Below are 57,671 nucleotides of genomic sequence, written 5' to 3' on the forward strand. Positions count from 1 at the left end.
TGAACGAAATAAATTTGGAGAATTGGTAATTATGCCTCCTACTGGTTCAGAGACAGGAAACCGAGAAGGTAATATATTTGGGCCGTTGTGGGTTTGGTCGGAACAAGATGGTACAGGTATAACTTTTAGCTCTAGTACCGGATTTAAGTTATCAACAGGTGCAGAACGCTCTCCAGATGCCTCCTGGATTAAATTAGAACGGTGGAATACTCTATCTCCAGAACAACAGCGAAAGTTTGCTCCCATTTGTCCAGATTTTGTAGTCGAACTCAAATCTCCTAGTGACAACCTCCAGACTTTGAAGGAAAAAATGGAGGAATATATGAATGAGCCAGGAATACAGTTAGGCTGGTTAATTGACCGTAAGCAGCGTAAAGTTTATATTTATCGTCCTGGATTGCCAGAGGAATGTTTGGATAATCCTACTAACGTTAGCGGCGAGTCGGTATTACCTGGGTTCATTTTGAATATGAGTAAAGTTTGGTAAGATAAGTTTTATTTAAATTTAGGCTGGCGACGATACAGCAATTTAAATTGGTAAATTGGCGTGACATCTAAGGGTAATTGAATGGTAAAAGTGCTGCCTTTGCCTAATTGACTTTGCACGTTTAAATCACCTTGGTGTGACTGAATAATTGCCTGAGCGATCGCTAATCCTAATCCAGAACCGCCAGTTTTACGAGAGCGATCGCTATTTACTCGGTAAAAGCGATCAAAAATCCGAGTCAGTTCCTGATGTGGAATACCAATACCTGTATCTTGAACCTGAATCACAGCATAATTTTCACTACGATCTAAGACAACAGTCACTTTTCCAGATTGTGGCGTGTATTGAATTGCATTGATAATTAAATTAGAAACCAGACGATAAAGCTGGTCAGAATCGCCTACGATATTTAGAGGTTGCTCGACTCTGATTGCAGATGTCAGTGTCACTTGAGCAGAAAATGCGATCGCTGCAAATTCCTCTATTAAGTCGTTGACAATATCATTCAAGCAACATTCATGTCGTAATGGGATATGTTGCCGATCTAGGCGAGTTAAAAGGAGCAAATCTACAACTAAAGTAGTGAGTCGATGATTCTGACGCTGTATAGTTCGTAGAATGTCCCGTGCTTCGATTTCATCTAATTTCGGCATTAACAAAGCTGATTCCACCGTTGCTTGTGTTGCAGCTAAAGGTGTTCGCAACTCATGGGCTACATCTGCGGTAAACTGTTGAATTTGTCTATAAGATTGATAAATAGGTTGCATTGCTAATCCTGCTAACCACCAACTAGCAACACTAACTACAACCATCGTTGTAGGCAATCCCACGGCTAAAATTAATTTTACAGCATCCAGATAACTATTGAAATCCTCAAGACTTCGTCCAACTTGGATGTATCCCCAATCACGATTATCTTGAGTGTGCAGTCCAAAAGAAATTTGGTGGTATGGCTTGCCTTTGCTGTCTTTTATCGTTTGCCAAAGTTTTTTGTTAAAGACTAGAGAAAGTTTTTCTGGATGAGAACCTGCGATCGCAATCAAGCGTCCAGAATTATCAAAAAAACGTACATAGTAGTAGCCTTGATGGATGGCACTGAGAATATGCTTTTTAGAACTTGAATGCTGTTGAATACAGCTTTCTCCAAGTACACAAATATTTGGTAAAAGCTGTTGTACAACTGGTTCAACACGTCCAGGTTGCTTTAGTTTCAGTTCGATACTGTCGTGTATCGTTCCGGCAACAGATTCCAATTCTCGGTCTAATGTTACCCAATGGGCATGGGATACGGCTTTGTAGACACCGAATCCGCATAGGCTTAAAATCACAGCCATGACGAGTGCATACCACAGAGCTAAACGAATGCGGGTTAAGTTAAAGAGTTTATTTTGATTCATCGGTGAGATTGAGACGATATCCCACACCATGCATAGTTTCAATCGGGTTTCCGCAGCCACTATTAGCTAATCTGCGGCGCAGCAAACGTATTTGAGCCGCCACCACATTACTAACGGGTTCTGCGTTCACCTCCCAAAGCTGATTGCGAATCTGTTCAGTTGTGACAATTTGGTGCGGATGCTTCATAAAATACTCTAGTAGCTGGAATTCTTTATGAGTTAAAGGAATTACCTGTTTATCCCCTTGATGGTTGTGACTAACAACCATACTGTTGCTGTAATCGAGAGTCAGGTTGCCAACAGTTAACTCCTTGGATTGAAATTGGGGCGATCGCCTCTGCAAAGCACGCAACCGCGCCAACAATTCCGCCATACCAAAGGGCTTCACCAGATAATCATCAGCACCGGCATCCAATCCAGCAACTTTATCTTCCATTCGATCTTTAGCTGTCAGCATCAAAACTGGTAGAGAATTACGCCGTGTTCGTAGCCGACTACACAGTTCTAACCCAGACAATCCTGGCAACATCCAATCGATAATAGCTAGGGTGTACTGCGTCCACTGGTTTTCTAGATAATCCCATGCCTCCTCACCATCTAAAACCCAGTCAACTACATACTTTTCCAGATTCAAGGTGCGCTTAATTGCCGAACCCAAATCTGGCTCATCTTCGACTAGTAGGACTCTCATATAATTTACCTCCTAGATTGATATCCTGAGAAGCATCTTTACCTCCTCAAGGTTTAAAAATCTATCAAAAGTAGATCCGAAACTGGGCTACACCTACGGGAATTTCTGCATCACTACCAACAAATTTAGCAGAAACTCGGTAGAGCCAAGCATTTGAAGTTCCCCTTCGGTTTACCCTATTCATATCAATATTGAGTATATTCGCAGGGGCGACAACTTGGGGGAAAGCGATCGCAATCTTGTTACCGTTAACAGTGGTATTTGCCTGAATTTTTCGACCAGATTGATCGGAAATACTGAAATCATTTTTTACAGTTAAACCTGGTGGAACATCGATATTTATCTGGGTAATAGCACTGCTATTTTGAGGAATTTCCAATTTGAAACTATGCCGAACAGTTCCCCATTTAGTCTGAGGAAATTGCACTGTGCTAAGAATATGAGGAAAACTCTTATTAGCTGGTGTCTGACTTGCATGGACAGCAGAAAGTGAAGCTGTAAGTGTCAAACTAACCGCAGTTATAAAAATGAATTTTTTCAGCATTTTAAATCTCTAATAAATCAATCTTGTTAATCTAGTCTCAGACTCATTATTTTAAATAAATCTGCTATTAACTAGCTTGACAGAGACAGATGAAATCAAGATGAAATTTGGGTATGTCCTAATACGGTTTAGTTCAGGTTGAAATTCTTTGTTAAAGTGATTTTCTTTTAACGAACTGCGTACCCCTACCTGACAATTCAGGTCATGTGGAAAATACTACGAAAAACCTAACCCCCCAACCCCCTTCCCGATGCGGGAAGGGGGAAAATTCAAAGTCTCTCTCCTTCTAGGAGAGAGATTTAGAGAGAGGTTTTCCAGATACTGTGAAAAGTCAGGTATCCTTACAGGGAAGCAAGCTACGTGCAGCGTCTCCTAGAGAAGGACGCAAAGAGAAGAAAGCAAATGCTTACAGATTTACTTATTAAAATTAAAACGACCATCTACTTTTTTGCCATCAATATCTACAAGCATCTTCACTTGATATTGACCTGAAGATTTTTCTGGGAGCAAAACAGTATAGTGTTTACCTTCTTTGTCATAAGCAAGGTTTAAAGTTTTCTGCTTTCCATCAGGTGTCTGAACTTGAGCCTTCACTTTAGCATTAGATATTGTTTCGTGATTGTCGCCTTTTAGCAAATAGAAATCCATGTGAGTTCCATTAGCTTCTTTCTCAGGTACAAATTCTAAATGATAGGCTCCTGTCTCCACAACTTGACCTCCTTTAGATTCACCATGCTGTTGAGATATTTGAGCAGCAGGCGAAGCTGATGAATTAGCACTTGAAGTAGAATTCGCAGGACTTTTTTCGGTATTAGCTGCTTGATCACTGTTACTACAAGCTCCCAAAAAAAGCAGCCCTGCACTTCCTATAACAATCAAGCTGGATTTTAGTGAAATCATTGATTTACTCCGCATTCAAACAATCAATAACTGAGATGTAAAAAATAGAAAAGCCCATTCATTATACTGGGTAATTGGCTACATCAATATTTTGTAATAATATAGTATTGTTAGGAACTAAAAACTTCCTAAACTGAGAATACAAAGCTGGAATAACTAACAGTGTTAATGCTGTAGAGGTAAATAAGCCACCCAATACTACTATCGAAAGGGGTTGCAAAATTTCTTTACCGGGGCCACTGCCAACTACTAATGGTGCTAACCCTAAAGCAGAGGTAAAAGCTGTCATTAAAATGGCGTTTAGCCGTTCCATTGAACCTTTAATAAGTACTTCTTTAAGAGGCATCCCTTCCGCAAATTTGGTATTGTAGTTATCTACTAGTAGCAAACCATTACGAGTGGCAACTCCAAATAGAGTGATAAAGCCAACTAAGGAAGCAATAGAAATCACACCATCTGTCAAAGCTACTGAAAATATTCCTCCCACTAATGCTAAAGGTAAGTTAATCATAATCATGATGGTAGAAGGAATAGATTTGACTGAAAGATACATAATTACTGTGATGACGACAAAGGCGATCGCACTGGAAATTAAGATATTTTGAGTGGCTCGTTCTTGCGCCTCAAATTGCCCTGCATATTGAATATAGTAACCAGAGGGAGGATGCACTTGTTGGTTGACCTTATCCCGAATTTCGTTGACAATAGAGCGCAAATCTCTACCGCTAGCATTAGCAGAAACAACAATCAAGCGGGAAACATTTTCCCGGTTAATTGTATTTGGGCCTGTGCCATTATGAATTATGGCAACTTGTGATAAAGGAATTTTTTGACCGTCAGAAGTATCAACTAATAAATTGCCAATGGTATCTAAACTTTGACGTGCATCTGGTTTTAACCACACAACTAAGTCAAAAGTTTGTTGTTTATCCAATATTTGGGAAACTACTTTTCCATTGAGAGCAGTTTCAACAATTTTAGAAAGTTTTCCTGCTGTTAAACCATATCTAGAAGCAGCTTCACGGTTGAACTTAATTTGTATTTGTTCGACTGGTACTTGAGGCTCAAGTTGTAAATCAACAATTCCATTAACGGTTTTCATTACTTCATTTACTTGGCTGCCAATGATGCGGAGTTCTTCTAATTCTGAACCGAAAATTTTGACTGCGATCGCACTTCTCACTCCAGACAAAACCTCGTCCATTTGGTGAGAGATAAAACCACCAATATTTGGCGCTACTCCTGGTAATTTAACAAATTCTTCCCGCAGCTTTTTAATAGTTTTCTCCCTATCTTCCATCGCTGCTTTGCTCAACTCAATATCCAAATGTCCGAAATTTACCCCTGCTGCATCTGCATCACCAGGCGCACGCCCAGAACGCAACTGCACGTAAGGAAATCTAGAGTCTCCCTTCAGCGCATCTTGAATTGCTTCTCCAGCTGCATTGGTAGCTTCCAAAGATACACCAGGATAAAGAGTGAGAGTATTCACTAAAGTTTGCTCTTGAAATTCTGGTAAAAACACTCTTCCAAAAGAAGGAGCAATCACAGCAGCTGCTACTAAACTGGCAGCAGCTAGGGTTAAAATAATTCCAGAACGCCGCAGAGACAATGCTAATAGGGGATGATAAAGCTTCTTAAAAAATCTTGCAATCCAAGGCTCTTTTTCTGGCAAGTTACCGTAAGGTAATAAGATTGCACATAATGCCGGAGTTACTGTCAAAGCTGTGATACTAGAACCGATAACTGCCGCTATATAGCCTAATCCCATTGGGATAAAAATACTACCTTCTACACCAGCTAATGCAAAAACTGGGGAGAAGACAACTAGGGTGATTATAGTGCCTCCAAAAAGTGAATCACGCACTTCTTGGCAACCGTAAAACACCACATCTAAAACTGGACGCGGGTTGGGAGAGTATTTATTTTCTCTGAGGTTACGATAGACATTTTCGGCATCAACAATGGCATCATCAACGGCTGAACCAATTGATACTGCTAATCCTCCCAAAGTCATGGTGTTTAAACCTTGTCCTAGCCAATTTAGTAATAGTAATCCTATTAGTAAAGATAAGGGAAGAGTAGTTAGGCAAACAGCTAGATTCCGCCAATTCATCAAAAATGGAATCAAGATAATTGCAACAATAATACTGCCCTCAATCAAAGCTTCTCTAACATTGTCAATGGAAGAATCAATATAGTTTTCTTGTCGGAAGGTAGGGGTGATATTAATATCTTCGGGTAAGCCAGATTTTACTTCTGACATCGCCGCTTCTATGGCACGGGTAACAGTAGGAGTATCGGCTTGAGGCTGTTTATTAATCATTACAATAATTGCCTTTTGACCGTTAAAGCTGCCATCACCTCGTTTGATAGCTGCACCAATTTGGACATCAGCTACATCAGATATTTTTATAGGTGTACCGTTGCGGGCAATAATTACTGACTGCTGTAATTCTTCGATAGATTCAATCCGTCCAATACCTCGAATTAATTTTTCGCGATCTGGAGTAATTAAATAACCACCCGGTGCATTAACATTGGCAGCAGATGCAGCTTCCTGCACATCTTCTAAAGTGACATTAAAGGCTTGTAATTTGTCCGGGTCAATTAATACTTGATATTGGCGAATATCGCCGCCATAGGCTACAACCTGACTAACACCTGGAACAGCCAAAAGACGATTTGTTACTTGCCAATCGACAATGCGCCGCACTTCCCTCAAAGGAGTATTTTTAGAAGTAAAGGCGTATTCCAGTACAGTCCCGATGGGGGAACTGGTGGGAGAAATTTGTGGCGTTTCCACTCCTTCAGGAAGCTTATTAGAACTCTGTTGCAATCGCTCTGTTACCAATTGGCGAGCTTGATAAATATCGCTTCCCCAGTTAAAAATTACTTTGACAACGGAGACTCCCGACGCACTAGAAGAACGTACTGCGGTGATTCCTGGAGTACCGTTAATTGCGCTCTCAATTGGTAAAGTTACTAAAGATTCAACTTCTTCTGGTGCTAGTCCTGGTGCTTCAGTTTGAATTTCAACTTGGGGTGGTGCAAAGGTAGGGAAAACATCTAACGGCATTTGGATGATTGTCCGAAATATCCAAAGCGTTAGGACAATTGTACCCAGAATGATTAACCAACGGCGGGCGATCGCCCATTTAATAATCGCACTCAGCATTATTTGTAATTCGTAATTCGTAATTCGTAATTCGTAATTAAGATGGTGTAAGGGTTTTAGACATTTCAAATGGGTGGTTTATTTACGTTGTGCTGTGCTAGTTGAAGTTGATTGGTGCGACGACTAGACCAAAAAGCACCTGCGATAAAAGCGATCGCGGCTAATGCTGCTCCTAATCCCAGTAACCACAGTGGTGCTGGCTCTCTTGTAGCCTGTATAGGGGTTTCTGTGTGTTCGTCTACTTTTGGCTTAGTATCACCACGTAAAGACTGAGCATAAAGTTGAGGCGATCGCACTGTCACGATCAAATCCTCCTCAAATAAGCCAGTTTTGACCTCAACCATATCCCCAGAGGTGTAACCTAAAGTAACTTCTACAGGCTGATAGGCGTTGCCATTTTGTACATAAACCTGTTGTTTGCCATTAGCTTCAACTACAGCCGCGCTCTTAATTGCTAATATGGCTGATGATGTTTGGTTTGTAACAACTTCTAATTCTGCAAACATTCCTGGTTTTAGCACTCCACCAGAATTTTCCAGTTCAGCTTGCACTGGTACAACTCGCGTTTCTCCTTCCACCACAGAACCAATGCGGGTAATTCGTCCGACGAAGGTACGGTTAGGTATAGAAGCAACTTTCACCCTTACTTGTTGACCACTTCTTACTTGATTCAAATCTTTTTCATAAATATTCGCGGTGGCAAAAACGCGACTGTCATTGATAATTGTCATCAACTTCCCACCCGCATCCTCAAATGATTGACCAAGGGTAACTTCCCTGTCGGCAACTTTGCCGGAAATTGGAGATATTATAGTAACAAGTCCTTGAGCATTGGCGCGGGTTCCCAATTGAGAAAGCCGAGTTTGATAAATACTATTACTTAGTTGGATACGAGATTTTGCTACCTGAACGGCTGAATCAGCGCGTTTTAGCTGATTTTCTGCCTCAATAACGTCCCGACGACTAGCGGCTTTCGCAAGATCGGTTTTGGCTTGAGCTAACTGAGTTTCGGATTCAAGAGCGTTACGACGTGGTAAAGCGCCAGCCTCAGCTAATTGTCGATCCTTGTTAAACTTTTCTTGAGCATAAGCCACTTGGCTTTGTGCTTGAATTATTTCAGCTGCGGCTATTTGTTGATAGCGATCGCGGTTTTGTTGAGCTAGTCTTAAATCAGCCTGCGCTTGCTGTAAATCAGCCTGACCTTGAGCAAGTTTTTCCTGAGAATTAACCCGCATTTCCACCAGTTCAGGGCTGGATAAAACGGCAACTGGTTGACCTTTTTTCACCATGACACCAGGTTCCACCAATAACTCAACCACTTTTGCTTTAGAAATTGGCGTATTTACTTCCGCTTTTTGGCTGGGTAGAGTTTCAATCTGTCCGGTAGTTTTAATCCCAACAGATAACTGCTGGCGTTTGACAGGTTCAACTTTAATTCCTAGCCGTTTGGCTGTTTGGGCATCAACTTGAATAGAATTAGTAGCACCCGTTGTTTCACTTCCTCCTTGAAACTCATTTCCGTGTCCGGCGTGAGCCAAAACAACTGCGGGACTAGCAAGTAACAAAACACTGAAAAGTGTCCCAGAAACACAGCGAATAACTGTAAGTGGTTGGGAATAGGAGTTAGACATCGCTATCAAAAGTCTTTGGATACAGAGGCAGAGAAAATACAGTGATTCCGTCTCACTACCCAGTCTTTCATTAAGAAATGAAATTAGGATGAAATTATGCTGCGTAGGCGTAGCCCGCACTTCGGCATGGTTCGACTCCGCTCACCAGCCGCTCAGTGAGCATCGTAGACATCGCTTTTAAAATAACCAAACACCTATCCCGAATTACGAATTACGTAAAGCCTGCGGCATGGCTTCGCTTAGAGCGTAGCGCTAGCAAGTCCGCGTACCCCTGGAAGCAAGCTACGCTTTTAGCGTCTCGTAGAGAGCGTCATTACGAATTACGAACTTGTACTGAGCGTAGCCGAAGTATTACGAATTACGAATTACTTGTTGTACCAAGCTTTTCGCCACTGCTGCATTTGTTTAATCTCTATATCTTGGGCTTTAACAATTTCTTGGGCTAATTTCTTGATTTCAGGGCGTTTAGACTTACTTAAGGCATCTTGCCCCATTTTTACAGCCCCTTCGTGGTGAGGAATCATCGCATTGATAAAGCGCAAATCAAACTCAGCATCAGCCGCACCTAAATCCTGACTCATCATCATGCCTTTCATTTGGTCAGATGACATTTCCATCGTATGACCCATTTGGCTGTTGTAAGCCATTGGTTTATCTCCCGCCTTGGGATACCAAGCTTGTCGCCACTGCTTCATCTGAGTGATTTCTTGGTTTTGCGATTTGATGATATTGTCTGCTAGTTTTTTGATTTCAGGACGTTTTGATTTCACCTGTGCAACATTCGCCATTTCCACAGCGCCTTGATGGTGCGGTATCATCGCGTCGATAAATCGTAAATCAAAATTAGTATCGGCTGGGCCTAAATCCATTCCCATGCTGTGATTCATCATGCCACCACCGTGATTCATCATCTGCTTATCGTTAGCATTGGTGGTAGTTGCCTTTGGCGCTTGGCTTTGGATCTGGGAAGCAGTACTAGTACAGCCTGTCATTAACCCACTGGCTGAAGCGATCGCACTAAAGGTTAACACCAAAAAGCCATTTCTTAAAGATAGCAGTTGCATAAGTCTCACCTCATAGTTTCCTAATTTTATATTTACTCCTTAGCTTGGCAGCCAGAAATGAAATTAGGATGAAATCTCAAGATGAGAAGTTGGGTATCTAGTGGTTCATATCATTAATTTTGATAGGTGAGGGTGAGCAGATCCCCGACTTACTTAAGAGAACGAACCGCGAAGACGCGAAGTACACGAAGGAAGAAGGAAAGAAGATAAATTGAAGAACTTATCTACTCGTCAAAATTAATGATATGCAGCTATAACAAACACAATCCGTGAGAGTGAAATATGGAAAATATTGCTCAATGGGTAGGTATTGATGTGAGTAAAGCCACATTAGATGTTTATATCCGTCCTCTGGGTAAAGCAATGAAAGTGGCAAATACAGAATCAGAAATATCAAATCTAGTGGAGCTACTCTTATCCTATAGTTTAAATCTGATTGTACGATTAATGGCGGTCGCGCTCATGTTCGTGCCACTCTTTATATGGGTGCTGTTGTTGCTATGCGTCATAATCCGGTTATCAAGGCCTTTTATGAGCGCCTTGTCGAACGTGGTAAATCGAAAAAATTAGCTCTTCCTGCTTGCGTTCATAAAATGTTAGTTATTCTAAATGCAATGGTTCGAGATAATTTGCCTTGGCGTGTAACTGACAACTTACAACCCATTGCCAACGCTTAATCACAACTCAACGTTTTTATACTTTGGAATAGTCCCCCCGATGATCCCATTGCGGCATTTGGGTCAACTTTTTATGCTCTTTTTTATCTCCACGGGAAATCCAGCAACTGGGGAAGATTCTGCAGCGAAGCGGAGTGGCTGGTGCGGGCTGCTACCATCTTAACCAAGAGCCACAAGTCTTTTTGCCCGTACCAGCCACCGCAGAATCTAGCGCAGCGTTTCCCAGTTGCGTCAATGTTAAGAGTCCCGGTTTTTTGTTAACGATCGCTTGACTTTTAAGACAGTCGCTACAAATCTTCTTAACTGGCATGATCTGTAGCAAGGGATTCCATTGACACTGCGATCGCATCTCCAAATCACAGTAACTTTTATCACTCTTTTTTTCAAAAGTTTCCTGATATACACCAACTTTGTCTGTCAAAAGAAGTATTGGTGCAAGTCAAATGAAATACCATGAGTGATATTAGTCTACTGATGGCGGGTGTGCTAGCAACAGCGCCAATCTCTGCCCTTAATTTACCAGAACAGCCCGTAATTACGGCAGATAATCTGGTGCAGCAGTCAACACAAGAAAATTTATCTCAAGTTGTCTCGCCTGCTGAAATTACACCGCCTGAATTTGTGCAGCCAGATATAACTACTTCATCAGCTATAAAGCCTAAGTACGAAAATATACTTAGAAAAAGTAGAGAAAAAATTCAATTTATAAATTCCTCTAATTTACCTGAGTTAAAAGATACTCAAGCTGTAATCAAAGTTGCACAGAACCAGGAAAACACAGAAGAACCCCAGCCCCCAGACTCATACAACCAAATGTCTCAAGTCACGTCGGTGTCACAACTTAAAGACGTGCAACCTTCCGACTGGGCTTTTGATGCTTTGCAATCTCTAGTAGAACGCTATGGCTGCATTGCGGGATACCAGGATGGGAATTATCTGGGAAACCGCACTATCAGCCGTTATGAATTTGCGGCTGGTTTAAACGCTTGTTTAGAGAAGATTAACGAAGCGATGCCTGCGGCGGGCTACGCCTACGCTAACAATAAAGTTAATACTGTTAATAGTGAAGATTTAATCTTGCTGCAAAGGTTGCAAAGCGAATTCAAAGCAGAGTTGCAGCAATTACAACAGCGTGTCGAGACTATAGAACAGCACACTACTGAATTACAAGCCAATCAATTTTCTACAACTACCAGATTATTTGGTCAAGCCGTTTTTAGCGTTCAGGGAAGCAATAGCCCCGATGTGGATTTGTTTCCTAGAGATGGAGTCCCTGAACGCCAGGGAAAAACCAATCTGACTTTCACAAGTAGCGCTCAACTAACCTTAGCAACTTCATTTACAGGGCGAGATTTGCTGTTGACAGGTTTGTCTGCTGGTAATTTGGGTTCTAATGCATCATTGCTATCTACCAATATGGGGCGGTTGGGTTTCGAGTCAAATACAGACAACAATTTAGTTGTTAGTGACTTATCTTATCGATTTCTCGTCTCGGATAACTTGGGAATTGTCGTAGGTACGGCGGGAGTCAACCCCATCAACACCTTTCGCGGTATTAGCCCTTTAGAAGGTTCTAGCGACGGTGCAATTTCTCTATTTGGTCAGCGTAACCCGATTTTAAGTATTGGCAACGGCACTGGTGGTATAGGCTTTGATTGGCAAATTAGCGATCGCATCAGTTTACAAGGCGTTTATAGTGCAGAAATCCCCAATTTTTCTGGCAACATCAACCAGGGCGGACTATTTGGCGGTAGATTTACTGCTGGCGCTCAGTTAAGTTTAGCACCCACCAATAACATCGATATCGGCGTACATTATCTTTATTCCCACTCCCCAGATGGCTTACTGGGAAGTGGTATCGGCGATTCGCAACTGATTTCGCCTTTTGCAGATGCAACAGCTTTCGATACTCAAGCCATTGGCGCTACCGTTACTTGGCGAATTAACCCTAACTTGCAGTTGGGCGGTTGGGGTGGCTTTACTTCTTCCAAACCATTCAACCTTCCTGGAAGCGTAGAAACTACAAACTGGATGGTGTTCGCGGCCTTTCCCAATTTGCTGCATCCTGGAAATTTAGGGGGCGTTCTCGTCGGACAACCACCCAAAATTACTTCGAGTACTTTACCCGATGGCTTCAATTTTCCCAACTTTTCTGACGGGGGAACAGCAGGCGGACGTAATGACACATCAATTCACGTAGAACTTTTTTACCGCGCCCAACTGAGCGATAATATCGCCCTGACTCCGGGCTTATTCGTCATTTTCAATCCCGATCACAATGCTGCTAACGATGCTTTAGTAGTTGGAGCATTAAGAGCAACTTTCCGGTTTTAATTTTGTACTGATGTAAATGTAATAAAATACGCTATTTCCGTACTGTCTAATTCAGTATGAAATGCTTTCATCACCCGATGGGATAAAGGATAGCCCGTGCGTATTTTTTTTGATATGTGATTAAAGGAGCAAATTTTTCATGAAATTACATTCATCAACTAAGTTAGCTTGTGTTGTTCTTAGCAGCAGCAGTTTAGCCGCAGCCATCATCGCTTCATCTGGAACAAGTGCTTTTGCTCAAATCACAATTCAAAGCACTGGTACATTATCAGGTACTATCCAACTTCCCAGCATTAATCCTAATTTCAATCGCAGTACGACTCGTGTTGATACAGATGACACTGGGACTTACTCACGGAACTTAGGAACTAAAAACAATCCTAATTACGTTCCGGTGTACAAGTCAGACTATGTAAAAGTAGAAACACGCAAAGATGGAAGTTTGCATTACTTTGTTGACTTTAAAGGCATTCCGATTGTCTCCTTTAATGGCATTCTGAATTCGCCGATTCTCTCTGGCGGTGAGTTAACACCCTATAAATACCAGGGAAGATTGGCAGGAACGACATTTCAAGGAGTAGTTCAGGATGAATTTAATCTCACAAAAGCCTTATACACGGGTACTGTCACCGATCCAAACACTGGAAATCAATATCAGGGAACTTTTGAAGTGAGCGGATATGGAGTGCGATATAGCGATCGCAATGGAGGTGCAACCCCCACAGTCTTTGATTTCAAATCCGATCTCCCAGGTTCGCCAAAGGTAACTTCTTTGGAAATGACTAACTCCCCCCTGGCGAGGATAACAATCAAAGTACCTGCAAATGCAACTCTCATAACTCCCACACCAGTTGGTGGTAGTACGCCAACTCCTGCACCCATAATCAGTGGTGATAGTACACCTACTCCCCCGCCAGTAATTAGCGCTGGTAGTACACCTATTCCTCCATTGGTCGTTGGTGGTAGTAGCACAACCACTTCTGAACCCGTAGCTAGTGGTGGAAGCACACCTACTTCTGAACCCGTAGCTAGTGGTAGTAGCACACCTACTCCTGAACCCGTAGCTAGTGGTGGTAGTGCGATCGCTTCCCCAACACCTACAATCTACACATCTGCCTCTAATTCTCCATCCCCTTCTACTACACCTAATATGGAATTCAGTAGCGGTAATTCGCTGGAGGTAAATCAAGTAGTGGTTAACCCTGCAACCCTTGCTCAACCTGCTTGTTCACAGGATTCTACCAATAGCTGCACAATACCAGCTTCACCCAAACAAGCGATCGGCCCCCGTAGTCGAGTACTAGTACGTTAGTGATTTGAGAGCTTCTTTTGCCCCCCACACATCTTTAGTACAAAACCAAAATCGTTGAAGATCCCCCTAAATCCATGCCACTTGCTCATGGGGGAAACCACGCCAGATGCTCCACTACAGCGCTTCGCGCATCCTGCGGCGGGGGAGACCCCAAGACCGCACTGGCTCCCCAAGACCGCAGTGGCTCCCCTTAAAAAGGGGGACTTTGAAGGGCTTTTGCCCCCCTTTTTAAGGGGGGTTGGGGGGATCAAAAGCCTGGGAAACGACTCTAGAAGAATTGTATTTACAGCATAGCCCTGTAAACTGAGAGAGTTTAGGGATATGGTCTTGGCAAAAGTTTTAAGGTGCTTCTGGAACTCTAGCAGGACAAAATGGAATCAATATGATAGCCAAGACAGGGGCGACATTGCAATTAAAAAAGTCCACTAGAAGTTATTCGCGGCGTTTTAGTTGCTCAGGCTTGATTTCGGTGGTAGATTTTACCCTGATGACTTTCTGGCTATACTAGTGATTTGAGCTGACTGATTGATAAATTTCATCCCCCACTATGAAAGACATAAAAACTATCAATTTCAGACATAATATTAAGTGTGCATTTCCTTTTAACTGACACAAAAGCCTTGTCTGCTCTGAAAGTAAATAAATTTCCTTGGTGGTAAAAAATTTTTATCAGTCAATCACTGAGGTTATTAACACTAACATTACAGAGTCAATCTAGAACAATCAAACATCTTCTGAGTTAGCACCTATGAAAGAAGAATTGATAGCCAGAATTATACAAGTATTGCAAATTAATATGAGGTGGATGACTTGGAATTTATTTCTGGCTTTTATACCTTTGGCTTTGAGTGTGTGGCTATTTCGCATGAGGCGCGGTGGCACTTGGCTTTGGTGGCTAGGATTCTTAGTTTTCTATGCTTTCTTACCAAATGCACCGTATTTGTTGACCGATGTAATTCACTTGATAGATGATATCCGCACAATTCAATCTGTGTGGATGATTACTTTAGTACTAATACCTCTGTATTTACTAGTAATTATTGGTGGATTTGAAGCTTATGTAATATCGTTAATTAATTGGGGTTACTACTTACATCGCATTGGCAAGAGTCAATGGATTTGGCGCGTTGAGTTGATTACACATTTTCTCTGCGCTGTTGGTGTTTATTGGGGGCGATTTTTACGTTTCAACAGTTGGGATTTTATTACTCAACCCGATGCCGTACTTACCAAAGGGGTAGAAGAAATTATCGGAAAACAACCCTTAGTAATCATTGCTATCACCTTTGTGGTACTTGCAGGTTTGTACTGGATTATGAAACGAGTAACTTTAGGTCTTAGCCAACCAGGTAGTAGAATTGGGATCAAGTCAGAAAGCACTAACTCTAACACGCCAAACATTTGATGTTCCTGGCGATTTTAGATTTTAAATTTGGGGTTTTCATTAGTAATTCCATTGATGAATATTGCCTATCAAAAGAAAGATGCAATTCAATACTGCTCGGTTAAGTGGAAAAAGCTTAAAATTCGTAGGTTGGGTTGAGGGACGAAACCCAACATTTCTGAGGCTTTGTTGGGTTTCACTTCATTCAACCCAACCTACAAATATTCTTAACCGAGTAGTATTGAGATGCAATTAAACCCTCCTTAAGGTGAAATAAACTCAGAAGCAAACGGTTGGACTTTGACCGCCACCATCTGAGAATAACGTCCGATCAGATCGTTGAATATCGATGGTCTGATCTGATGTTTTCGATCGCATTGATAGGAGGGGTATCTTATGGAATTAATCTCTAGAGAAGAAATAAAGACATTAATAGAACAGCCAAAAGGAAATTGTGTTTCAATTTATATGCCAACGCACCCAGCCGGGCCAGAAGTGCGACAAAACCCAATTCGCTTTAATAAATTTATTGATCGGGTTTTCTTTATGCCCCTGTGCCTATTGTTGATGTCGTGCTGCTGCTAGAATTATTCGTTGTTCAGCACGAGCGATCGCCTGATATGTTCGTTCAACTGCTTCTGGTTCAACGGAAATGGAAGTTATGCCCCATTCCACTAATTTATCGATGATTTCTGGATAGAGGGCTGGTGCTTGACCGCAGATTGAACAAGGTATACCGGCACTTTTAGCCATTTGGATCAGTTGAGCGATCGCACTCATAACTGCGGGATGACGTTCATTAAATACTTTTGCTAGCTGTCCTTGTTCTCGATCCACTCCGAGCAATAATTGGGTTAGGTCGTTTGTACCAATGGAAATTCCGGCTGCACCTGCTTTCACATATTCCGGCAGCAAAAACAGTACGCTTGGCACTTCCGCCATCATCCACAATTGAAACTGCGACACCTGGGTTAAAAGAGCTTGCTCAACTTTGCGACGGCAAAAGACAAATTCTTCTACAGTCCGCACAAAGGGTAATAGTAGGTTGATATTGCTGTAACTAGCTTGCTGTACACTCGCTAAAGCTTGCAGTTCTAACTCAAATACTGCGGGATTTCGTAAATAGCTGAAAGTGCCGCGTTCACCCAACATCGACTGGGGCAAAGATTCTAAACTATCACTCAATGATGGTAAATCCTGCGATCGCCAATCTAAAGAACGATAAAAAACTGGTCTTGGTGCAAAAGCACGAGCAAATTGCATAATCTGCTCAGACCATAGCTCTAATAATTCTGCCTGCCGGCCACCTAAAATCCAATTATTGGGATGTTGTCCGTCTAATATATTTAATACCATCAATTCTGAGCGCAACAATCCCACGCCATCCACAGGGAAGCTTTGCACTTGTTCTATTAAACTGGACTGACTCAAGTTAACCAGTAGTTGGGTAGCAATCATGGGTAGATGAGAAGTAACAGTAGGATGGGGTACTTTCGGGTTGGGGTGATGGAGGGAAAGAAGTTTTTCTTCTCTCTCTCTCTCCATGTCCTCCTTTGAGTCTCCTTTGATGCGATAAACTTCTCCTCTGTCGCCATCAAGCAGTAGTCGTTCCCCTGTTTGGATTAAGGTTGTGGCAGATGTTGCGTTTACTACTGCTGTAATACCTAATTCTCTAGCAAGAATTGCAGCATGGCTAGTTAATCCGCCTTGTTCTGTGATAATACCAGCAACTTGGTGTAGTAATGGTAGCCAATCAGGAGTGATTGTTGGTACTACTAAAATCACACCCTTGGGTAGTTGTTCGGGTTTGTGTTGCGAATTAGTAATTACTAAGGCAGTGGCTACAATACGTCCCCCTGCTGCTCCTAGTCCCGTGATGAATTTTCCGTGGGGAATTACAGATTGCGGAGAACTAACTTGTGTGATGTAGAGCTTGCTAGATGTGGTTTGTTGAGCAATAGTCCATTTAATGGTAAAAGTTTTACCTAGTTCACTTACTAGTTGAGTTCCCAGAGCAATTATTTGTTGTAAATATTCTTCTTGTAAAGCGTACTGTTTTTGTTGGGTTTCCTGAAGTACGTAGGTACTTAGAGAAGTATGATCTGGTGTTAGCACTGAGTTAGTGCCGGGTTGCGAAAAAGTTTCAAGTGCTGCATCATCCACACCATAAGCCAGCATTTTATTGCCCAATTGTTGCTCAAGAACAACCCCAGTTGCCTGTTGAATGTAGTAGATATCTGGCTGGACTTCACCAAGAGCGATCGCAACTCCTAATCCCCAAGTAGCCTCAATTTCCCAGCCAGAGGGATTGGCTTTAAGCAAACCACTGGCGATCGCATTCTCAACAGGTTGCACCAAAACTGCTAGATTTATTTGTTGCAGATTAATTCCTGCTCGTTGCCAATATAGGAGACTTCTGGCACGAAATATCTGGCTCCAGGTACGCTTTAGGGCAAAAGCGATCGCTTCAGGTTCGCACTGGCAAAACACCGACTCCAGCAAACCAGATATATTCTTCATACTTGGAGTAGCATTTGATATTGCTAAGGTAGGTCGAAGAATCAAACAGCTAGTTTGCCATTCTCTAGCTGCTTGAAAAATTGTACTCACCCACTGCTGCGGCACAGTTGCAGTAAGAATTTCTTGGCGCAAGCGACCAGCTACCTGCTGAAGTTGCCGCCAATTAGCAACATCTAGATGTAACGAAGAATGGGGTAAGTCAGCCACTAATGACTCTGAACTATTGAGATTTTCAAGAAATTGCCGCAAATTTTCTGCCGAAATCACAAAACCAGGCACCACCGGATAGCCACGCTGCATGATTCTGCTCAAGTAAAACGCTTTATCACCTACTTTGGCGCGGTCTTGTAATTTAATTTGGTCTAGCCAGTAGAGTTTGTCCACTCAATTTGTTAGTTGTCTATTTGTAGCCACAGGCATTTCCTTCTGGTACGTTATCAGCCGTAAATCCATTGGCTCTTAAGTAGGTCGGCGCAATTAAAGCTAACTGGCGGATGCTGTCATTTGTCATTGGTCATTGGTCATTTGTCATTGGTCACTTGTACTGAGCGACTTGTGCCGAGCGAAGCCGAGGTAAGTCGAAGTATTTGTCATTGGTCATTACTAAGGGCTTTAAGCCTATTTACGTTTCGTAACATACTTAGTTTTTTTCGCGCCAACTTACTTAATTCAACTCCTTTGTAAATCAAATATTGTCCTTCATTTAGCCTCTCTTCCCTGAAACAGGGGGTTTAGTTGTCTGATCGAGTTATAGATGGCGGTATCACATTTAATTATTTAGTGTATGGGTTAAATCTAGCAATTTGAGGTAAATTTTTATGGTTCATCCATTTAGAATAGTTGAGAAACTATTTAATCAAGCTAAAATTCGTATCGTTTACCCAGATTGCGATCGCTGTCATAATTTAATAACGTAAACTTTATTTAGCTTTGATAACAAAATATCTTATTGAAAAATAATCCTAGCAATGGAATATGTTAATTTACATCTAAAAAAGTATCTGTGAATTGAGAAAATCTAAATCTAGTAATCATATTTGATTTTTTATAAAACCCCGTAAAACTAAAAAACCCTTATTGCCTATTAAGCCAAGATAAGTATGGCTACGCCACGCTGCGACAACAAAAAACAAAGCAGATGACTTGATGATATAAACTATTCAATTACACCCGTTGAATTAGATTCCACCAATATAAAGAGTAAAATATTTTTGCACTATTTTATAAAAATATTAATCATTAACCTAGTACACTCTGGCGGAAATTTGCCTAGCTTTAACAAAGGTATTTTTTCCCAAGTCTTGTTAATTAAGATGGTAACTGGATTTACCCGTGCTGTACTATGTATTTGAAGAAGAATTCAGGAATCAGCAATCTTGACGCGACGCTCTCGACCAGACGCTGTTGCTAGTAAGATTCCTGTAGGGGTACGCGGACTCGCTTTCCGCTTTTTCGTTCAAAATTCATTCTGTTCGCAGATGTTGGAGGCATTATTCTGGCTCCTGAATTCTGTTTTGATAAAATTATTTACACCAGACTAAACATTGCCAAACACTTACTACCTTGCAACTAATGATTGGCTAAATATCAGCCTCAGATTATGCTTTGCGTTATTTATAGGAGCGATTATCGGCTTAGAACGACAAATTAGTCGCAAACCAGCCGGTTTAAGAACTCATACGCTGGTGAGTTTAGGTTCAGCTGTGTTTACCTTGGTAATTATGCAAACAGGAGGACTGCAAAATAGTCCTGATGCACTTAGCCGCGTCATTCAGGGAATTGCAGCTGGTGTAGGATTTCTCGGCGCTGGAGAAATTGTGCGCCAATCTTCTCAAGAATCACAGCGACTTGAAATTCACGGACTCACATCAGCAGCAGCTATTTGGGTTTCGGCTGCATTGGGAATTGCTGCCGGATGTGGTTTGTGGCAGTTAGGATTGATTGCTACTCTGCTGACTTTTCTGATTCTCAACGTTTTTAAAAGGTTAGAACGTAATTAAATAATTCGTAATTCGTAATTCGTAATTCGTAATTAAGTTTTGTGACGGGGATTTAGACCCCGACCCAAAACGCGCTGTCTGTAGAGACAGGGGACTTAAACCCCCAAAGTTCGTTAAACTTTTCATTTAAATGAGTTAATCACTCTAGCCCGTAGTCCCTCCCCCAATCAATATCTACTCCACTTAACTGAGTGAGAGATGCTGTATGCTGCGTTAGATGCGCGACAGCTTACATCTCACTAAAGAGTTTCTTTTCTCGCCAGTTATGTCCGTGATAACTTTTTGCGTAACTGTCCAATAGGAAGCTCTATAAACTGGTAGATTGTATAGGCTAATCCTAAAGAAATTAATAAAGCAATTCCTGCTTGAAAAACTTTATGCAATTGGGGTAGATACAACCAAATACCGAAGAGTACAGTGTAATGGATAAGGTATAGAGAGTAAGAAAGTAAACCAATAAAACGGATCAAATTTAAATTTAGTATTTGGAATAATCCCCAATTGGGAAAGCGAACAGCGACAAAAAAGATGGGGTATAATCCAATTCCCTGTATGGTATAACGAAAGGTTTCTCGAAAATCTGCTGAACGATAAACGAATGAAAAAAGAATCAAGATTATTCCTGCGGGCAGGAAGAAATACTTCCAGAGTTTGTTAGAGTATTGCTGTGTATCTAGCATGGGATTATTACTAATTGCTAATATACAACCGAATAGAATACTATCTATTCGAGTGTCTGTTGCAATATATACACGCATCGTCTCTGCATCAAAACCATAAATCAGAACACACCGCCAGACTAAAAGCGCTAAACACAATCCTAAAATAATTAGTATTTGTTTGCCTGGACTTAGACGTAGCTTACGTAAACCTAGATAAAGGAATGGGAAAATAAAGTAGAAATGCTCTTCGACAGCAAGAGACCAATATACTCCACTACCAAGAGTTGAGCCTTTACCGCCAGTAAAAATTATGTCGTAGTTGGTGTAGTGCAGAATTTGAGCTAATAAAGTTGGTAATCTAATTTCTCCCGTAAGGAATCCTAAGACAGTTAAAGCAGCTCCAACAAATAACACTAGATAAAATGACGGCCAAATACGCAGTATTCGTCTTAGATAAAATAGCTTCAAATCAAGAGTTTCATAGTGATCGTACTCTCGTCTAAGAATAGTTGTGATTAAGTAACCACTGAGAAAGAAAAATACTGTTACACCAAAGCCTCCGGGAATAAGCTCTCCAACTCTTGAATGGGCTAAAAACACTACTAGTAAAGCAAAAGTTCTGATGCCATCGAGGGATGGTATATAGAATTTTGAGTGGGCATCTGCACCGAATGAAACTTCTGTATTAGCTCCAGGCGAAGGTATTGAGGATTTTTCCAAGAATCTTTCCTCCTTGTCAGTGCAACAAAATAGCTAAAAAATTTATGAAATAAAAAGTCCAGTAAGTTTTTTGACATACCGCACTTTTACAGACATTTTTATTTTTTTCAGTATTTATTATACGGTACACTTGACATTTTTTCAGATTAAATACATTACAGCTATTTTCAGGTAAATAGACCATGCAAATAGGGGCAATTCATGAATTGCCCCTACAACGTATGTGGTTCAAATACATAAAAAATGCTGTAAATGAAAGTAAATGTACTTAAAACTGCAGCTTCAGCAGGTTGTTCTGACTTTTCACAGCAAGTCCTCAAGCCCACAAGTATTTTTAGTTTTAGTCCAAACGCATCTAAAATATAGAAATCATTTAATGGCAAGGATTTGGCGTTTTTGAATTTAGCCAATTTTTCGGCAACATCCTTATCCAGCAGGGGTTTCAGAAACCTCGTGCGATCGCCCTGCAAGTATTTTGAATACAGGTTTTCAATTCAGTATTTTTATCTAGCACTTCTCGTTAAGATCGGGGGCTAGAGACTAGGGTAAGTGTACCTCATGTAATTGGGAACTGCTATAAATGTCGAATTATTTCTCCTGCTTTCACAAAAAGAATTTGGGAGGACTTTAACCACTGGGAATCAAAAGAACCCAAGTGAGTGGTAGTAATTAGGGTTTGAAAGCGGTCTTGAATAGCATCAAGTAATTGATTTTGGCGCGATAAATCTAGTTCGGCAAGAACATCATCAAGTAATAGCAATGGTGGCTCTTTGACGACTTCTTCAATTAATTGTAATTCTGCTAACTTTAAGGCTAGAACCAGGGTTCGTTGTTGACCTTGAGAACCGTATTGACGAGCGGGTGTCTGGTTAATAGTTAATTCTATTTCGTCTCGATGGGGGCCGACAAGGGTAGTGCCTTGGTGCATTTCAGCGATCGCTCGTTGCTGAATTTTTGCTAAAAAAGCTTGCTGCACTTCTTCTGGCTGGTTATCCTCTAAAGGAATATTCGGCACGTAATTGATTTGCAGAATTTCTGTACTGCCGCTAATACTGGCATGCCTTGCACTAGCAATAGGAGCTAATCTTTGGATGGCGCGATCGCGTCTTCTAATTACCCTGGTTCCTGTGGTAGCTAACTGTGCATCCCACACCGCTAGTTCTGAGTGTAGAGACGTTGCATCTAATGTCTCTACATGGCGTTTTAAAAAGGCATTGCGCTGGCGTAACACATGGTTATACTGCTGCAAAATGTGAGCATAAACTGGTTCGAGTTGAATTAAAAGTGTATCTAACCAGTTGCGGCGACCTTCGGGGCCGCCGCGTACTAGGTCTAAATCCAGGCTGGAAAACTGCACTGCGTTGAGGACGCCGAGAAAATCCATTTGACGGCGGATAGACTCACCATTGATCGCAACGCTGCGACGACCATTGTGCCGGAGGGTTAAGGTAAGGTCACTAACGCCTGTCTGTCGCTCAAGGGTGGCATTAATTTGAGCTATGGATTCCCCTTCTTGAACCAAATCGCGATCGCGTGTCATGCGGTGCGATCGCAATGTCGCCAGCAACTCCACCGCCTCCAACAAATTCGATTTTCCCTGAGCGTTATTACCTACCAAAATTGTTTTGGCAGCAGTAAAATCAACCTTTTGGTCTTGATAATTACGAAATTGTCGGAGGTTTAGAGTTTTCAGGTACATAAGTGCAATTTTGGATTTTAAATTTTAGATTTTGGATTAAAGATAAATCTAAAATCTAAAATCTAAAATCTAAAATTTCCTTTCTAGACAGCCCTCTTGCCCACAATCCGCAAGAATATCTTCTCCCCTTCAATCCACACGAACATTAAGGCACTGAAGCCAATACAAACCCCCAACTCTTGCAGATTCAGGTAGTGAGTACCAAAGAAATCTCGCAGAGGTGGGACGTAAATTAGCATCAACTGCAAAATTGTGGTGACGACAACAGCCGCTAATACAAAGATATTAGAGAAGGGATTCATCTCGATGGTCAGTCGGTTATTGGAGCGAATGGCGATCGCATGTCCCATTTGGGCGATACATAAGGTAGTAAATACCATTGTCTTCCAAGCTTCGGGATTTCCCTGATACCCAGCTGCATGGGTATGCTGATAAGCCCACCACATCAAGGCAATGGTGATAATGGCAAAAATTATCCCAATGCGAATCATATAAGAACCCAATCCCCTAGCAAAAATACTTTCGCGGGGACTAAAAGGCGGACGTTGCATGACATCCGGTTCTGGAGGTTCCACAGCTAATGCCAAAGCTGGTAAACCGTCTGTCACCAGATTCATCCACAAAATTTGTAAGGGAGTAAGGGGAACACCTCCCAAACCGATTATGGGTGCAGCTGCAATTGTGAGAACTTCACCAATGTTACTGCCCAAGATGTATTTAATAAAGCGGCGGATATTGGTGTAAACAACTCTACCTTCCTTGGTGGCGCTGACAATGGTGGCGAAGTTGTCATCAAGTAACACCATATCGCTGGCTTCTTTACTGACATCGGTGCCGGTAATGCCCATTGCAATCCCGATATCAGCTTGTTTGAGGGCTGGGGCATCGTTAACACCATCGCCTGTCATCGCTACAAATCGTCCTCGGCGTTGCAATGCTTGGACAATTCGCAGTTTGTGTTCTGGGGAAACCCTAGCATAGATGCTCACCAGGTCAACATTTTGCTCTAATTCTTGGTCAGTCATCCGTTGCAATTCTTGACCTGTGAGAACGCGATCGCCTTCTTGGGCAATTCCCAAATCGGTAGCGATCGCTCGTGCTGTTAACTGGTGGTCGCCAGTAATCATCACTGGGCGAATTCCAGCTTCTCGGCACTCTTGCACAGCCGCCCTTACCTCTGGGCGTGGCGCATCCAGCATTCCCACCAATCCCAGCCACACCAAGCCTTGCTCAGATGCCTCATCTGTGCCTTCCGGTGGAATTTCTGTGAGGGGTTTGTAGGCAAAACCTAGCACCCGCAAACCTTTACTAGCCATAAGGTCATTTTCTGCCAAAACTTTCTGGCGTTGTTCTTCAGTTAAGGGGGCTGAATGATTACCCAAATGAATTTGAGTGGAACGTGCCAAGGTTAACTCTGGAGAACCTTTGGTAAACATTAAATAAGGTTCAGATTGGAGAAAACCCGCGATCGCCGGATCAATGCCTCTCGAATCCGCTTCACCTGTGGCGACTCCCTCCACTTGAGAAATCACGCTCATCCGCTTGCGTTCCGAAGAAAAGGGGAATTCCGCAACGCGAGGTAACTTACTGTTCCACTGGTCTTTTTCGATTCCAGCTTTTCCCGCCAGGGTGATTAATGCCCCTTCTGTAGGATCTCCCAAAATTGCCCATTCACCTTGTTCTTTTTGTAATACAGAATCATTACAAATAGCACAGGCGACTGACAACGCCGAGATTTCTGGAGATTCCTCTAGGGAAATTTTTTGACCATCTAACTGAAAGTCTCCAGTGGGAGCATAACCTTCGCCAGTGACGCGAAAAGTTTTATTATTGGTGAAAACCGATTGCACGACCATTTTATTTTGAGTCAGTGTACCGGTTTTATCAGAACAGATGGTGGTTACAGAACCTAATGTTTCCACTGCTGGCAGTTTGCGAATCAAGGCATTTTGGCGTACCATTCGCTGGGTTCCCAGTGCCAGAGTCACGGTAATTACAGCAGGTAAACCTTCTGGCACTACAGCAACCGCCATACTCAAGGAAACTTCCAAGAGTTCTTGGATGTTTTTAAAACCTCCGTCCCTAATGACACCACCAGCGACAACGATCGCCACCAAAATCAAAGAACCCGTAACCAGGACGTTACCCAGTTGAGTCATTCGTTGCTGTAACGGCGTAGGTTCGCTTTCCACCGCCTGCAACATCGCAGCAATTTTGCCTAATTCTGTTGTCATGCCGGTGTTAGTCACCAGAACCTTACCGCGTCCTTGGACTACTTCGGTTCCTTGATACACGACATTGAGGCGATCGCCTAATGATGTGTCCTCGGGCAATTTTAGTGATGCCTGTTTATTCACCGCTTCAGCTTCACCAGTCAATGCCGACTCACGCACTTGTAAATTAGACTGTTCGATCAAACGTCCATCTGCGGCTATCTGCATCCCAGCTTCCAGCAGCATTACATCCCCTGGAACTAGTTCCTTGGCTGCTATCTCCACCAGTCTGGTGTCGCGGATGACCCGTACTAGGGGAGAAGTCATTTTTTTCAGGGCTGCCAAGGCTTTTTCAGCACGGCTTTCTTGGACATAGCCGAGTATGCCATTGAGGATCACAATTGCTAAAATAGCGATCGTATCTTTAAATGGCACTTCACCAGGCTTTAATCTGCCCTCGCGCAAAGCCATCAGGTCTAAAAACCCAGAAATCAGAGCTACGCCAATCAGCATCAACAACATAATGTTCTTGAACTGATCTAGCAGAATTTCCCAAGCACTACGGCCAGCAGTTTCTTCAAGTTCGTTGGGACCGTACTTTTGCAACCTCTGTTCAATTTCTTGGGGTGTTAAGCCACTGTCTGCATTACTATCGAGCAGGTCTAGCGCTTTATCAACTTCTAAACTATGCCAAACGGCGGCACCTTCAGGCAGAGAATTAGCAGACATCGTGTAGGTCACAGCAAATGGTTACAAAATTCGATCATAATTTAGTGATGGCAGGAATTCCATCTTCTAAAGTTACATTAAGGCGATCGCCCAGTTATATTAATGTATATTTAATTCTTAACATTTGTAAATTCCTCCGATTTTGACATAGTATTATTTCTCACGAAAGAGTTTATCGGAACACATTTTACCGATAATTGTTAGTACCCCACTGTAAACGTGGCGATCGAGAACCACTAATTGATGTACTTAGTAAGAGCAACGCCCATTGTGGGCAGTCTTTTAACTCAGCATTCTTCATCCACCCCAATCAGGGGAGCCATTGCTCGACTAGGATTTTCCGTATCAAGCGATTGGTGTGACGGCGGTAAAATCGCTTGAGTCATGTTTCCTCCCCTACCTAAAGGTGAGGGTTTTTTACACTTACCACAAGGTTTTATGAGTTTTGCACTCCCCACTTTGACCGTTAGCCAGATGTTTGGGCAAAAAACGATTCGACCGCTTACTGCTGCTACCCTGTGTGGCATTACTTTTATTAAAGATAGACTTATTGCCATTGACAGTATTAAAGGACATCTACTGGAGATTGATCCCACCTCTGACAACAGCAAAATTCTCAATCCCCATCAAGTTAAAGAATTTACCGATGTCACTGGTTTAGCGGTATGGGAAGATTCCCTGTGGGTGAGCCGAGAAAATAGTGTTTACTTGTGCAAGCTGGATGCTTTGGGTCTGGAACATTTTGTAACATTGCCTTATCCGGTTGACGGCGTTGCTGTTTGGGAAACAACAGTTTATGTCAGTTGCCAACGGCTGGGCTACATTCTGGTTTATGACCGCGAAACCCGAAAAGAGATTACCAGATTTTATGCCCCTGGTGTTGGGATAGAGAATTTAGCAGTCAACCAAGAAATGCTATGGATTTGCGATCGCACCGAACAATCAGTTTACGCGATGGACAGGGCAACAGGAGAACTTCAATTTAGTGTCCTGACACCCTTTGAATGTCCTACAGGTATCGCCATCCATAAAAATGGCGAAACAGGCAAAGAAAGTATTTACGTTGCTTACGCCTCAGAGGAGCCTTATATTCGGGACAACCCCAATGCCGATCCGAGTCATGAGCTAACATTCCGCGATCGTACTTTTATTCATCCTCTGTATTATCATTACGATCCAGATAAGCGCTATGCCCTCTCTAATGGCTATCTCATCGAAATGTCTTATGCAGAGGAAATTGCCCCCTTAGACGAGGTTTATTTACCTGATGTAGAATGGCGCATCGCCCTACCATCGGAAACTGAGCGTCAAAAGGTGAAACACGTTGAACCAATTGGTATCCCCTTTACCGAAGAAGTGATAGAAGGGCAACGTGTAGCAGTCTTTAAATTTGATTCTCTTGCACCAGGCGAACGGCATATATTTGGCTGGAAAGCACTTGTGGAAGTTCGAGGAATTAAGTATCGCATCACACCTAGAGATGTTGAAGATATACCTGAACTATCTCCAGAATTACAAACACGCTATCTAGTAGATGACGACGACTTAGCAATGGATACTACCATTGTTCGCCGTGCCGCCAGAGAAGCAATTGGTTCTGAAACCAATGTGCTACGGAAAATGCATAGCATCCGCAACTACGTATACGATCAGTTATCCTACGGTATTAAGCCTTACATTGACACGCCAGATACAGTTTTAGAACGGGGCGTTGGTTCCTGTGGCGAATATGTCGGCGTTTTACTTGCCCTATCCCGTTTAAATGACATCCCCTGCCGCACCGTAGGTAGATACAAATGTCCTCCCCATAGTGACTTACTAGGAGTGCCACTACAACCAGACTTTAATCATGTTTGGCTGGAGTTCTACGTCCCAAATTTTGGCTGGCTGCCAATGGAATCAAATCCTGACGATGTGGGTGAAGGTGGCCCTTATCCGACGCGCTTTTTTATGGGCTTATGCTGGTATCACATTGAAATTGGCAAAGGTATCACCTTTGAAACTGTCACAAGTCAAGGTGCGCGGCTAACCAAAGAAGATATCCCCATCGGTGATTTGGCGATAAATCATATCCGGTTCACAATTCTTAAAGAATTGCCGCCCTTTTGAATTTAGGCATTGGGGAGAGGCGCTAAGAAAGCGAGTAAGGTGTGTTATGCCGTAGGCTAACGCACCTTAATACTCTCTGCTTAACCACTATTTTCGTCTACTTCTAAACTCTTGTTCCTATTCAAATATTCTTCAAAAGTAAAACAGAAGTCCAAATTCCAACTAATCTAGATATAGATTTATTTATGGTTAATTGCACTAGTCTTAACTCCTCACAACCAAAGATAAAAATAGGTGTAGTTTATATCTAGGTTGTCTGGCAGGAGTGAAGAATGAGATCAGTAAAAATACTAGATTTAGAAGTGTTTTTTGAAGATTAAATCAAGATAAATAGGTAAACCAATTAGCTGTTAACTCTTAAACTAGGCAATGGATATGATTGATGCTGCTTAAAATCGGCAAATTCACAGATGGAGTTAAATGGGCAAAAGCGGCAGTGAGAACCAGGATTTGGAGGAAAAATTTTACTGAAATTAGTAGTTTTTTCCTGATATTTTTGCAAATCGTGCTGGTGCTTGTGGGCAATATTAGCTAACTCAAATTTTAAAGATTCTAACTCGTAATTATTGATGCTAATTAACTCTGACTTTTTACATATTTCTAAATTGTAAAATGATGCGACAGCTTCCCGTCCAGGGTAAAGATAACGAGCAGCTACCAAATAAACTAATGCCTGTCGTCGGTCAAAAGCCGACTTACCAGTTTTGAAATCTAAAATATGTAAAGTCCTATCAGACTCAATAAAAACGCAGTCCATAGCTGCATATAAGCGAAAGCAATAATCTTCTTGCTCAACTACTATCGGTTTGGGAAAACCTTCATCACCCGGAGTTAATTGGATAATATCTTTATCCAAAAGCAACGGCGCATCATGATATTTTTGTAAAATTTGCAGCACGCGTTGCTGGACTTGAACGCTTGAGTTGCCTAATTTAAGTAGCTGTGCAACTCTTTCTACACCATCTGCTTGTTTTAACAGATGCCTATGATGATGAAACTCATAAACACCTTTTTGCGCGAGTATGCCAATGCGCTGGGGTGCAGTGGCTTGCGCTAGCAGCGCTTTGACTTGTGGTTCGTGTTGCCGTGCTTTGATAAACCCCCGTCTCATCTGGCAATGCCAGCGTTCTTGCCCAGTCGCTGGGGCAACTAGAGACCAAAGGTGATAACTGGCAAAAGGTCGATCGGGGGTTGACATTGCTCAGAAACAGTGAGAGAAAATACGGTGGGGAGAAGTTTAAGCTAAGGCTTGCTTAGAAAAGAACTTCGGAGGATACTTGCTGCTACACACGCTTTGCGGGAAGCTTTTATAGTACTGATAATGTACGGGAGCAAGTGGCAAGAATGTCTAGCAAGATAAAATTTGGTACCGATGGATGGCGAGGGATTATTGCCGATGACTTTACTTTCCCCAATGTGCGGAAAGTAACGAGGGCAATCGCCACTTACTTAGAAACAGCCTACACAAAAGATAGACCAGTACTTATTGCCTACGATACTCGCTTTTTAGCTGACCAGTTTGCCCAAACTGCGGCCCAAGTACTGGCAGACTTGGGTTGGACTGTGAAAATTACTGATCGGGATTGCCCCACACCAGTAATTGCCTACAACGCCCGTCACCTAAATTCCGCAGGGGCGTTAATGTTTACTGCTAGTCATAATCCAGCACCTTACTGTGGAATTAAATATATACCCGATTATGCTGGGCCTGCCACTCCAGAGATTACTGATACTATTGTGGCAAATATAGAAAGTGCGTCGGATGAGTTGCCTGGGAGCAACCCATCTGGTTCAATTTCAATTTTCGATCCGAAACCTGATTATCTGCAATTTATCTACACCCTACTTGATGTAGAAAAAATCAAAAGCGCTAATTTAAAGGTAAAGTACGATGCTTTGTATTCTACCTCTCGTGGCTATTTAGATGAAGTTTTGCAACATAGTGGCGTTCAATTAGAAAGTTTCCACGATTGGAGGGATGTTCTATTTGGGGGTGGAATGCCAGAACCCAAAGGAGAACAATTAGTTGAGTTAGTGGAAGCAGTAGTCCGAGATCAAGCTGATTTAGGCTTGGCGACGGATGGAGATAGCGATCGCTTTGGTATCGTTGATGAACAAGGAACCGTCCTGACTCCGAATACTGTGCTGTTAGTTCTAGCACGTCATTTAATCAAAAACAAAGGTAAAACAGGCGCTATCGTTCGTACTGTGGCGACAACCCACCTACTAGATAATTTTGCTGCTAAAAACGGGCTGCAAATTTACGAAACAGCAGTTGGTTTTAAATACATCGGCGAAAAAATGCGGGAAACTGCCGTATTAATTGGTGGAGAAGAATCAGGTGGTTTGAGTATTATCGGGCATATCCCCGAAAAAGACGGGGTTTTAGCCGATATGCTGGTGGCAGAAGCGATCGCTTATGAAGGCAAACCTTTGAGTCAGTTGGTTAAGGAAGCGATCGCTGAAGCCGATGGCCCACTTTACAATAACCGCCTAGATTTGCACCTCACAGAGGCGCACAAAATCGCCGTCATCGACTCCTTTACTAAAAATCCACCTACACAGGTAGCCGGAATTAAAGTCAAGGAAGTGGGGCGTAAAGACGGTATTAAGCTCTATTTAGAAGAAGGTAGCTGGGTTTTACTGCGTCCTTCCGGTACAGAACCACTGGTGCGCGTTTACCTAGAAACCAACACTCCCGAAAAACTCACCCAAATTGCCCAAGAGTTAGAGAGTGTGATTGCTAAATTAGAGGGATAAGAGTTAGGAGAGACGCGATTAATCGCGTCTGTACAGGAGTTAGGAGAGACGCGATTAATTGCGTCTGTACAGGAGTTAAGAGTTATAAATTAACAATTCTTAACTTTTAACTTCTCACTCCTAACTTCTTATTCCTAAACTTCAATCAAAGTATGAAAACTCTGGCTCCTTTTTTGACATCTCTAGTTGTAGCGGTTTGGGTAATCGCGATCGCAATTATTTCAGTCCAAAATGCCACACCTGTATCGTTAAAATTCTTAACATTCCAATCGATTCAAATACCAATGGGTTTAGTCCTAGCTTTTAGTGCCGGTTTAGGGTTAATTGGCATGGCACTGTTGCAACCTCTCTGGGGACTTGCTGGTTTTGGGCAGGGTAATTCTCGATTAGAAGACGATGCCGAATTTTTTGTCGATGATGAAGATTTTTGAGGCTTGAATAGCTGTGCAGTATCAAAACATTATTACAATCGAACCAGGAAAACGAGGTGGTAAACCTTGTATTCGAGGAATGCGAATTACTGTATACGATGTTTTATCTTATCTTGCCTCTGGGATGACCTACGAGGAAGTGCTTGATGACTTTCCTTATTTGACACAAGAGGATAGTGACTGTGTGGAATGAAGCGCACTACGCAGCCACTTAATATGCATTGGTGAGTCTTGCAAAAGTCGCTTTTACTTCTTCATCACTGGCAAAGTCTCCAGCATTCGCTTCAGCAATTCCCTTTTGAATTTCCTCAATTTGCCACTGATACATCTCTAGATAAGCGTCTACCGCTTCATTAAGTATGTAGCTGCGATCGCGGTTTATTTGGGATGCGATCGCATCAAGTGCAGCTTTGCGATCGCTATCTATCCGAAACGTAATATTTTCTTTGCTCATTATCTTATGAAAGTCGTATTGCAATATGTTGTATTGTAATATATTGCAAGGCAAGATGGTTATAGTGCAATACGGTTCAGTTAAGGGTAAAAACTAAAAGTTGTGTAGGTTGGGTTGAGGAACGAAACCCAACATTATTAACCATTTGTTGGGTTTCGCTATTGCTCAACCCAACCTACTATTTTTCTTAACTGAACCGTATTGGGTTATAGTGGCGATCGCTATTATCTCAGAGCGCCTGTAAGCCTCACACTGCATAAAAAAAGCCTGCGTTTGCAAGCTTTTTTGAAAAATTTTAGGAGAGCGATCGCACCGTTATAAAATCAAAATGTCCATTCGTGATCTGGATCATCGAGGGCAGCGCGAACAGAAGCTAAATTTGCAAGTTCTTTGAATGGGCAAGATTTAGCTATTTCTGTGATTGAGTTTAAGGTAAGGGCTAGTTGTTCATTATTGCCGGATGCGATCGCATTATCAACGACAGCAAACAAAGCGCGAAAGTTTTCTGCACGTTCATCAAAAGAGCGATCTAGATACGCTATCAGCAATTCTCGCTGGGCGTTAATCTTGGTGATTGTTTCTTTTTCCCAAGCCTCAATTTCTCGTCTCTTTGTCTGTTCCTGTTCGGCAATTATTTTATATTCACTATAAGCTGAAGAAACTGCATCAACACATTGTGTTTTTTCCAAAGCTGCTATCCCACGCCTTTTAGTCTGTTCTTGCTCTCCAATTTGCTTGTAACTGGAAACAATACTTACTAACGATTTTGTAGCATTAACCGCAGTGCATATTGTACCGATACTTGGTAAAACCATTGCTAAATACCTCCCAGAGTTTTGTATTTAGCTTGGATGGTTAAAGTAGAAGGGTTTAACAGTCCTTCATTATCTAAAATAGGAATTTTCATAACTTCTGCAAGTGCTTTAATTAAAAGTGCTACCTCTTGAAATTTGCTAGCATCGCGATCGCGATTAAAAGGTTGGGCTTCAAGCTCTTGAATTGCAGATTTAGCACGGTTGTTTAAATTACACACTAAATTAGCCAGTTCCACTATTCGCCGTTTAACCTGTAATAGAAAATCTTGAGCTGCTTCGATATTGGCAATTTCTATGTTTACCCTAGCTTCATACTCTCGTGCTTTAGTCAAAGCTTCCTCACCCTTACCAGCAAGTTGAAAACCCCCAACCATCAATGCCGGGCCGAGTGTAATACCTCCCAATACAGCACCACCAACTGCCATACTTGTACCACCACCTAACCAAGTTATGGCTCCAGTCCAAGCCGCAGCACCACCAACTTGTGATATGGCGACTTCAGAAGCCCACAATCCAAAGAACCTGGAAACAGTAACAGTACCTACACTCTTTGCTAAGGTAACTGCACCAGAACCTGCTGCTGAGGCTGCAACGGCTGCTGACACACCACCTTTCACCCACTGTTCAGCTTTGATAACTTCTGTTTTGTACTCCTGAATTTGCTGAGTGGAAATGTCTAATCCAGTTAGAATGTCCAGATTGTTTTGGGAAGCTCGCTGACCAATTCTTTCAATAAAAGCTATAAAGTTTGAAATTGTACCCTGTTTAATACGAAGATGCATTTGACCATAGACTTCTGCTGACTGGTTGGTAATTTCCCAGGCTGCTTTTAAGTTTTGCAAGCTACTTTCGTATTTTTGTTGAGCCTGTTCACCAATTTCCTTTGCCTGATTCATATTGCCAATGCCTTTAGCACCTTTTACTGCTCCCAAGGCTCCAGTAGCCAAAGCAGCAGCGCCCAAAATCAGTGGAATCATGAAATACTCCTGATTGTGATTAGTATTTGGTTAGTATTTATCTACGGGTTAAGCATAAAGAAAAGGCATCACCTTATACTTATCTTTCCCGGAGATACTAACTAATTAACATTCAAAAGGTATAAATTTGAGGCTGTGATGAATGCAGTTGTCAATCCTTTTCGTGTTGAGTGCGATCGCACATCACTGTGGAGTACGCAGGCTTCAATTTCCTCTGAAAGCTTAAAATAAATAGTCAGCAGGTCTTTTTGACAGCAGCATAACAGCTATGACCAACCTACTTGAACAAGCGATCGCACGAGTGAAACAGCTTCCTGAAACAGAGCAAGATGCAATTGCTGCGCTCATTCTGGAAGAACTGGAAGACGAAGCTCATTGGGACAAAGTATTTGCAAAGTCTCCCGATGTACTAGCTGAACTTGCAACAGCAGCCTTGGCTGAAGACCAAGCAGGCAAAACCCAAGAGCTAGAGCCAGAAACCTTGTGAAATCCAGAACAACGGCTCAGTTTCGCAACTTATTTGCTAATCTTCCTGAGCAGGTTCAGCAACAGGCACGCGAAGCGTATCAGCAGTTTAAGCAAGATCCCTGGCATCCTAGCCTTCGTTTCAAGCAAGTGCATCCTAGAGAGCCTATATACTCTGCCCGTGTTAGCAAAAATTATCGTGCTGTTGGTGTGCGAAACGAAAGTGGTATTGTGTGGTACTGGATTGGCACTCATGGAGATTACGACAACCTACTGTCCTAGTTCTAGTTGGCTGAGGGCGTATCATCTCATTAAGAAAGGCACTGTCTCACGAAGTAGAATGGACAAGCGATGTCTACGACGGGCTACGCCGGAGCAATTACCCAAAGCTCACACAACAAAAGCTAAGTTTAGCAATTTTGGGTTAGTTGTAGCTTTAGGTAATCAATGAAGTCCAGAATTTCTATATCAGTGAGTTGTAGACGTGATCGCTTGCCATATTTCTGTTGCAAATAATCCCTTCCTTGCTCTGGAGTCCAATTTAATTGGGCTAAATATGTGTCAGTTTTAGCTATAAAAACATCACGTGATTCAACCGCTTTTATATTATCAATTGTTTCTGATTGAGATTGATTTTTATCTGGATTAAAATTGTGGATTTTATTAATTTTTAAACTTACTTTTTGCCCTAAAGCTTGCCAGTCTAATTCCTTATGTCCATCCCAACTAACACCTACAGAGCGATAAGTGACTGGATCGTAAATATTACAAAAAACTACATTACTATTTCCTGGACTAACGGTGATCGTTAGTGGATTACGTAGTTGTTCAGAAGTCAGGGCATCCAAAGACAACAATAAACTTTTAGAAAAGTAAGTATCATTCCCTTATTGGATAATATAAGGTTTGTCTGCTAAGATATACAAATTTATTTTTTCATCTGGGCCAAATGTATTTTCAACTTTTTTATCAACTTCTATCCCTGTTATCACCCCAGTCAAGGCTTTGTCGTAAATTGGGATTTGTCTTTTATCGTCGGATAGCATATACCAGCAGTGATCATTATCTTTTTTGACAAAGATATACTGAGGTCTTGGGACTGCTCCAAATCCTAATTTAACTTCCATATTTTTGATGCAGGTTTTGGTAAATATATTTATTGAGCAACCAGCCTTTACGATTTGTATCGTCAAGCAATGAGTTGCTTTATAGATATAATTCCCTAACCAACAAGCTAATTAACATTAAGGCAGCAAAAATTACAAAATTTGGTGAATCTATGACAAACTTTCTGGATCAACACCTAGCGCATTCAACCTTTCAATTAACATTTTTACTTTTTGTTCTGCTTCCACTCGTCGCTGTTCTTCAAAAGCTGCGCGTTCTTCCGCTTCCCTAATACATTCTTCTGGTGTCAGCAATCTTTGCCCTTCTTCGTCATACCAGTACAGCCATTCCCGCACTATCCCTTGATAAATTCCCCGTTCTCGCCCAATTCCTAAACCAATCTCTGGTAGCCAAACGGGATTTCCTGACATTAAGAGATATTCCCCATCAACTAAGTGATATACCTCTAAAGGTGTCTTTTTCCGCCGAAGGGGACTATATACAACGTAGTACAAAATTCCTAATTCTTTGGCATAAAATTCTTTCTTGATGTTATATTCTTCTCGATATATTTGGGAAACAACTTCTAGTGCTAAAATTGGCAGTTGTTTTTCTTCCCATAGCACATAACTTAGGCGTAAATCCTCATCAACGAAGCGTTTAACTCCCAAGCTGAGAAACCCATCAGGGACAATGGCTGGTTTTTCTGGGTGACAATAAATACCCATATCAACACCAAAGAACCAATCCCAGCGATCGCACCAAACCAAAGCTAGGATCGTTTTCAGTAAGCCCGGAATTAAATTTTGGAGTTCATTATCCACAGGGGTATCGTTAGAGTCGGGTAACTCTTCGGAAGATGGCAAACAATGGAGCGGATTGTAGTTCAACATGAGCGGTTTTGCCAAATCTGATTCTAGATAGATTGTAGGTAATCTATTGATGTGCGATCGCATAGCAAAAATGAAAAACCATTTTTAGCCATTGCCTTATGTCTCTCTTCTCAGTATTTAAGTACTTAGAAGTGTAAAATCTTTACATCAGATTCGTAGTTTTTCGGTATTGATTACCAGAGTGTCTAACTGACAATAGCAAAAAAGGGTGGAATATTGTTCAACTTTCGTTCCTCAACCCAACCTACGAAGTCTTGGATTATCTCTAAGCAATGTACATAAAAAAGGGCAGGTAGAAAACCCGCCCTCAAGTAATCAATATTTAAACTAAACTAGCGATCGCAACTAATTAGCAATTTTCGGCGCACTCAAAGAAACCTTTAGCGTTTCTTCTTTTTGCTGTGCTAATGTCGGCACGGAATCACGCAATCTTTCTGTCAATTGTACAGTTGTAGCGTCGTACATCTGAGTCAGCAATTTTGGATAGAAACCAATACCAATAATTGGAATTAACAAACACGCAATAATAAATACTTCACGGGGTTCAGCATCTATCAAAGCTTGGTGAGAAACTAATTCCTTGTTTTCTTCTCCGTAGAAAATTTCTCGCAACATTGACAACAGATAAATTGGAGTTAAAATCACTCCAACTGCCATCAAAAACACCACAATGACTTTGAAGGTAGAGCTATAAGCATCGCTAGTAGCAAAGCCCACAAACACCATTAATTCTGCCACAAAACCGCTCATCCCTGGCAATGCCAAAGAAGCCATTGAACAGGTGGTGAACATGGCGAAAATCTTCGGCATTCTCTTCGCGACACCGCCCATTTCATCTAACATTAGGGTGTGGGTGCGATCGTAAGTTGCACCAACCAGGAAGAACAAACTTGCCCCAATTAACCCGTGGGAAACCATTTGCAATACTGCCCCACTCAATCCCAAATCGGTGAAGGAGGCAATCCCAATCATCACAAAGCCCATGTGGGAAATTGAGGAGTAGGCAATTTTTCGCTTCAGGTTGCGCTGGGCAAAGGATGTTAAAGCAGCGTAGATGATATTAACTACCCCCAAAACTACCAATACTGGCGCAAAATAAGCATGGGCATCGGGGAGCATTTGGGCATTCATCCGAATTAAGGCGTAACCGCCCATTTTCAGCAGAATACCTGCTAATAACATATGTACAGGGGCTGTCGCTTCACCGTGGGCATCAGGTAGCCAAGTATGCAACGGAATAATCGGCAACTTGACGGCGTAGGCAATCAGGAAGCCAGCATAGAGGGCAAGTTGAAAATTCAGGGCGAAATCTTTGAGGGCGATCGCTCTCATGTCGAATGTCACCGTATCGCCGTAAAATCCCATTGTCAGGGCAGACAGCAAAATAAACAGCGAACCACCAGCTGTGTATAAAATGAATTTGGTCGCTGCATACTGCCGCCTTTTGCCTCCCCAAATCGACAGCAGAAAGTATATCGGTACTAGTTCCAGTTCCCACACCAGGAAAAATAACAGCATATCCTGGACGGCGAACACGGCAATCTGACCGCCATACATCGCCAAAATCAAGAAGTAAAATAGCTTGGGCTTGAAGGTGACAGGCCAAGCTGCTAAAATCGCTAGCGTGGTAATGAATCCAGTCAAAATAATTAGGGGCATGGACAAGCCATCAGCCCCTACTGACCAATTCAAACCCAATTGTGGTACCCAGGGGTAACTTTCCACTAACTGCAAATCTGGATTGGAGAAATCATACCCAGTATAAAAAGCATAAACAATTAGTGCAAAATCTATCAGCCCCACGATCAGGGAGTACCAGCGCACTGTTTTGCCTTCTTTATCAGGAATGACGGGAAGAAGTAGCGACGCGGCTATCGGAAACAGAATAATCGTCGTCAGCCACGGAAAATTAGCTATATTCATCACAATTCGTCTGCTATCAAAATCATGTTTGGCAAAAAGTCACTAGTTATTAAGTAACAGCTTTTTGGGGATTTCGTCTTCCTCGTTAGGTTGATTTAATTAAATTGGCAATCCCCCATTTTTCTCTTGGGAGTCTCTTTTGACACTTGGGAGTGGGGAATGTGGGTTAGCATACTCCCAAGTGTCAAAAATTTACCCTAAAAAGCCGCTCAAATTATAGTTTAGTGGTGCGATCGCGTAGTCCAAGCCATCCCTAAAAATACAAGATGCTGTTTGATGGTTGTTGAAAAAAGCGATTTGGTACAAAAAATCATCACAGGAGAACTAACCATAATGATAATCGCACAAATTGCAAGTCAGATTCGTTATGTCACCAACGAAAATGGAGAAACAACAGATGTACTCGTCCCTGTAGAACTTTGGCAACAGCTTATAAGTTCCATAAATTCTGATAACGTCAGTGGTTTAGCTTGGATTGATGAACAAGAGCCAAAAGCACAAATGTTAGCCGATCTGCAAGAGTCCCTGCGACAAGCAGCAGCTAGACAAACTTTCCCAGTTTCAGAACTTTGGGACAATATCGAAGCCTAGATTTATGGCAGAAGTTCGTTCGTTTTACACCTTGCTTCAAACGCCGTCTCAAAACTCTGACTAAACAATATCTGTACCATCAGCTTCATCAATGGTAACAGAGAAGCAAATAAGAACACTAAGCTGCATATCTAATAATCTCCAATTCCGCTCCATTATTAATAGCTGACTCTGCTTTTTCTAAAACCTGTTCGGTAACTGCGTCACTTAAATAATATTCACCACAGTTATTACAAATTTCTGCTGGAACTTTTTTTAAGACAATAATACATTCGTCTCTTTCTAATGTCACAGTTACTAAACCTGGTTTAGTTTCTCCATGCTGACAAATTACGCATTTCATCATCTTCGTATCCTAGTTTTAAAACCATCTAACCAAATATTAGCATCAGGAATATAAGCTGTTACTACATATCCTGTATCTGTAGCTTCATCGTAAGAAAATACAATATGAATCGGCTTACCTTCTATAAAATCCAATATTAGATAACTGGGGTAGGGTGTATCATCAGGATTTTCTTCTATCACTTCTCCATAAGAAATCGCAGTTTTTACTTCTTTTTGAATGATGCGACGATAAAACATTTGTTGGATAGCATGACGGGAGAAAACTAAATTTTGACAATACATGAATTATTTTTTTTAATTGTAATTAGTGATAAATTTATTATTTTGCTCAATGCTGGGCTTCTATTGCCCGCGATCGCATATCATTTATCTACTGTGTAGTCTGTATCCCATAGCAATAACTTCATGCCTTTCTCCGATTTCACTAATCCTTACCAAAATCCAGCTAACATACCACAGAACTATCGCCAGCATATAAATCTACTGAAGTTATTTAAAGCTGATGTAAAAGAAGACTTGAATATTTAATTGCTGACTATCAGCCAAAGGAGCCTAATTTAGGCTCCTAAGAAACAAGACAGAGGAAGATGATTTTCCTTGTTTATTCCATTCATAGGGGTGACGCACCGCCCGTCGGACAATTTCAAAGGTCGGCTCTAAGGTAGTGTTAGCCAGCTTCATTACTAAGCATCTTATATAATATGTTTTGCAAGTTGCTCTTTGATTTCTCTATGTCTGGGAACAGCTTGAGAAATTTTTGTTACTGAATTCTGATACCAATCATGTTTGCCACCATGACGAACGAAGATACAACCCATTTCTTCAAGCTTACTGATTAAATCTCTTCGTTTCATGAAATTTCAAGTTCTGCAACTCTACGAATATTTTGGATATTTCCACTTGTTAATTCACTGTAAATATCGAGTAGATTTTCTCTTAGCTCCTCTTCAGTTTCACCCTGAGTCCAATAGTCAGGATATTCTTCGAGATAACCTAACCACATATCATCATCTTGCCAGTAAATGTATTTCTTTTTAATCATTTGCTTATTCGCTGCCTTTTTCTGAACTACAAGGTTTTTGAGTACTCAAAAAGACTGTATATTAAATCACTGAACTATCAGCCAAAAAAAAGAGTCTAAATTAGACTCTAAAAAAAATTAGGGGCAGACACCCGCCCACCCCGATTAAAATCAGGTAACACCAAAGACAATCACTAAGCCCAAAACTGCCCCAAACACAATCAAGGCATAGAATTGAGCGCGACCGTTTTCTAGGTACTTCAGACCTTCACCGCTAACAAGGGTGAAAAAGCCTGTGAGGTTAACAGCACCATCGACAACGCGGAAGTCAACTTCCATAACTTGTCTAGCTAGGCGACGCAAGCCAAGGACAAAAACCCGATGGTAAATGTCATCAAAGTACCACTTGTTGAGGGATAACTCGTAAAGTGGTTTGATTTGAGCAGCGATCGCACCTGGATCAATTTTACGGCGCAAATACATCAGCGAAGCCAGGGTAATCGCAATTAAAGAAATTCCGACTGAAGCACCCGCCATGATGTAGAATTCCGTCGGATTGAACTCGGCAGCCTTTTCTATAACTTCAGAGAGGGTTTCGCTAGGAGGAAAGATAAACTCTTCAAAATAATTGGCGTAGGGAGTTCCCACCAAACCAATCAAAATCGAAGGCACAGCTAACAGTGCCAACGGCAGGGTCATTGTCCACGGCGATTCGTGGGGGGAGTCGCTGTGATGCCCGTGGGAGTCATGGGAATCATGATGCTCACTAGTTGCCGCCAATTCTCCTTTCTTCATTGCCCCAGGCCCAAAATTCGGGACTGGTTCTGCTGACTCTAATTCCAGGACAATTGTGGCCGCAGCCTTCTTGAGTTTTTGCTTGATTTTCTCGTCATTACCCCGGAATTTGCCTTCAAATGTCATGAAATACATTCTAAACATATAGAAAGCAGTAATCCCGGCAGTTAGCCAGCCAATCAACCAGAGAAGTGGATTAGCCTCAAAAGCTTTCCCTAGAATTTCATCTTTTGACCAGAAGCCAGCAAAGGGCGGAATACCAGAAATTGCCAAGCAACCAATCAAAAAGGTAATTGATGTGACGGGCATATACTTTCGCAATCCGCCCATCAGCCGCATATCTTGCGCTAAGGCAGGATCGTGACCGACAACACCTTCCATACCGTGAATTACTGAACCTGAACCCAAGAACAGCATCGCCTTGAAATAGGCGTGGGTCATTAGGTGGAATAGTCCGGCACTGTAGGAACCTATGCCCATTGCCATCACCATGTAACCAAGTTGGGAAATGGTGGAATAAGCCAAGCCTTTTTTGATGTCGTTTTGGGTAATAGCAATGCTTGCCCCCAAAAACGCCGTAAACACCCCAGTAAAGGCAATGACGTTCATTGCAACTGGGACGTGTTCAAATACTGGGTACATCCGAGCAATTAGGAAAACACCCGCCGCCACCATTGTTGCCGCGTGAATCAAGGCAGAAATGGGGGTGGGGCCTTCCATTGCATCTGGTAGCCAGACATGGAGGGGGAATTGGGCTGATTTCGCCACTGGGCCTAAGAAAACTAAAATCGCCAACAGGACAGCGAGAAAATTGCTGATAGAACCTGATTGCACGAGTTGGGCGAGGCGATCGCCCATGATATTAAAATCAAAGCTTCCTGTTGCCCAGAACAGCCCCAAAATGCCGAGTAATAGACCAAAGTCACCGACGCGGTTAGTCACAAACGCTTTTTGAGCGGCATCTGCTGCTGACTTGCGATTGTACCAAAAGCCGACCAGCAAGTAAGAACACATCCCCACCAGTTCCCAGAATATATAAATCTGTACTAGGTTGGGGCTGATCACCAGACCTAACATTGAGGAGCCAAACAAACTGAGATAGGCGTAAAACCTCACGTAACCGGGATCGTGAGCCATGTAGCCATCGGTGTAAACCATGACTAAGCAGGCTACCGTTGTGACAATCACCAGCATTAAGGCTGTCAGGTGGTCAATAGTGTAGCCCATGCTCAGGTGAAAATTGCCTGCTGCTGCCCACTCAAAGGTGCGGATATAAGGCGCGTGTCCTTGAATTTGACTCCATAGCAAGGCAAACGACAGCACCATAGCTGCTGCCATCATGGAGATAATCACCACAGCGTTAAGCTGCCGGAGGCGGTTTGTCACCTGATTCAACGAGATTAACCCTAGACCGACCAGCATTGCCCCAAAAAGAGGAAACACCGGAATCAGCCAGGCATACTGATAGATTACTTCCATCACTGACGCCTACTTTTAGAATTCTTGATTTAGCGTGTCGAAACTGTTAATAATTGTGACACACGCCCTTTAGGATAAAATAACCCACCCAAGACTGATTGGGTGGGGTGTTAAGCATGGTTTTAGATTTGGTCAATTGTCATTGGTCATTTGTCAATTGTCATTGGTCATTTGTCATTAGACCTATGCCTCATGCCCTATGCCCAATATCCATCAGGCTGACCGATACTCTAAATCCACTGTTTTTGGACTCTTGTAGATTTTCGGGTAACTGCTGTAGCTGGCTTTAATCTCTTCTAAGGCTAGACGTAAATCTTCTCTGCCGCGAAAGCATTCCAAGCGATGGCGAACAGTCCCATTTTCAATCAATAGTAAAGTTGGCAGTGACTTTAGCTTATAAGTAGTAGACAATTTAAAATTTTGATCGGCGTTAACCCCAACTAATTTAATTTCGTCCCCACATTGGGCTTGAAATTGTAACAACAGTGGATGGATAATCCGACACAAGCCACACCAAGGTGCTTCAAAGTTAACTAAAACAGGAATAGGAGATTCTAAAACTTCTTGAGTAAATGTCCGTTCACTAACCGACAACACCATGACGCCTCTTGGATTATAAGGTTTTTATATCAAACTACCTATCAGTACTGAAGTGAAGGATTGGTAAGTCAATAACTGCCGATAGATGCTTTCAGGAACCAAATCTCAGGACACAGAATAATTGAGCAAAAATTCAGCGTGTTGATGTGTCTCTGACAAAAAAGCCAGTGGGACTCTCACGGTGGCTTTTTTAAATGTTAGACTCCTGATTGCTGTGGCCGCCTGGAATTTGACTGAATCTGCCACTGACTCCCAAGCAAAGACAACGGGCCTTCAACTACCAATATAAAATCTTAAGCTGACTGAACGCACCCCCACTGATAGATGTTTGAATTGATCCTACATTGATTCGGGGCAATTGATAAGTGGAAATTTTAATCTATTTGGGATTTTCTGCTGACACTGGGGATCGCTTAGATTTCCCATTTTATCTTACTAGTTGCTTCCATCAACAGAGGGTGCGACCACCAAAGCAAAGCTATAAAAATGGCAACTCCTAAATAGGCAGGGCTGAGAAATTCCTGCCATAAGATAGATTGACGACCGTCGATAATTGCTTTAAACGGAATAATTGAAGTTCGTTGTTTGGCAATTTCAAAGGCTTCCCCATAGCGATCGCTCAAACGGCGATCGCCATGCCAAACCCCAAACAAGTGATGTAACACCAATCCGATGGAAGTCACAAGGGTAAAGCTAGTACCCAGCCACAGAGTATGAGCAACACACCAGATTATTTGTCCCACCATCTGGGGATGACGGGTAATCCGAATAATTCCTGTTTCGTAGAGATGAACTTGGGGCTTTTGAATAGCAGCAATTTCTAGTAGATTGAAGGTAGCAGGATATAAAAACAAAAACGAAATCGCTGACAATAACCAAACAAATTCTCTTACTCCTGGCACTCCTTGTACCTGCCAAAGTTGCAAACCATCATAGCGGTGTCCAAAAAAGTAAATAATTAAGATCACAGCCAAAGGTAGACTGACTAATGCAAAAAAAATGCGATAAAGCCTTGGGCCAATATATTTTTCTGCCCAAGGACGCAAAGCAGCGCCTCCACTGTGAGCGATCGCAAAAACTATTTGTAACCCCAGTATGACAAAATGACTGGGTGTCAACCAAGAGATCAGCAGCATAATAGACGGGTGAAGTAATTTAAAGAAAATTGAATTCAGTACAACCAATACCACAAAGTATTCCAAAGGAGACTTTAGTCAAGATGTTGTGCTACTGTCCTTTTCGAGTCAAGTCTTCAAGTTTAATATGCAACAAATTATGCGCGGCTGATTGCTGCCAAACAATATTTGTTGTGTGCATCCGCTCCTTTCAATGTTTGTGGGTTGAGCCTTATGTCTGACCTTCCTTTCACTTTAGATCAGTTACGGATTTTAAAAGCGATCGCCCAAGAAGGAAGCTTCAAGCGTGCCGCCGATAGTCTTTATGTCTCCCAGCCTGCCGTCAGCTTGCAAGTCCAAAATCTCGAACGGCAACTAGATGTTCCTTTATTCGATCGTGGAGGACGACGCGCCCAATTAACTGAAGCAGGACATCTACTCCTAAATTACGGTGAAAAGATCCTCAGTCTGTGTCAGGAAACCTGCCGCGCCATCGAGGATTTACAAAATCTTCAAGGCGGTACGTTAATTGTCGGTGCTTCTCAAACCACCGGCACTTATCTTTTGCCCAGAATGATCGGGATGTTCCGACAAAAATATCCAGATGTGGCAGTGCAATTACACGTCCACTCTACCCGGCGGACTGCTTGGAGTGTCGCTAACGGACAAGTTGATCTGGCAATAATCGGCGGTGAAATTCCTGGTGAACTGTCAGAATCTTTGGAAGTTATTTCTTACGCAGAAGATGAACTAGCGCTGATTCTACCTGTATTTCACCCCTTTGCCAAACTTGAAACAATCCAAAAAGAAGACCTATATAAATTACAATTCATTGCCCTAGATTCCCAATCGACCATCCGCAAAGTGATTGACCAAGTGCTAGGACGTTGTGAAATTGATACCAGACGTTTTAAGGTTGAAATGGAACTAAATTCCATTGAAGCAATTAAGAATGCCGTGCAATCTGGTTTAGGGGCTGCTTTTGTTTCAACAAGTGCGATCGCTAAAGAGTTACAAATGGGTGTTCTGCACCGTACTCCTATTGAAGGGGTAGTCGTCAAACGGACGCTGTGGTTGATTTTTAATCCCAATCGCTATAGATCCAAGGCCGCAGAAGCCTTTAGTCAAGAAATTTTGCCCCAGTTTGCTAACCCTGGATGGAGTCAAGATGTGTTAAAATTGACACAAAAAAACATCGTGGTAACTACATTGGATATAGCAATGCCCGCCGCCTCCGGCGAAGACTAAAATCTGGTAACACAATTTTGGATTTTAAATTTAAGATTTTGGATTGATCCCATAGGAAAAGTGGAGCTTGAGATCATGAAATTATTTGATTCATCTCCACGAATTAATTCAAGGGTATAAAGCCAATTTTTTAGATTTTGGATAGGAAATTTTCCTTAAATCCAAAATCTAAAATCTAAAATTGGTAAGGTTATTAGTCCTTTGTTTTTTTGTAAATCACCAATACTTCGACTACGCTCAGTACAAGTGACTAATGACTAATCACGAAAATGGAAGTTTACTGTACTCGTCCACGTTGCCCACGCCCACAAAACTATTTTGCTGATTTAGATGATATTACAACCCTGAAAACAACGCAGCAAAAATACTGTACTACCTGTGGTATGCCACTGCTGCTAGATGGTCGATATGTAACCACAAAGTTGCTGGGAAGGGGTGGGTTTGGAGCAGCATTTTTAGCACGCGATCGCCGAATCCCAGGAATGCGTCAATGCGTGGTTAAGCAGTTTCAACCAGTGGGTAATTTAACCTCAACTCAACTGCAACAAGCACAGATAATGTTTGAGAGAGAGGCAGATGTTTTAGCACAACTTGGTAACGATCACGAGCAAATCCCTGACTTGTTTGCCTTCTTTCCAGTAATAATTAATAGTTCGCAATCAGGACAGGAAGACCAATTTTTTTACTTAGTACAAGAATATATTGATGGGCAAAATTTAGAAGAAGAATTAGTTGAACAAGGCAAATTTTCTGAACAGCAAGTGTTAGAGGTGTTGCAAGAAATCCTGAAGGTGCTGAGGTTTGTCCACGAACGAGGCATTATCCACAGAGATATTAAACCCTCTAACATCATGCGCCGTCGTGATGGTAAGCTTTTTTTACTAGATTTTGGCGCAGTTAAGCAAGTGACAAACGTTGCACTAGGGGCTGCTTCTTCTACAGGAATTTATTCTATGGGATTTGCACCGCCGGAACAGATGACTGGAGGGCAAGTATTCCCATCTACAGACTTATACGCTTTAGCTGTAACTCTTATTACCTTATTGACTAATCAGGAAGCAATTCAACTGTTTGATGCCTATAGCAATCAGTGGAAATGGCGGGAGCAAGTAAATATAAATCCTCGTCTTGCTGAAATTTTAGATAAGATGCTGCTACCTGCTGCTAATCAGCGCTTTCAGTCAGCGCAAGAAGTTCTAGATGCACTTTATTCACAACCTTTAGCTGCTACACAGATTAATTCGCCCTCTGTAACACTTCCGCCACAATCACCTAAAGGTTCTAATCCCGTTGTTTCCCAGCGTCCACCAACTCAACCAGCGTTTTCCATAGTGGAATTATTGGGTGGGGCGGCATTTAGTGGATTTGAGGGGGCGTTGATAGCGATCGCCCTCTTCAGTATAGTAAAAGAACCAATAGTTACTTTCAGTATTGCATCTGTAATTTTGGGGATACTGATATTTGCCCAAACCCGGCGGTGGATTGAAAAATTCGATTTATTAATTATTCCAACAATTACTTTTGCGATTATTTTTTTTCTCCCCTTGTTACAAGGGGGGCGTGGTATTCAGGAAGTGATTCTTTTATCAGTTTTAGCAGCCTTAGTAGCTATTTCAATAACAGCCATATTTCGACTTATTTATAAATTATTATCTCTCTTACTTTAAAAAACTCTTGGCGCTAATAGCCACATTATGTCTCAAAAAAACGAAACACTTACTCTTTTCTTAGCCGTTGTCGCCACCATTGGTTTAATCTTTGGTGGTCTATGGTTTCTTATGGAACGGTGGGCGCAATTAAATGGAACTGTTCCTAAATCTTCGGAGACTGCTAACACTGCTAATACAAGTAATCCCATAAATCAGTTTGTCAACAGATGTAACGTGCCCAACCTCCTAGAAGGAACATTCAACTATGGTGGTAGCACAACTTGGGCACCCATTCGTAAAGACGTAGACTCCGTACTAGAAAGCCAGTGCCCCCGGTTTATTTTACGTTACACTCAACCTCCATCAGGTAAAGCAGGATCTGGAACTGGTATTAGGATGTTGATAGACAACCAACTAGCTTTTTCTCAATCTTCTCGTTCAGTAAAGGCTGAAGAAAATGCCGAAGCCCAACAAAAAGGATTTAGTTTAAAAGAAATTCCAGTGGCGATTGATGGAATTGCGATCGCTGTCAACCACGATCTCAACATCCCTGGTCTAACTGTCGCCCAACTCAAAGACATCTACACGGGCAAAATCACTAATTGGCAACAGGTGGGTGGGCCAAATTTACCAATTAAAGTTTACTCTCGTAGCGAAGAAGCTGGGGGTACAGTGGAATTTTTTGTCGAAAATATTCTAAATAAAGAAAAGTTTACTGCCAATATAAGTTATGTTGACACGACCACTGAAGCAGTCCGAAAAGTAGCTGCAAATCCTGGGGGAATTTACTATGCTTCTGCCCCAGAGATTGTACCTCAATGTATTATTAAATCCCTACCACTGGGACGCACAAGTAGCCAATTAGTGCCTCCTTACCAACAACCGGTTGTACCTCCATCTCAATGTCCCAATAAACGTAATCAATTGAATAGTCAGGCGTTTCGTAGTGGAGACTATGCAATAACCCGCAATTTATTTGTAATTGTTAAACAGAATGGTCAAACAGATCAGCAAGCTGGCGAAGCTTATGCAAATTGGCTACTGACACCTCAGACTCAAGACCTGATCGAAAAGGCTGGATTTGTCAGAATTAAATGATCAAAGGTGCAACTGAATTCTGACTTCTGTTAAGGCAGTCCCGATGAAACAAGTTTCAAAAGCCTTGCATGAAAGTGGGACTAGGGACTGGGATTTTTACTTAGCACGGGTTAAACGCCCTGCTACCGCTAACAGCACTCAGCACTTTCAAGTCAGGAGGTAGTTCTTGCTGGAGGCTCACTTGGAGTAAATCAGTAGTGGATTCGACCTCGGATGATTTAGAGCCACTGAAGGAGAGTTCAGTGTTCTTGTCTTAAACTCAAGACCCTTCTGGTCGCGGTACTTGAGAGAGTGCAGTTTTCCTCTCTCGTGAACTGCCTTCCTCGATATAAAAATTAAAAATTAACCAATAGTTAACCTAAAAAAGCTGTCAAGATGAGAAATTGAGCTTTATAGGGAAAAATATTAGTGCCAACTAACAATTTATTCCTTGTAGAGAAGTAACAAATAATTCAAAGGAAATTTACTATAGCCCGAACCGTAAAGTAATTAGAAGTTAGGATTTGTCATAATTCACTAACAAAATACCCGTCCTTCAAATACAATCTCAAGTAGCAAGTACCTATCAAGTTAAGCACTTGTATTGAATGGACGCGCGGGTAATTTACTATGTCTCAAAAAAATGAAACAACTATTCTTGCTTTATCCATCCTAATCACAGCCGGGTTAATAGCTGGCGGTTTTTGGTGGTTTAGTAGAAAGTCTAGTGTTGACCTAAATGCAATTAATTCTGGTAGCACCAAAACGCCCCAGGCTGTATCAGAACAACCTAGTGGCAAGACTTTCGCCTCAATACAAGATGTTCCTACAGGATTATTCAATTACGGAGGCAGTACATCTTGGGCACCGATTCGACTGGTAGTTGATCCAGCAATTCAAGCGGCGCGACCAGAGTTTCGGCTGCGTTATGTAGAACCCAGCAATGCATCTCCTGGTTCTGGTACTGGCATCCAATCACTGATAGACGGTCAACTAGCCTTTGCCCAGTCTTCTCGACCAGTTCTCGATCAAGAATTAAGCCGTGCCCAGCAGCGTGGATTCAGTTTGAAACAAATTCCTGTAGCTATTGATGGTTTAGCAGTCGCAGTTAACCCCAACCTTAACGTCCCAGGAATAACGATAGACCAATTAAAGTCAATTTACACAGGCAAAATCAATAATTGGAGCCAGGTGGGTGGCCCCAATATCCCGATTAAGCCCTATTCTCGCCGCCTTGCTGATGGCGGTACTGTAGAACTTTTTGTCCAAGACATCTTAGGTGGTCAAGCTTTCAGCCCTAATGTGGAATTTATCTCCACAACCACCCAAGCCTTGCAAAAATTGGCTGGTAGTTCTGGTGGTATCTACTACGCTTCTGCCCCAGAGGTGATTCCTCAATGCTCAATCAAACCCTTACCGTTGGGGCGAACGCAAGGGCAATATATTGCTCCTTACCAAGAAACATTTGTCCTCCCGTCTGAATGTCCTGGTAAACGGAACAAATTGAACATTGAGGCTTTCCAGTCAGGAAAATACCCGATTACTCGCAATCTGTTTGTGGTGGTCAAACAGAATGGTCAGACTGAGCAGCAAGCAGGTGTCGCTTACGCCAACTTACTGCTGACCGAGCAGGGACAGGAAATGATTACCCAAGCTGGGTTTGTCAAAATTCGCTGACACCTGGGATTGCACTCAGGCAGAGTGGCGGAAATCGCCGCTCTGAACTCTGCCTTAACCAGCTCTATTAATCGATTCTGCTGGCAAACAAATTAAATTATCCCCTTGGGTGAGGATTAAGCCGCGTTGACGCAGCTTACCCATCAAGCGGGTGACGGTGACACGGGTCGAACCAATCGCGCTACCAATTTGGGCATGGGTGAGGGGAAAGGGCAGACAATAGCCGCGAATCACATCAGGATCGGTGTCGCTCATTGCTGGCTCTCCATATTCCTCAATTAACAATGTGAGAAATCCCAAGAGTCGATCAATTGTACGGCGTTGTCCCAAGGCACTCAGCCACAGCAGCTTACGCTGGTGCTGATACCTAAAGGCATCCATAACTTCACGCCGGAAGTGAGGCCAGTTGTCTAGGTCATGCCAGTACATCCATAGCACCGCAGTTTGGTCAACATGGGCGTAAGCCTGGAGTGTAAATGGCGACTGAGCAACAATTTCAAATGGTTGTCCCGCTCCTACAAAACCCAAGAACGCTTCTTCTGGGGTTCTGTTGATTCGTCGAGACGTTAGCTGACTAGCTGTCGCACTAACTTGGGCGGTTCCTACCATGCGGATCGCACCCCTTTGCACCAAATATAGCAATCCAGGCCGGGCTGGAATGCGCTCATCTTTGCTAAAGGTACGGCATCGATAGTGTTCTTGAGCCCAGTCAAGAATTCGTTGCCAAGTTAAAAAAGGCCGTGATGCCTCAGAAAAGGAGGATGGAGATTGCATAGGTAACAAAGAGCGTTCGGCTGAAGACAAAGACGTGATCAAAAGGTGCAAGGAGTGTCTTTGTGTTGACGAGGCAGGCTTAACGCCTAACAGCGCCAGCCAATCCAAAGAATAGAAAGCAAATTACTCTCTATTCTTTTGTTATACTTCCTACTGTACAATGATGGTAGTAAAGTTTACTTACTATTCATCGATTATTCATCAAATTTTATCCTCTTCTCATTTTTCTTCATCTAAATTAAATTTATACCGTAAGATAGATGACAGAAAAGTAACAAATATATCTTACATGACTGTTTAAATAATATTACGTGTATTACAAATTACCAGTTAGCAAATATAGGTCAATCAAGCAGTTATTGCATAGTTATTTAATAAAAACACTAAGCATTGATACTTATAAAGCAGAAAACGTAGGCATAGAAGATAAAAAAATTCCTCTACATAAAGATAGAGATGAAAATAGAGTTTTATATACCTCAAGTGTGTCCCTGCAACTGTCAAAATCTCAGAATTGGAAAACTATGCAGCTTGCCAGTGCGATCGCATCTGATTTATCAAGGATTTGTGGTGACGTTTTTAGCATCCAAATTGTTCCTCCTGGCTGGATACATTTTGAATTGACTGACACGGCTTTAGCGACTTGGTTACAAAGCCTCGTAGTTGGGAGTTTGGGGGAAGATGGGGAGGAAGGGAGCAGGGAGCAAGGAGCAGGGGGGAAAGAGGTAATTTTTAATTCTCCCCCTTGCCCCCTGCCCCCTGCCCCTCTGCCTTTTGTGCCCAATCCCCAATCCCCAATCCCCAATTCACTATTTGCTGTTCAGCACGCCCATGCACGTTGCTGTTCGCTGGTATTGCTGGCTCATCGAGAGGGATTGATTAAACTTAGAGAACCAGTTCCAAATATTAGTCCAGCTTTTTGGAATGTTATCTCCCCTAAACCTTTACCTTGGCTTAATTGTGACGGAACACTACGGCTAAATCATCCAGATGAGCGTCATCTGATTGCCGAGTTAATACAAGTGGTAGACAACATAGAGTGCCCTGATATTAACGGTTCTGTGAAATGGGAAAAAGTAGCGCTGAATTTGAGTCAAGCTTTTGAAAACTTCTGGTGTAACTGCCGGATTTGGGGTGAGGTGAAAATTAGATCGCCAGAGTTAACACAAGCCAGACTCGGATTACTTATGGCTACTCAGTCAGTATTAAGATACGTACTAGAGAAAAACTTGGGTGTTTTTGCGCCCTTGGAGTTATAAATCGGTAATGTCGCTTAGGCAAAAATAAAAACTTTTATAATAGCTATTGACTCAATGCATCACCTCGGCTACATTAGCAGGTGTGTGAGGAGCGAACCAGCTAGGGCACCGAGACGAAACACGGCCAGTCGTCGGTGTCCTTTCTGATTTATAGGGTTTAGGCTTGAAAAAGTGTCCTCATTACAGCAAAAATTTTTCAATTGCTACTGCTGCTCCGTCTTCCTCTACACTAGGAGCTACCCACCGCGCGATCGCTTGGACTCCTTTAGGTGCGTTGCCCATAGCTACACCAAGTCCAACAGACTCCAGCATTTCTACATCATTGAAGTTATCACCAATTGCCATAACGTTGGCTATCTGTAATCCCAACAATTCTTCGGCTAGGTAACGTACAGCAGTCCCCTTATTCACAGAGGCGTTAGTTGCTTCAAAAAAGGTAGCAACAGATGTTGTGAGATAAAGTTCAGCAGGTGTATATTGGCGGCGCAAATTCCCCAATAACTGATCGATTAAATCTGTGTCATCAGACAAAGCGAGAATTTTTGTCGGTTCATTTGTTAAGGTTTGGCGCAAATCACCAACGGGAATCGGGGTAATACCAGAACGTTCTGCATAAATTTGGGTTTCTCTGGTTAACTCACGGACGTATAGTTGATCGTTGATGTAGAAATGGACAGATAGGAGCGATCGCAACTCAGGCTGTTCAAAATGGTCGATTAGCTGGTGGGCCATTTCCCTGGAAACAGCCCAATGGCGATGAATTTTTTGAGTAATTGGATCTTGAATCCAGGCTCCCTGATAAGCCATTAATGGGAGTGTAGAGCCGATTTCGTGGTGAAAGCGCAAGGCTGAACGATACATCCTACCTGTAGCGATCGCCACTGGAATTCCTCGTGCTTGCGCTGCCACAATAGCTTGCTTGACACCTGCGCTGATGGTGTTGGAATGTCCTGCGATCGTGCCGTCTATATCCAAAACTAGTAGTTTAATGTCTTTTGCAGCAGTCTGATGATCGCTAGATGCCAAATGGGTAGCAGATGCTTTCTGCATAATTTCCTAGATTTTAAGTTCCAGTAAGAGGTTAACAGGCTCTAGCCGCCAGTGGGGAGTATTAGCAAAAATTGGGTTCTCTAGTCAACCTAATTTTTATAACATGAGGATGCTGAATCACACGATTTTAGATTGTTATAGTATTTTTTAAATATTGTTCAAAATTCTGGATAATAATCACAACAAAAACCCCGATTCTCGAAAAAATCGGGGTTTTTCATTTAAATTAGAGAGCCTGACGAATAGATAGATGGGAAAAATAACCTATTCAAGAAAGTTTATGAATTTGACCCCTTGATCCAGCTTTTTTTGCGCTGTGACAACAGACAAAGCCCAGCAATTAAACCAACTCCAAGTGTGGCAGAGGGTTCAGGTACAGATTTAACATCATTGTAATTATAAGTTACTTTGATACCTGCTTTAGCATAAGTATCAATATAAGAGTTCATGTTACCCGATCCTGTAACTGCTGAGGTGGCTGAAGCTGAGAACAAAAAGTCTATGTTGCCATTACCAATGAAAGATTGCAAGAATTGGGTATTAGTGAAAGACTGAGTACCAGATTGTGTGGCAGTTAAGTTAGAAATAGTTTTTCCAGAGGTGCCACTATAATCAGTGATGCCGTCATATTTAGCAACTTGATAACTGGAAATATATTCGGGATTGAGCGCCAATAAAGACTGATTATTGAGTTGTAAGCTCAATTCACTGCCAAGAGTTACTGTTGTTGAAGTCGGGCTTTTACTTCTGTTTTCAAAACCTGCATTTCCAAGTATATCTCCAGTAAATTCTATTGTTACACCTTGGAGTGTACCTAGAGATGAATTAAATTTTTGGATGCTCAAAGGTGAATCAATGATATCTGTCAAATCGTAATTACTGGAACTAGTGTACGAGAGAGAAGCTGCATCAGCTGCGCCAGATGTTGCAACAATTCCTGCCAAAGTTGTTGCAGCAGCGAGAGTGTTCAATAATTTTGTTGTCATGATGAAAGATTTTTTCTAAAACGAATCATTAGGGGATTACTAACCTATTTCTAACTCTGGAACTTTGCTTGTAGGCTTGATAAATACACGTAACTTTATGTAAAGCTTTTATATTCAAGTCCTTCGGAAATATACTTGTTGATTGGTACATATAAAGTTTTGTTAAGGAAAAGAGACTTTGATAGTGGTAGTCTTATGGCGAAATACTAAGCTAGTGTTTGTTGGTTCCTGAAAAGTAAGCTAGGTCTATCTAATTCAACATAAAACGCTCAGGAGTATAGATCCCCGACTTCTCGCCAGAAGTCGGGGATCTGATTGCTATGTTGATACTCACGTACTTAATTAGGGTGGTATCCGTGGCAAAAGTTGGTTATACTGGGCTTCCGTACTAAAGCGGCAAATGCGTAGACATCATTATGTATTAAATTATATACGATGTCATTTGGTACTCAAAATCGGTGCTATTGTCGCCAAAACCAAGCTGAACGAGCATCTGAAATTGCTAACTATGTGACAAAGCTTCTGGCTAAAATAGGGCTATGTCTGAAACTTTCACTTCTGTAACTGCAACACGCCCCACGTTCATCCTTGTAGATGGACACTCCCTTGCTTATCGTTCATACTTTGCTTTCGCCAAAGGGCGAGATGGAGGACTGCGTACTAAAGCAGGGATTCCGACAAGTATATGTTTTGGTTTTGTGAAGTGCCTGCTGGAGGTAATGGCAACACAACAGCCTGAAGCAATGGCGATCGCATTTGATTTGGGTGAGGCAACTTTTCGCCACGAAGCTGACGAGACTTATAAAGCCGATCGCAAAGAAACGCCAGAAGACTTCATTCCCGACTTAGCAAACCTGCATGAGTTGCTGAATGGCTTCAATCTACCAATTTTTACTGCCCCTGGTTTCGAGGCAGATGATGTTTTGGGAACCTTAGCACAGCGAGTAACTGCTGCTGGGTATAGGGTGAAGATTCTAACTGGCGATCGCGATTTATTTCAACTGATCGACTCTGATAAAGAAATAACTGTTCTAAATTTTAGTCCAGATGCCATAAAACGCTCTACAAATAGCATTACGGAATTTGAAGCAGAACAAGTCAAAGAGAAGATGGGCGTTTTACCTACACAAATTGTCGATTTCAAAGCTCTTTGTGGTGATAAATCAGATAATATTCCTGGAGTTAAAGGAATTGGGGAAAAGACAGCAGTACAGCTGCTAAATACCTATGGTTCCCTTGATAATATTTATGCTGCGTTAGATGAAATTAAAGGCGCAACTCAGAAAAAACTAGCAACGGGTAAAGAAGATGCCGATAAATCTCGTTATTTGGCAACTATTGTTTTAGATGTTCCTATAGAAATTAATTTAGAAGATTGCAAATTAAAGGGGTTTGATACAACCGTCTTATCCCCCATTTTAGAAAAATTAGAATTCAAGTCTTTTTTAGGGAAAATCAACGACCTTCAACAACGTTTTGGTGGCCAAGTTGAAGAAAAGCAAGAAGCCAAAACAGAGGTAACTAATCCTAACTCAGAATTGAGGGATGATGAAGATAATGATTTGTGGTTTTTTAGTGCTAGTGATACGGCAGCAGTTCCACAAAAATCTACTTCTCCCATTACACCACGTATCATCGACACCGCAGCTAAACTAACTGAGTTAGTGAAACTTTTACAAACATTTACTAACCCAGAGATTCCCGTTGCTTGGGATACTGAAACTACTGCTTTAGAACCAAGAGATGCTGAGTTAGTAGGAATTGGTTGCTGTTGGGGAATGCAACCCGATGAAGTAGCCTATATTCCTCTGGGGCATAAAACGGGGGAGAATTTGAATAAAGATTTGGTGCTAGAAACATTACGCCCAATTCTCGAAAGTGCTGATTATCCCAAAGCTTTACAGAATGCCAAATTTGACCGCTTAGTTCTAAAGTGTCAAGGAATTAATTTGGCGGGAGTAGTGTTTGATCCCATGCTGGCAAGTTACATTCTAAATCCAGATTCAAGTCATAATTTGATGGATTTAGGGCAGCGATATTTGGGATTGATAGCAAAAAGTTACTTAGATTTAGTTCCTAAAGGCAAAACCATCGCTGATATAGATATTCCTGCCGTTGCAGATTACTGCGGTATGGATGCTTATTCTACGTTTGGCTTAGTCCCGAAATTGCGTGAAGAACTGGATCAAATTCCAACTTTATCTAAACTATTAGTGGAAGTAGAACAGCCACTAGAAGCGGTTTTAGCCCAAATGGAATACACGGGTGTCCGCATTAATTCAGCTTATTTAAAAGAACTTTCGCAGCATTTAGAAACAGAGTTAGCCAGGTTAAAAGAAGAAGCAACTGAAATAGCTGGGGAAAATTTTAACTTAGGTTCTCCTAAGCAATTGAGCCAAATCTTGTTTGAAAAGTTGGGATTAAGTACCAAACATTCTCGTAAAATTCAAACAGGCTTCTCTACAGATGCAGCAACATTAGAAAAACTCCAAGAAGATGATAACAGTGGTTTTGTTGAGGCGATCATTGAGTATCGCACCCTATCTAAATTAAAGTCTACTTATGTTGATGCCTTACCTGCATTGGTGCGTCCAGATACCCATCGGGTGCATACTGATTTTAATCAAGCGGCAACATCAACTGGTAGGTTATCTTCTTCTAATCCAAATTTGCAAAATATCCCCATTCGCACAGCTTTTAGTCGCCAAATTCGGAAGGCGTTTTTGCCTGAACCTGGTTGGTTAATGGTGGCTGCTGATTACTCACAAATTGAATTGCGGATTTTGGCTTATTTGAGTCAAGAGCCAATATTAGTGCAAGCATATCAGCAAAATGAAGATGTTCACACTGTTACCGCGCGGTTAGTCTTTGAAAAAGAAAATATAACGTCAGAAGAACGAGGAATAGCAAAAACTATCAATTTTGGCGTGATTTATGGGATGGGTTCTCTAAGATTTTCGCGCTCAACTGGGATAGATAAAAACATTGCCAACGAGTTCATTAAGCGGTTTAATGAACGATATCCTAAAGTTTTTGCATATTTGGAGCAAGTAAAAAAAGAAGCGATCGCTCTTGGTTATGTAGAAACTATTCTCGGTCGTCGTCGTTACTTTGATTTTACTAATAACAGTTTACGTAAATTAAAGAGCAGTAACCCAGAAGATATTGATCTGAGTAAATTGAAGAATTTGGGCCCTTATGATGCGGGTTTACTGCGATCGGCTGCTAATGCACCAATTCAAGGTTCCAACGCTGATATTATTAAAATTGCAATGGTAAGACTGCATGAGGTTTTGAAGAACTATCAGGCGCGTTTGTTGTTGCAAGTACATGATGAATTAGTGTTTGAAATTCCCCCTGATGAGTGGGAAGAATTACAACCGCAAATTAAGTCGGTGATGGAAAATGCAGTTCAGTTGAGCGTGCCGTTGCTGGTTGAAGCGCGTGTCGGTGAAAATTGGATGGATACGAAGTAAGTTTAACTTGGGACTGCGGATTTAGATAATTACGTTTTAGTGAAAAATTTAAAAAATAATCAAGAGTCAAAAGTTTTGACTCTTGATTCTTGATGATTGAGTAGATAATAAGCTGTTTGACATTTAAATTGCATAAGCTAGGCGGGCTTTTCTGCCCACCCCACAAGAGTTATATTTAATTTGGTTATGCAAATTAGATGTTTTTAGCTTAGTCTAAGAGTTAACCGCCACGCTTTAACGCTGCCTCAACTTGCTGTAATTCCTTCTCTAAACGATTTTTTAGTTTTTCGGGTACGGGACGATTTGGGTAAGAACTGTAGTGTCCAGCCAGGGAATTAAGGGCTGTCCGCATGGTTGTAAAGGAGCCAAGACCAGAAACAGAGTTAACTCGCTGATAGCGAGCCGAAAAGTCATTAATTTTCTGACGCGCTTCTGCTTGAACTGCTGTTT

49 protein-coding genes and 2 pseudogenes (2 of these 51 cut by a window edge) are annotated in these 57,671 nt (G+C 42.0%); 20 read left to right on the plus strand and 31 right to left on the minus strand.

The window, feature by feature from the left end; genetic code table 11:
- Window positions 1–487, plus strand: the 3' portion of a protein-coding gene (locus HWQ36_RS33505; protein ID WP_292711246.1) for a Uma2 family endonuclease. It extends 98 nt beyond the left edge of the window; only the last 487 of its 585 coding nucleotides appear in the window; the start codon falls outside the window, past its left edge; it ends in the stop codon at window positions 485–487.
- An 8-nt stretch (window positions 488–495) separates the two neighbouring features.
- Here HWQ36_RS33505 and rppB read toward each other — a convergent pair whose 3' ends face one another.
- From rppB to HWQ36_RS33540, 7 genes are all read right to left on the minus strand, one after another.
- Window positions 496–1,884, minus strand: a complete 1,389-nt coding sequence (rppB, locus tag HWQ36_RS33510) for a two-component system sensor histidine kinase RppB (protein ID WP_292711249.1) — start codon at window positions 1,882–1,884, stop codon at window positions 496–498.
- Window positions 1,871–2,575, minus strand: coding sequence for a two-component system response regulator RppA (rppA, locus tag HWQ36_RS33515; protein WP_292711252.1), 705 nt, complete (start codon window positions 2,573–2,575; stop codon window positions 1,871–1,873). Before rppA ends, rppB begins: the two co-directional genes overlap by 14 nt.
- 64 nt (window positions 2,576–2,639) lie before the next feature.
- Window positions 2,640–3,119, minus strand: coding sequence for a hypothetical protein (locus tag HWQ36_RS33520; RefSeq protein ID WP_292711254.1), 480 nt, complete (start codon window positions 3,117–3,119; stop codon window positions 2,640–2,642).
- A gap of 414 nt (window positions 3,120–3,533) precedes the next feature.
- Window positions 3,534–4,019, minus strand: a complete 486-nt coding sequence (locus HWQ36_RS33525) for a hypothetical protein (RefSeq protein ID WP_292711257.1) — start codon at window positions 4,017–4,019, stop codon at window positions 3,534–3,536.
- A gap of 61 nt (window positions 4,020–4,080) precedes the next feature.
- Window positions 4,081–7,197, minus strand: a complete 3,117-nt coding sequence (locus HWQ36_RS33530) for an efflux RND transporter permease subunit (RefSeq protein WP_292711260.1) — start codon at window positions 7,195–7,197, stop codon at window positions 4,081–4,083.
- 65 nt (window positions 7,198–7,262) lie between these two features.
- On the minus strand, window positions 7,263–8,828 hold the full coding sequence (locus tag HWQ36_RS33535) for an efflux RND transporter periplasmic adaptor subunit (RefSeq protein WP_292711263.1): 1,566 nt from the start codon (window positions 8,826–8,828) through the stop codon (window positions 7,263–7,265).
- A gap of 365 nt (window positions 8,829–9,193) precedes the next feature.
- The gene (locus tag HWQ36_RS33540; RefSeq protein WP_292711266.1) at window positions 9,194–9,892 is read right to left on the minus strand and encodes a DUF305 domain-containing protein; all 699 of its coding nucleotides are present in this window, start codon (window positions 9,890–9,892) and stop codon (window positions 9,194–9,196) included.
- Between the two features lie 443 nt (window positions 9,893–10,335).
- On the opposite strand from HWQ36_RS33540, the pseudogene HWQ36_RS33545 reads away from it, so the two are divergent.
- Window positions 10,336–10,569: pseudogene (locus HWQ36_RS33545) on the plus strand (transposase); the annotation flags it as partial.
- A gap of 151 nt (window positions 10,570–10,720) precedes the next feature.
- On the opposite strand, the gene HWQ36_RS33550 reads toward HWQ36_RS33545, so the two are convergent.
- A complete protein-coding gene (locus tag HWQ36_RS33550) occupies window positions 10,721–10,990 on the minus strand; it encodes a hypothetical protein (protein WP_292711269.1) in 270 nt (89 codons plus the stop codon).
- Between the two features lie 32 nt (window positions 10,991–11,022).
- Between HWQ36_RS33550 and HWQ36_RS33555 the strand changes: the two genes are divergently transcribed.
- From HWQ36_RS33555 to HWQ36_RS33565, 3 genes are all read left to right on the plus strand, one after another.
- Complete coding sequence (locus HWQ36_RS33555) at window positions 11,023–12,903, plus strand: iron uptake porin (RefSeq protein WP_292711272.1); 1,881 nt, start codon at window positions 11,023–11,025, stop codon at window positions 12,901–12,903.
- A gap of 139 nt (window positions 12,904–13,042) precedes the next feature.
- Entirely contained in the window at window positions 13,043–14,215 is a 1,173-nt protein-coding gene (locus HWQ36_RS33560) for a hypothetical protein (RefSeq protein WP_292711275.1), read from the plus strand.
- 748 nt (window positions 14,216–14,963) lie between these two features.
- Window positions 14,964–15,620 carry a DUF1361 domain-containing protein gene (locus HWQ36_RS33565; RefSeq protein ID WP_292711279.1) on the plus strand — a complete coding sequence of 219 codons (657 nt, stop codon included), beginning with the start codon at window positions 14,964–14,966 and terminating at the stop codon, window positions 15,618–15,620.
- Window positions 15,621–16,157: 537 nt separating this feature from the next.
- Here HWQ36_RS33565 and HWQ36_RS33570 read toward each other — a convergent pair.
- Complete coding sequence (locus tag HWQ36_RS33570; RefSeq protein WP_292711282.1) at window positions 16,158–18,503, minus strand: putative PEP-binding protein; 2,346 nt, start codon at window positions 18,501–18,503, stop codon at window positions 16,158–16,160.
- A gap of 1,160 nt (window positions 18,504–19,663) precedes the next feature.
- On the opposite strand from HWQ36_RS33570, the gene HWQ36_RS33575 reads away from it, so the two are divergent.
- Complete coding sequence (locus HWQ36_RS33575) at window positions 19,664–20,119, plus strand: MgtC/SapB family protein (protein ID WP_292711284.1); 456 nt, start codon at window positions 19,664–19,666, stop codon at window positions 20,117–20,119.
- Between the two features lie 263 nt (window positions 20,120–20,382).
- Here HWQ36_RS33575 and HWQ36_RS33580 read toward each other — a convergent pair whose 3' ends face one another.
- The 4 genes from HWQ36_RS33580 to HWQ36_RS33595 form a co-directional block, all read right to left on the minus strand.
- Window positions 20,383–21,501 carry an acyltransferase gene (locus tag HWQ36_RS33580; RefSeq protein ID WP_292711287.1) on the minus strand — a complete coding sequence of 373 codons (1,119 nt, stop codon included), beginning with the start codon at window positions 21,499–21,501 and terminating at the stop codon, window positions 20,383–20,385.
- A 212-nt stretch (window positions 21,502–21,713) separates the two neighbouring features.
- Window positions 21,714–21,971, minus strand: a complete 258-nt coding sequence (locus HWQ36_RS33585; RefSeq protein WP_292711290.1) for a hypothetical protein — start codon at window positions 21,969–21,971, stop codon at window positions 21,714–21,716.
- A 104-nt stretch (window positions 21,972–22,075) separates the two neighbouring features.
- Window positions 22,076–23,200 (minus strand): DNA replication/repair protein RecF, encoded by a 1,125-nt coding sequence (recF, locus tag HWQ36_RS33590; RefSeq protein ID WP_292711292.1) that lies wholly within the window; start codon window positions 23,198–23,200, stop codon window positions 22,076–22,078.
- Between the two features lie 83 nt (window positions 23,201–23,283).
- Window positions 23,284–26,142 carry a cation-translocating P-type ATPase gene (locus HWQ36_RS33595; RefSeq protein WP_292711294.1) on the minus strand — a complete coding sequence of 953 codons (2,859 nt, stop codon included), beginning with the start codon at window positions 26,140–26,142 and terminating at the stop codon, window positions 23,284–23,286.
- 438 nt (window positions 26,143–26,580) lie between these two features.
- Here HWQ36_RS33595 and HWQ36_RS33600 point away from each other — a divergent pair, with 438 nt between their 5' ends.
- Window positions 26,581–28,251, plus strand: coding sequence for a transglutaminase family protein (locus HWQ36_RS33600; protein WP_292711296.1), 1,671 nt, complete (start codon window positions 26,581–26,583; stop codon window positions 28,249–28,251).
- A 343-nt stretch (window positions 28,252–28,594) separates the two neighbouring features.
- Here the strand turns inward: HWQ36_RS33600 and HWQ36_RS33605 are convergent, their stop codons facing one another.
- Entirely contained in the window at window positions 28,595–29,449 is an 855-nt protein-coding gene (locus HWQ36_RS33605; RefSeq protein ID WP_292711299.1) for a PD-(D/E)XK nuclease family protein, read from the minus strand.
- A 146-nt stretch (window positions 29,450–29,595) separates the two neighbouring features.
- On the opposite strand from HWQ36_RS33605, the gene HWQ36_RS33610 reads away from it, so the two are divergent.
- The 3 genes from HWQ36_RS33610 to HWQ36_RS33620 all read left to right on the plus strand — a co-directional run bounded on the left by HWQ36_RS33610 (window position 29,596) and on the right by HWQ36_RS33620 (window position 31,635).
- Complete coding sequence (locus HWQ36_RS33610) at window positions 29,596–31,011, plus strand: phosphoglucomutase/phosphomannomutase family protein (protein ID WP_292711302.1); 1,416 nt, start codon at window positions 29,596–29,598, stop codon at window positions 31,009–31,011.
- Window positions 31,012–31,163: 152 nt separating this feature from the next.
- The gene (locus HWQ36_RS33615) at window positions 31,164–31,442 is read left to right on the plus strand and encodes a LapA family protein (protein ID WP_292711305.1); all 279 of its coding nucleotides are present in this window, start codon (window positions 31,164–31,166) and stop codon (window positions 31,440–31,442) included.
- A 13-nt stretch (window positions 31,443–31,455) separates the two neighbouring features.
- Window positions 31,456–31,635 (plus strand): DUF433 domain-containing protein, encoded by a 180-nt coding sequence (locus HWQ36_RS33620; RefSeq protein ID WP_292711308.1) that lies wholly within the window; start codon window positions 31,456–31,458, stop codon window positions 31,633–31,635.
- 18 nt (window positions 31,636–31,653) lie between these two features.
- Here the strand turns inward: HWQ36_RS33620 and HWQ36_RS33625 are convergent, their stop codons facing one another.
- From HWQ36_RS33625 to HWQ36_RS33635, 3 genes are all read right to left on the minus strand, one after another.
- Entirely contained in the window at window positions 31,654–31,896 is a 243-nt protein-coding gene (locus tag HWQ36_RS33625) for a CopG family transcriptional regulator (RefSeq protein ID WP_292711309.1), read from the minus strand.
- A 323-nt stretch (window positions 31,897–32,219) separates the two neighbouring features.
- Complete coding sequence (locus tag HWQ36_RS33630; protein ID WP_292711311.1) at window positions 32,220–32,711, minus strand: hypothetical protein; 492 nt, start codon at window positions 32,709–32,711, stop codon at window positions 32,220–32,222.
- A gap of 2 nt (window positions 32,712–32,713) precedes the next feature.
- On the minus strand, window positions 32,714–33,688 hold the full coding sequence (locus HWQ36_RS33635) for a hypothetical protein (RefSeq protein WP_292711312.1): 975 nt from the start codon (window positions 33,686–33,688) through the stop codon (window positions 32,714–32,716).
- Between the two features lie 268 nt (window positions 33,689–33,956).
- Between HWQ36_RS33635 and HWQ36_RS33640 the strand changes: the two genes are divergently transcribed.
- Both HWQ36_RS33640 and HWQ36_RS33645 read left to right on the plus strand, forming a co-directional pair.
- Complete coding sequence (locus HWQ36_RS33640; RefSeq protein ID WP_292711315.1) at window positions 33,957–34,175, plus strand: hypothetical protein; 219 nt, start codon at window positions 33,957–33,959, stop codon at window positions 34,173–34,175.
- On the plus strand, window positions 34,172–34,435 hold the full coding sequence (locus HWQ36_RS33645) for a hypothetical protein (RefSeq protein WP_292711317.1): 264 nt from the start codon (window positions 34,172–34,174) through the stop codon (window positions 34,433–34,435). Before HWQ36_RS33640 ends, HWQ36_RS33645 begins: the two co-directional genes overlap by 4 nt.
- Before the next feature lie 128 nt (window positions 34,436–34,563).
- Here the strand turns inward: HWQ36_RS33645 and HWQ36_RS33650 are convergent.
- The 3 genes and pseudogenes from HWQ36_RS33650 to HWQ36_RS33660 form a co-directional block, all read right to left on the minus strand.
- Window positions 34,564–35,280, minus strand: a pseudogene (locus HWQ36_RS33650) (hypothetical protein).
- Window positions 35,281–35,430: 150 nt separating this feature from the next.
- The gene (locus tag HWQ36_RS33655) at window positions 35,431–36,153 is read right to left on the minus strand and encodes a Uma2 family endonuclease (RefSeq protein ID WP_292711319.1); all 723 of its coding nucleotides are present in this window, start codon (window positions 36,151–36,153) and stop codon (window positions 35,431–35,433) included.
- Window positions 36,154–36,498: 345 nt separating this feature from the next.
- Window positions 36,499–38,076, minus strand: a complete 1,578-nt coding sequence (locus HWQ36_RS33660) for an NAD(P)H-quinone oxidoreductase subunit 4 (RefSeq protein ID WP_292711321.1) — start codon at window positions 38,074–38,076, stop codon at window positions 36,499–36,501.
- Between the two features lie 276 nt (window positions 38,077–38,352).
- Between HWQ36_RS33660 and HWQ36_RS33665 the strand changes: the two genes are divergently transcribed.
- Entirely contained in the window at window positions 38,353–38,667 is a 315-nt protein-coding gene (locus HWQ36_RS33665) for a hypothetical protein (RefSeq protein ID WP_292711323.1), read from the plus strand.
- Window positions 38,668–38,785: 118 nt separating this feature from the next.
- Here HWQ36_RS33665 and HWQ36_RS33670 read toward each other — a convergent pair whose 3' ends face one another.
- Together HWQ36_RS33670 and HWQ36_RS33675 are read right to left on the minus strand one after the other, a co-directional pair.
- Entirely contained in the window at window positions 38,786–39,013 is a 228-nt protein-coding gene (locus tag HWQ36_RS33670; RefSeq protein ID WP_292711325.1) for a type II toxin-antitoxin system MqsA family antitoxin, read from the minus strand.
- Window positions 39,010–39,297 carry a DUF4258 domain-containing protein gene (locus tag HWQ36_RS33675; RefSeq protein WP_292711327.1) on the minus strand — a complete coding sequence of 96 codons (288 nt, stop codon included), beginning with the start codon at window positions 39,295–39,297 and terminating at the stop codon, window positions 39,010–39,012. Before HWQ36_RS33675 ends, HWQ36_RS33670 begins: the two co-directional genes overlap by 4 nt.
- 123 nt (window positions 39,298–39,420) lie before the next feature.
- On the opposite strand from HWQ36_RS33675, the gene HWQ36_RS33680 reads away from it, so the two are divergent.
- The gene (locus HWQ36_RS33680) at window positions 39,421–39,543 is read left to right on the plus strand and encodes a hypothetical protein (RefSeq protein WP_292711330.1); all 123 of its coding nucleotides are present in this window, start codon (window positions 39,421–39,423) and stop codon (window positions 39,541–39,543) included.
- A 164-nt stretch (window positions 39,544–39,707) separates the two neighbouring features.
- Here HWQ36_RS33680 and HWQ36_RS33685 read toward each other — a convergent pair whose 3' ends face one another.
- The 5 genes from HWQ36_RS33685 to HWQ36_RS33705 all read right to left on the minus strand — a co-directional run bounded on the left by HWQ36_RS33685 (window position 39,708) and on the right by HWQ36_RS33705 (window position 44,046).
- Window positions 39,708–39,869 carry a type II toxin-antitoxin system HicA family toxin gene (locus tag HWQ36_RS33685; RefSeq protein WP_292711332.1) on the minus strand — a complete coding sequence of 54 codons (162 nt, stop codon included), beginning with the start codon at window positions 39,867–39,869 and terminating at the stop codon, window positions 39,708–39,710.
- Window positions 39,866–40,057, minus strand: a complete 192-nt coding sequence (locus HWQ36_RS33690; RefSeq protein ID WP_292711335.1) for a hypothetical protein — start codon at window positions 40,055–40,057, stop codon at window positions 39,866–39,868. Before HWQ36_RS33690 ends, HWQ36_RS33685 begins: the two co-directional genes overlap by 4 nt.
- A 150-nt stretch (window positions 40,058–40,207) precedes the next feature.
- Window positions 40,208–42,310 carry an NAD(P)H-quinone oxidoreductase subunit 5 gene (locus HWQ36_RS33695; RefSeq protein ID WP_292711337.1) on the minus strand — a complete coding sequence of 701 codons (2,103 nt, stop codon included), beginning with the start codon at window positions 42,308–42,310 and terminating at the stop codon, window positions 40,208–40,210.
- A 213-nt stretch (window positions 42,311–42,523) separates the two neighbouring features.
- On the minus strand, window positions 42,524–42,910 hold the full coding sequence (locus tag HWQ36_RS33700) for a thioredoxin domain-containing protein (protein WP_292711341.1): 387 nt from the start codon (window positions 42,908–42,910) through the stop codon (window positions 42,524–42,526).
- A 413-nt stretch (window positions 42,911–43,323) separates the two neighbouring features.
- Complete coding sequence (locus HWQ36_RS33705) at window positions 43,324–44,046, minus strand: NnrU family protein (RefSeq protein ID WP_292711345.1); 723 nt, start codon at window positions 44,044–44,046, stop codon at window positions 43,324–43,326.
- A gap of 213 nt (window positions 44,047–44,259) precedes the next feature.
- Between HWQ36_RS33705 and HWQ36_RS33710 the strand changes: the two genes are divergently transcribed.
- The 4 genes from HWQ36_RS33710 (at window position 44,260) to HWQ36_RS33725 (ending at window position 49,676) form a co-directional block, all read left to right on the plus strand.
- Window positions 44,260–45,273 (plus strand): LysR family transcriptional regulator, encoded by a 1,014-nt coding sequence (locus HWQ36_RS33710; RefSeq protein WP_292711348.1) that lies wholly within the window; start codon window positions 44,260–44,262, stop codon window positions 45,271–45,273.
- A 269-nt stretch (window positions 45,274–45,542) separates the two neighbouring features.
- Window positions 45,543–46,940, plus strand: coding sequence for a serine/threonine-protein kinase (locus tag HWQ36_RS33715; RefSeq protein ID WP_292711351.1), 1,398 nt, complete (start codon window positions 45,543–45,545; stop codon window positions 46,938–46,940).
- A 27-nt stretch (window positions 46,941–46,967) separates the two neighbouring features.
- Window positions 46,968–48,020: a PstS family phosphate ABC transporter substrate-binding protein gene (locus tag HWQ36_RS33720; protein WP_292711354.1), complete on the plus strand. Its 1,053-nt coding sequence runs from the start codon at window positions 46,968–46,970 to the stop codon at window positions 48,018–48,020.
- Window positions 48,021–48,629: 609 nt separating this feature from the next.
- Complete coding sequence (locus tag HWQ36_RS33725) at window positions 48,630–49,676, plus strand: PstS family phosphate ABC transporter substrate-binding protein (protein ID WP_292711357.1); 1,047 nt, start codon at window positions 48,630–48,632, stop codon at window positions 49,674–49,676.
- A gap of 54 nt (window positions 49,677–49,730) precedes the next feature.
- Here the strand turns inward: HWQ36_RS33725 and HWQ36_RS33730 are convergent, their stop codons facing one another.
- Complete coding sequence (locus HWQ36_RS33730) at window positions 49,731–50,450, minus strand: Crp/Fnr family transcriptional regulator (RefSeq protein ID WP_012412419.1); 720 nt, start codon at window positions 50,448–50,450, stop codon at window positions 49,731–49,733.
- Between the two features lie 311 nt (window positions 50,451–50,761).
- On the opposite strand from HWQ36_RS33730, the gene HWQ36_RS33735 reads away from it, so the two are divergent.
- Window positions 50,762–51,709, plus strand: coding sequence for a DALR anticodon-binding domain-containing protein (locus HWQ36_RS33735; RefSeq protein WP_292711364.1), 948 nt, complete (start codon window positions 50,762–50,764; stop codon window positions 51,707–51,709).
- A 180-nt stretch (window positions 51,710–51,889) separates the two neighbouring features.
- Here HWQ36_RS33735 and HWQ36_RS33740 read toward each other — a convergent pair whose 3' ends face one another.
- Together HWQ36_RS33740 and HWQ36_RS33745 are read right to left on the minus strand one after the other, a co-directional pair.
- Window positions 51,890–52,759 (minus strand): Cof-type HAD-IIB family hydrolase, encoded by an 870-nt coding sequence (locus HWQ36_RS33740; protein WP_292711367.1) that lies wholly within the window; start codon window positions 52,757–52,759, stop codon window positions 51,890–51,892.
- 278 nt (window positions 52,760–53,037) lie between these two features.
- Complete coding sequence (locus HWQ36_RS33745; RefSeq protein ID WP_292711370.1) at window positions 53,038–53,745, minus strand: PEP-CTERM sorting domain-containing protein; 708 nt, start codon at window positions 53,743–53,745, stop codon at window positions 53,038–53,040.
- 539 nt (window positions 53,746–54,284) lie between these two features.
- On the opposite strand from HWQ36_RS33745, the gene polA reads away from it, so the two are divergent.
- Window positions 54,285–57,221, plus strand: coding sequence for a DNA polymerase I (polA, locus tag HWQ36_RS33750; RefSeq protein WP_292711373.1), 2,937 nt, complete (start codon window positions 54,285–54,287; stop codon window positions 57,219–57,221).
- Between the two features lie 220 nt (window positions 57,222–57,441).
- On the opposite strand, the gene psb27 is transcribed toward polA, so the two are convergent.
- Window positions 57,442–57,671, minus strand: partial view of a photosystem II protein Psb27 gene (gene psb27, locus HWQ36_RS33755; RefSeq protein ID WP_292711374.1) — the 3' portion only. 175 nt of this gene lie beyond the right edge of the window; 230 of the gene's 405 nt are visible here — the last part of the coding sequence; the start codon falls outside the window, past its right edge; its stop codon occupies window positions 57,442–57,444.

Source organism: Nostoc sp. NMS2, assembly GCF_017115105.1.
Lineage (GTDB): Bacteria > Cyanobacteriota > Cyanobacteriia > Cyanobacteriales > Nostocaceae > Nostoc.

Coding starts and splice junctions, on each gene's coding strand:
- rppB (WP_292711249.1), bottom strand. CDS start 1,884: ATGAATCAAAATAAACTCTTTAACTTAACCCGCATTCGTTTAGCTCTG.
- rppA (WP_292711252.1), bottom strand. CDS start 2,575: ATGAGAGTCCTACTAGTCGAAGATGAGCCAGATTTGGGTTCGGCAATT.
- HWQ36_RS33520 (WP_292711254.1), bottom strand. CDS start 3,119: ATGCTGAAAAAATTCATTTTTATAACTGCGGTTAGTTTGACACTTACA.
- HWQ36_RS33525 (WP_292711257.1), bottom strand. CDS start 4,019: ATGATTTCACTAAAATCCAGCTTGATTGTTATAGGAAGTGCAGGGCTG.
- HWQ36_RS33530 (WP_292711260.1), bottom strand. CDS start 7,197: ATGCTGAGTGCGATTATTAAATGGGCGATCGCCCGCCGTTGGTTAATC.
- HWQ36_RS33535 (WP_292711263.1), bottom strand. CDS start 8,828: ATGTCTAACTCCTATTCCCAACCACTTACAGTTATTCGCTGTGTTTCT.
- HWQ36_RS33540 (WP_292711266.1), bottom strand. CDS start 9,892: ATGCAACTGCTATCTTTAAGAAATGGCTTTTTGGTGTTAACCTTTAGT.
- HWQ36_RS33555 (WP_292711272.1), top strand. CDS start 11,023: ATGAGTGATATTAGTCTACTGATGGCGGGTGTGCTAGCAACAGCGCCA.
- HWQ36_RS33560 (WP_292711275.1), top strand. CDS start 13,043: ATGAAATTACATTCATCAACTAAGTTAGCTTGTGTTGTTCTTAGCAGC.
- HWQ36_RS33565 (WP_292711279.1), top strand. CDS start 14,964: ATGAAAGAAGAATTGATAGCCAGAATTATACAAGTATTGCAAATTAAT.
- recF (WP_292711292.1), bottom strand. CDS start 23,200: ATGTACCTGAAAACTCTAAACCTCCGACAATTTCGTAATTATCAAGAC.
- HWQ36_RS33595 (WP_292711294.1), bottom strand. CDS start 26,142: ATGTCTGCTAATTCTCTGCCTGAAGGTGCCGCCGTTTGGCATAGTTTA.
- HWQ36_RS33600 (WP_292711296.1), top strand. CDS start 26,581: ATGAGTTTTGCACTCCCCACTTTGACCGTTAGCCAGATGTTTGGGCAA.
- HWQ36_RS33605 (WP_292711299.1), bottom strand. CDS start 29,449: ATGTCAACCCCCGATCGACCTTTTGCCAGTTATCACCTTTGGTCTCTA.
- HWQ36_RS33610 (WP_292711302.1), top strand. CDS start 29,596: ATGTCTAGCAAGATAAAATTTGGTACCGATGGATGGCGAGGGATTATT.
- HWQ36_RS33615 (WP_292711305.1), top strand. CDS start 31,164: ATGAAAACTCTGGCTCCTTTTTTGACATCTCTAGTTGTAGCGGTTTGG.
- HWQ36_RS33625 (WP_292711309.1), bottom strand. CDS start 31,896: ATGAGCAAAGAAAATATTACGTTTCGGATAGATAGCGATCGCAAAGCT.
- HWQ36_RS33630 (WP_292711311.1), bottom strand. CDS start 32,711: ATGGTTTTACCAAGTATCGGTACAATATGCACTGCGGTTAATGCTACA.
- HWQ36_RS33635 (WP_292711312.1), bottom strand. CDS start 33,688: ATGATTCCACTGATTTTGGGCGCTGCTGCTTTGGCTACTGGAGCCTTG.
- HWQ36_RS33640 (WP_292711315.1), top strand. CDS start 33,957: ATGACCAACCTACTTGAACAAGCGATCGCACGAGTGAAACAGCTTCCT.
- HWQ36_RS33655 (WP_292711319.1), bottom strand. CDS start 36,153: ATGTTGAACTACAATCCGCTCCATTGTTTGCCATCTTCCGAAGAGTTA.
- HWQ36_RS33660 (WP_292711321.1), bottom strand. CDS start 38,076: ATGAATATAGCTAATTTTCCGTGGCTGACGACGATTATTCTGTTTCCG.
- HWQ36_RS33665 (WP_292711323.1), top strand. CDS start 38,353: ATGGTTGTTGAAAAAAGCGATTTGGTACAAAAAATCATCACAGGAGAA.
- HWQ36_RS33670 (WP_292711325.1), bottom strand. CDS start 39,013: ATGATGAAATGCGTAATTTGTCAGCATGGAGAAACTAAACCAGGTTTA.
- HWQ36_RS33675 (WP_292711327.1), bottom strand. CDS start 39,297: ATGTATTGTCAAAATTTAGTTTTCTCCCGTCATGCTATCCAACAAATG.
- HWQ36_RS33680 (WP_292711330.1), top strand. CDS start 39,421: ATGCCTTTCTCCGATTTCACTAATCCTTACCAAAATCCAGCTAACATA.
- HWQ36_RS33685 (WP_292711332.1), bottom strand. CDS start 39,869: ATGAAACGAAGAGATTTAATCAGTAAGCTTGAAGAAATGGGTTGTATC.
- HWQ36_RS33690 (WP_292711335.1), bottom strand. CDS start 40,057: ATGATTAAAAAGAAATACATTTACTGGCAAGATGATGATATGTGGTTA.
- HWQ36_RS33695 (WP_292711337.1), bottom strand. CDS start 42,310: ATGGAAGTAATCTATCAGTATGCCTGGCTGATTCCGGTGTTTCCTCTT.
- HWQ36_RS33700 (WP_292711341.1), bottom strand. CDS start 42,910: ATGGTGTTGTCGGTTAGTGAACGGACATTTACTCAAGAAGTTTTAGAA.
- HWQ36_RS33705 (WP_292711345.1), bottom strand. CDS start 44,046: ATGCTGCTGATCTCTTGGTTGACACCCAGTCATTTTGTCATACTGGGG.
- HWQ36_RS33710 (WP_292711348.1), top strand. CDS start 44,260: ATGTCTGACCTTCCTTTCACTTTAGATCAGTTACGGATTTTAAAAGCG.
- HWQ36_RS33715 (WP_292711351.1), top strand. CDS start 45,543: ATGGAAGTTTACTGTACTCGTCCACGTTGCCCACGCCCACAAAACTAT.
- HWQ36_RS33720 (WP_292711354.1), top strand. CDS start 46,968: ATGTCTCAAAAAAACGAAACACTTACTCTTTTCTTAGCCGTTGTCGCC.
- HWQ36_RS33725 (WP_292711357.1), top strand. CDS start 48,630: ATGTCTCAAAAAAATGAAACAACTATTCTTGCTTTATCCATCCTAATC.
- HWQ36_RS33730 (WP_012412419.1), bottom strand. CDS start 50,450: ATGCAATCTCCATCCTCCTTTTCTGAGGCATCACGGCCTTTTTTAACT.
- HWQ36_RS33740 (WP_292711367.1), bottom strand. CDS start 52,759: ATGCAGAAAGCATCTGCTACCCATTTGGCATCTAGCGATCATCAGACT.
- HWQ36_RS33745 (WP_292711370.1), bottom strand. CDS start 53,745: ATGACAACAAAATTATTGAACACTCTCGCTGCTGCAACAACTTTGGCA.
- polA (WP_292711373.1), top strand. CDS start 54,285: ATGTCTGAAACTTTCACTTCTGTAACTGCAACACGCCCCACGTTCATC.